Source organism: Rhodococcus sp. NS-SX18, from assembly GCF_057367935.1.
In genome coordinates, this window is sequence record NZ_CM170633.1 from 799,338 (window position 1) to 857,008 (window position 57,671).

50 protein-coding genes (2 of these 50 cut by a window edge) are annotated in these 57,671 nt (G+C 68.3%); 38 read left to right on the plus strand and 12 right to left on the minus strand.

Annotated features, from left to right (window positions below; genetic code table 11):
• Positions 1-938, minus strand: partial view of a Zn-ribbon domain-containing OB-fold protein gene (locus AC2IPW_RS03715; protein WP_486376323.1) — the 5' portion only. The gene continues 40 nt to the left of window position 1, outside the view; only the first 938 of its 978 coding nucleotides appear in the window; the start codon lies at positions 936-938; the stop codon falls past the left edge of the window.
• Between the two features lie 90 nt (positions 939-1,028).
• Between AC2IPW_RS03715 and AC2IPW_RS03720 the strand changes: the two genes are divergently transcribed.
• Positions 1,029-2,066 carry an LLM class F420-dependent oxidoreductase gene (locus AC2IPW_RS03720; RefSeq protein ID WP_289377270.1) on the plus strand — a complete coding sequence of 346 codons (1,038 nt, stop codon included), beginning with the start codon at positions 1,029-1,031 and terminating at the stop codon, positions 2,064-2,066.
• A gap of 105 nt (positions 2,067-2,171) precedes the next feature.
• Here the strand turns inward: AC2IPW_RS03720 and AC2IPW_RS03725 are convergent, their stop codons facing one another.
• On the minus strand, positions 2,172-3,011 hold the full coding sequence (locus tag AC2IPW_RS03725) for a crotonase/enoyl-CoA hydratase family protein (RefSeq protein ID WP_486376324.1): 840 nt from the start codon (positions 3,009-3,011) through the stop codon (positions 2,172-2,174).
• A 77-nt stretch (positions 3,012-3,088) separates the two neighbouring features.
• Between AC2IPW_RS03725 and AC2IPW_RS03730 the strand changes: the two genes are divergently transcribed.
• The 3 genes from AC2IPW_RS03730 to AC2IPW_RS03740 are packed head-to-tail and all read left to right on the plus strand — an operon-like array spanning position 3,089 to position 7,096.
• Positions 3,089-4,744 (plus strand): acyl-CoA synthetase, encoded by a 1,656-nt coding sequence (locus tag AC2IPW_RS03730; protein ID WP_486376325.1) that lies wholly within the window; start codon positions 3,089-3,091, stop codon positions 4,742-4,744.
• Positions 4,745-4,755: 11 nt separating this feature from the next.
• Complete coding sequence (locus AC2IPW_RS03735; protein ID WP_486376326.1) at positions 4,756-5,868, plus strand: NAD(P)H-dependent flavin oxidoreductase; 1,113 nt, start codon at positions 4,756-4,758, stop codon at positions 5,866-5,868.
• Between the two features lie 10 nt (positions 5,869-5,878).
• The gene (locus AC2IPW_RS03740; protein WP_486376327.1) at positions 5,879-7,096 is read left to right on the plus strand and encodes a cytochrome P450; all 1,218 of its coding nucleotides are present in this window, start codon (positions 5,879-5,881) and stop codon (positions 7,094-7,096) included.
• 27 nt (positions 7,097-7,123) lie between these two features.
• Here the strand turns inward: AC2IPW_RS03740 and AC2IPW_RS03745 are convergent, their stop codons facing one another.
• The 3 genes from AC2IPW_RS03745 to AC2IPW_RS03755 are packed head-to-tail and all read right to left on the minus strand — an operon-like array spanning position 7,124 to position 11,124.
• Complete coding sequence (locus tag AC2IPW_RS03745; RefSeq protein WP_486376328.1) at positions 7,124-8,746, minus strand: long-chain-fatty-acid--CoA ligase; 1,623 nt, start codon at positions 8,744-8,746, stop codon at positions 7,124-7,126.
• A 59-nt stretch (positions 8,747-8,805) separates the two neighbouring features.
• Entirely contained in the window at positions 8,806-9,921 is a 1,116-nt protein-coding gene (locus AC2IPW_RS03750) for an acyl-CoA dehydrogenase family protein (protein WP_486376329.1), read from the minus strand.
• A gap of 24 nt (positions 9,922-9,945) precedes the next feature.
• The gene (locus AC2IPW_RS03755; RefSeq protein WP_486376330.1) at positions 9,946-11,124 is read right to left on the minus strand and encodes an acyl-CoA dehydrogenase family protein; all 1,179 of its coding nucleotides are present in this window, start codon (positions 11,122-11,124) and stop codon (positions 9,946-9,948) included.
• A 179-nt stretch (positions 11,125-11,303) separates the two neighbouring features.
• On the opposite strand from AC2IPW_RS03755, the gene AC2IPW_RS03760 reads away from it, so the two are divergent.
• The 12 genes from AC2IPW_RS03760 to AC2IPW_RS03815 all read left to right on the plus strand — a co-directional run bounded on the left by AC2IPW_RS03760 (position 11,304) and on the right by AC2IPW_RS03815 (position 23,045).
• Positions 11,304-11,489: a ferredoxin gene (locus tag AC2IPW_RS03760; protein WP_054371605.1), complete on the plus strand. Its 186-nt coding sequence runs from the start codon at positions 11,304-11,306 to the stop codon at positions 11,487-11,489.
• Positions 11,490-11,607: 118 nt separating this feature from the next.
• Entirely contained in the window at positions 11,608-12,552 is a 945-nt protein-coding gene (locus AC2IPW_RS03765; RefSeq protein ID WP_416062672.1) for a 3-oxoacyl-ACP reductase, read from the plus strand.
• Between the two features lie 473 nt (positions 12,553-13,025).
• On the plus strand, positions 13,026-13,790 hold the full coding sequence (locus AC2IPW_RS03770) for an MlaE family ABC transporter permease (protein WP_003939591.1): 765 nt from the start codon (positions 13,026-13,028) through the stop codon (positions 13,788-13,790).
• 20 nt (positions 13,791-13,810) lie between these two features.
• Entirely contained in the window at positions 13,811-14,659 is an 849-nt protein-coding gene (locus tag AC2IPW_RS03775; protein ID WP_040784616.1) for an MlaE family ABC transporter permease, read from the plus strand.
• A gap of 4 nt (positions 14,660-14,663) precedes the next feature.
• Positions 14,664-15,842, plus strand: coding sequence for an MCE family protein (locus AC2IPW_RS03780; protein ID WP_486376331.1), 1,179 nt, complete (start codon positions 14,664-14,666; stop codon positions 15,840-15,842).
• Between the two features lie 57 nt (positions 15,843-15,899).
• On the plus strand, positions 15,900-16,919 hold the full coding sequence (locus AC2IPW_RS03785; RefSeq protein WP_416062673.1) for an MCE family protein: 1,020 nt from the start codon (positions 15,900-15,902) through the stop codon (positions 16,917-16,919).
• A complete protein-coding gene (locus AC2IPW_RS03790) occupies positions 16,916-17,974 on the plus strand; it encodes an MCE family protein (RefSeq protein ID WP_486376332.1) in 1,059 nt (352 codons plus the stop codon). The genes AC2IPW_RS03785 and AC2IPW_RS03790 overlap by 4 nt, the downstream gene beginning before the upstream one ends.
• Complete coding sequence (locus AC2IPW_RS03795) at positions 17,971-19,296, plus strand: MCE family protein (protein WP_416062675.1); 1,326 nt, start codon at positions 17,971-17,973, stop codon at positions 19,294-19,296. The genes AC2IPW_RS03790 and AC2IPW_RS03795 overlap by 4 nt, the downstream gene beginning before the upstream one ends.
• The gene (locus AC2IPW_RS03800) at positions 19,293-20,528 is read left to right on the plus strand and encodes an MCE family protein (RefSeq protein ID WP_486376333.1); all 1,236 of its coding nucleotides are present in this window, start codon (positions 19,293-19,295) and stop codon (positions 20,526-20,528) included. Before AC2IPW_RS03795 ends, AC2IPW_RS03800 begins: the two co-directional genes overlap by 4 nt.
• Positions 20,525-21,940, plus strand: coding sequence for an MCE family protein (locus AC2IPW_RS03805; protein WP_416062677.1), 1,416 nt, complete (start codon positions 20,525-20,527; stop codon positions 21,938-21,940). The genes AC2IPW_RS03800 and AC2IPW_RS03805 overlap by 4 nt, the downstream gene beginning before the upstream one ends.
• Positions 21,940-22,470 carry a hypothetical protein gene (locus AC2IPW_RS03810; RefSeq protein WP_054371599.1) on the plus strand — a complete coding sequence of 177 codons (531 nt, stop codon included), beginning with the start codon at positions 21,940-21,942 and terminating at the stop codon, positions 22,468-22,470. Before AC2IPW_RS03805 ends, AC2IPW_RS03810 begins: the two co-directional genes overlap by 1 nt.
• A complete protein-coding gene (locus AC2IPW_RS03815; protein WP_416062678.1) occupies positions 22,467-23,045 on the plus strand; it encodes a twin-arginine translocation pathway signal in 579 nt (192 codons plus the stop codon). Before AC2IPW_RS03810 ends, AC2IPW_RS03815 begins: the two co-directional genes overlap by 4 nt.
• 6 nt (positions 23,046-23,051) lie before the next feature.
• Here the strand turns inward: AC2IPW_RS03815 and AC2IPW_RS03820 are convergent, their stop codons facing one another.
• Genes AC2IPW_RS03820 through AC2IPW_RS03830 form a run of 3 tightly spaced genes read right to left on the minus strand, consistent with a single transcriptional unit; the run spans position 23,052 to position 25,285 of the window.
• Positions 23,052-23,576 (minus strand): response regulator, encoded by a 525-nt coding sequence (locus AC2IPW_RS03820; RefSeq protein ID WP_152975344.1) that lies wholly within the window; start codon positions 23,574-23,576, stop codon positions 23,052-23,054.
• On the minus strand, positions 23,573-25,063 hold the full coding sequence (locus AC2IPW_RS03825) for an alpha,alpha-trehalose-phosphate synthase (UDP-forming) (protein ID WP_140188288.1): 1,491 nt from the start codon (positions 25,061-25,063) through the stop codon (positions 23,573-23,575). The genes AC2IPW_RS03820 and AC2IPW_RS03825 overlap by 4 nt, the downstream gene beginning before the upstream one ends.
• A 48-nt stretch (positions 25,064-25,111) precedes the next feature.
• Positions 25,112-25,285, minus strand: coding sequence for a hypothetical protein (locus AC2IPW_RS03830; protein ID WP_003939603.1), 174 nt, complete (start codon positions 25,283-25,285; stop codon positions 25,112-25,114).
• A 157-nt stretch (positions 25,286-25,442) separates the two neighbouring features.
• Between AC2IPW_RS03830 and AC2IPW_RS03835 the strand changes: the two genes are divergently transcribed.
• From AC2IPW_RS03835 to AC2IPW_RS03845, 3 genes are all read left to right on the plus strand, one after another.
• Complete coding sequence (locus tag AC2IPW_RS03835) at positions 25,443-27,170, plus strand: ABC transporter transmembrane domain-containing protein (RefSeq protein ID WP_486376334.1); 1,728 nt, start codon at positions 25,443-25,445, stop codon at positions 27,168-27,170.
• Complete coding sequence (locus tag AC2IPW_RS03840; RefSeq protein WP_416062681.1) at positions 27,167-28,933, plus strand: ABC transporter ATP-binding protein; 1,767 nt, start codon at positions 27,167-27,169, stop codon at positions 28,931-28,933. Before AC2IPW_RS03835 ends, AC2IPW_RS03840 begins: the two co-directional genes overlap by 4 nt.
• Before the next feature lie 109 nt (positions 28,934-29,042).
• Positions 29,043-29,843 carry an alpha/beta fold hydrolase gene (locus AC2IPW_RS03845; RefSeq protein WP_416062682.1) on the plus strand — a complete coding sequence of 267 codons (801 nt, stop codon included), beginning with the start codon at positions 29,043-29,045 and terminating at the stop codon, positions 29,841-29,843.
• A 184-nt stretch (positions 29,844-30,027) separates the two neighbouring features.
• Here the strand turns inward: AC2IPW_RS03845 and AC2IPW_RS03850 are convergent, their stop codons facing one another.
• Positions 30,028-30,624, minus strand: coding sequence for a TetR/AcrR family transcriptional regulator (locus tag AC2IPW_RS03850; protein ID WP_003939607.1), 597 nt, complete (start codon positions 30,622-30,624; stop codon positions 30,028-30,030).
• Between the two features lie 72 nt (positions 30,625-30,696).
• Here AC2IPW_RS03850 and AC2IPW_RS03855 point away from each other — a divergent pair, with 72 nt between their 5' ends.
• The 12 genes from AC2IPW_RS03855 (at position 30,697) to AC2IPW_RS03910 (ending at position 47,503) form a co-directional block, all read left to right on the plus strand.
• The gene (locus AC2IPW_RS03855) at positions 30,697-31,884 is read left to right on the plus strand and encodes an aromatic ring-hydroxylating oxygenase subunit alpha (RefSeq protein WP_416062683.1); all 1,188 of its coding nucleotides are present in this window, start codon (positions 30,697-30,699) and stop codon (positions 31,882-31,884) included.
• The gene (locus AC2IPW_RS03860; protein ID WP_416062684.1) at positions 31,881-32,648 is read left to right on the plus strand and encodes an enoyl-CoA hydratase/isomerase family protein; all 768 of its coding nucleotides are present in this window, start codon (positions 31,881-31,883) and stop codon (positions 32,646-32,648) included. The genes AC2IPW_RS03855 and AC2IPW_RS03860 overlap by 4 nt, the downstream gene beginning before the upstream one ends.
• A 9-nt stretch (positions 32,649-32,657) precedes the next feature.
• A complete protein-coding gene (locus tag AC2IPW_RS03865; RefSeq protein ID WP_371384363.1) occupies positions 32,658-33,320 on the plus strand; it encodes a PaaI family thioesterase in 663 nt (220 codons plus the stop codon).
• On the plus strand, positions 33,317-34,546 hold the full coding sequence (locus AC2IPW_RS03870) for a CaiB/BaiF CoA transferase family protein (protein ID WP_371384364.1): 1,230 nt from the start codon (positions 33,317-33,319) through the stop codon (positions 34,544-34,546). The genes AC2IPW_RS03865 and AC2IPW_RS03870 overlap by 4 nt, the downstream gene beginning before the upstream one ends.
• 276 nt (positions 34,547-34,822) lie before the next feature.
• Positions 34,823-36,388, plus strand: coding sequence for a class I adenylate-forming enzyme family protein (locus tag AC2IPW_RS03875; protein ID WP_486376335.1), 1,566 nt, complete (start codon positions 34,823-34,825; stop codon positions 36,386-36,388).
• Between the two features lie 31 nt (positions 36,389-36,419).
• Positions 36,420-37,799, plus strand: a complete 1,380-nt coding sequence (locus tag AC2IPW_RS03880; RefSeq protein WP_486376336.1) for an MFS transporter — start codon at positions 36,420-36,422, stop codon at positions 37,797-37,799.
• Positions 37,800-37,940: 141 nt separating this feature from the next.
• The gene (locus AC2IPW_RS03885) at positions 37,941-40,058 is read left to right on the plus strand and encodes a molybdopterin-containing oxidoreductase family protein (protein WP_486376966.1); all 2,118 of its coding nucleotides are present in this window, start codon (positions 37,941-37,943) and stop codon (positions 40,056-40,058) included.
• Positions 40,048-42,285, plus strand: a complete 2,238-nt coding sequence (locus tag AC2IPW_RS03890; RefSeq protein WP_486376337.1) for a molybdopterin-dependent oxidoreductase — start codon at positions 40,048-40,050, stop codon at positions 42,283-42,285. Before AC2IPW_RS03885 ends, AC2IPW_RS03890 begins: the two co-directional genes overlap by 11 nt.
• Entirely contained in the window at positions 42,282-43,514 is a 1,233-nt protein-coding gene (locus tag AC2IPW_RS03895) for a 3-hydroxyacyl-CoA dehydrogenase family protein (protein ID WP_486376338.1), read from the plus strand. Before AC2IPW_RS03890 ends, AC2IPW_RS03895 begins: the two co-directional genes overlap by 4 nt.
• Complete coding sequence (locus AC2IPW_RS03900; RefSeq protein ID WP_486376339.1) at positions 43,511-45,145, plus strand: 4Fe-4S binding protein; 1,635 nt, start codon at positions 43,511-43,513, stop codon at positions 45,143-45,145. Before AC2IPW_RS03895 ends, AC2IPW_RS03900 begins: the two co-directional genes overlap by 4 nt.
• An 86-nt stretch (positions 45,146-45,231) precedes the next feature.
• Entirely contained in the window at positions 45,232-46,755 is a 1,524-nt protein-coding gene (locus tag AC2IPW_RS03905) for a class I adenylate-forming enzyme family protein (RefSeq protein ID WP_486376340.1), read from the plus strand.
• A 7-nt stretch (positions 46,756-46,762) separates the two neighbouring features.
• Positions 46,763-47,503 (plus strand): SDR family oxidoreductase, encoded by a 741-nt coding sequence (locus AC2IPW_RS03910; protein ID WP_486376341.1) that lies wholly within the window; start codon positions 46,763-46,765, stop codon positions 47,501-47,503.
• 118 nt (positions 47,504-47,621) lie between these two features.
• Here the strand turns inward: AC2IPW_RS03910 and AC2IPW_RS03915 are convergent, their stop codons facing one another.
• The 3 genes from AC2IPW_RS03915 to AC2IPW_RS03925 form a co-directional block, all read right to left on the minus strand.
• Entirely contained in the window at positions 47,622-48,983 is a 1,362-nt protein-coding gene (locus AC2IPW_RS03915) for an MFS transporter (RefSeq protein WP_486376342.1), read from the minus strand.
• 86 nt (positions 48,984-49,069) lie between these two features.
• A complete protein-coding gene (locus AC2IPW_RS03920; protein WP_486376343.1) occupies positions 49,070-51,211 on the minus strand; it encodes a molybdopterin-containing oxidoreductase family protein in 2,142 nt (713 codons plus the stop codon).
• Positions 51,212-51,215: 4 nt separating this feature from the next.
• Positions 51,216-52,058, minus strand: a complete 843-nt coding sequence (locus tag AC2IPW_RS03925; RefSeq protein WP_416062694.1) for a glucose 1-dehydrogenase — start codon at positions 52,056-52,058, stop codon at positions 51,216-51,218.
• Positions 52,059-52,154: 96 nt separating this feature from the next.
• On the opposite strand from AC2IPW_RS03925, the gene AC2IPW_RS03930 reads away from it, so the two are divergent.
• From AC2IPW_RS03930 to AC2IPW_RS03960, 7 genes are all read left to right on the plus strand, one after another.
• The gene (locus AC2IPW_RS03930; RefSeq protein WP_416062695.1) at positions 52,155-52,970 is read left to right on the plus strand and encodes an enoyl-CoA hydratase/isomerase family protein; all 816 of its coding nucleotides are present in this window, start codon (positions 52,155-52,157) and stop codon (positions 52,968-52,970) included.
• 45 nt (positions 52,971-53,015) lie between these two features.
• The gene (locus AC2IPW_RS03935) at positions 53,016-54,053 is read left to right on the plus strand and encodes an LLM class F420-dependent oxidoreductase (protein ID WP_486376344.1); all 1,038 of its coding nucleotides are present in this window, start codon (positions 53,016-53,018) and stop codon (positions 54,051-54,053) included.
• Positions 54,050-55,537, plus strand: a complete 1,488-nt coding sequence (locus AC2IPW_RS03940) for an acetyl-CoA acetyltransferase (protein WP_486376345.1) — start codon at positions 54,050-54,052, stop codon at positions 55,535-55,537. Before AC2IPW_RS03935 ends, AC2IPW_RS03940 begins: the two co-directional genes overlap by 4 nt.
• A gap of 77 nt (positions 55,538-55,614) precedes the next feature.
• Positions 55,615-55,932: a hypothetical protein gene (locus AC2IPW_RS03945; RefSeq protein WP_289378434.1), complete on the plus strand. Its 318-nt coding sequence runs from the start codon at positions 55,615-55,617 to the stop codon at positions 55,930-55,932.
• A complete protein-coding gene (locus AC2IPW_RS03950) occupies positions 55,929-56,384 on the plus strand; it encodes a Zn-ribbon domain-containing OB-fold protein (protein ID WP_416062698.1) in 456 nt (151 codons plus the stop codon). Before AC2IPW_RS03945 ends, AC2IPW_RS03950 begins: the two co-directional genes overlap by 4 nt.
• Positions 56,381-57,574 carry a thiolase C-terminal domain-containing protein gene (locus AC2IPW_RS03955; RefSeq protein ID WP_416062699.1) on the plus strand — a complete coding sequence of 398 codons (1,194 nt, stop codon included), beginning with the start codon at positions 56,381-56,383 and terminating at the stop codon, positions 57,572-57,574. The genes AC2IPW_RS03950 and AC2IPW_RS03955 overlap by 4 nt, the downstream gene beginning before the upstream one ends.
• A 23-nt stretch (positions 57,575-57,597) precedes the next feature.
• On the plus strand, positions 57,598-57,671 hold the 5' portion of the coding sequence (locus tag AC2IPW_RS03960; protein WP_416062700.1) for an aldehyde dehydrogenase. The gene runs 1,372 nt beyond the window's last position; 74 of the gene's 1,446 nt are visible here — the first part of the coding sequence; the start codon lies at positions 57,598-57,600; its stop codon lies off the right edge, out of view.

A 57,671-nucleotide genomic window follows, 5' to 3' on the forward strand; every position in this document is an offset into this window, starting at 1 on the left:
TCGCCGGTCGGCCGGAAGTACTCGATGTTGCGCAGCGTGTAGCCCCACTCCTCGCGCGGCCGCCACTTCGCCTCCACCCGCATCCCCATGCGCACCTCGGATGCGTCGCACTCGAGGATCAGGTGCAGGAACGGGATGTCGGCACCGTCGAGCAGCACGTACGCCGCGACGTAGGGCGGCGCGATCTGCTGCCCGAGGAACGGCACGTTGACGATGCAGAACGTGGTCACGATGCCCTTGTCGGACACCTCGACCTGCTCACGGGTGGGGATGCCGTCGGTGGGGTTCGCGCCGCGCGGCGGGATGTAGACCTTGCCGCCGGGGCCGGTGCGCCCGCCGATCAGTCTGCCCTCGGCCAGCCCTCGCAGGTAGTAGGACTCCTCGGACGAGGCGCTGTGCGTGTAGTGCAGGTCCAGCGGGGTGATCATCATCGTCACCGGTTCACCGGAGTCCTCCGTCCGCACCGTCACGGTACCGGCCTCGCCGGGCTCGAATCCGGCGATGTCGCGGATGTGGCCGACGCGGTCGTCGGCCCAGCGCACCCGCACTCGCATGCCCGTGTGCATGTCGGCCGAGTCGGGGACGTCGACGGCGTGCAGCAGTGTCGTGTCGGCCCCGTCCAGCTGGATCAGCGCCCATGCGAAGGGACGGTCGAACGGCTGGCCCGGCAACGGTTCCGGATTCCAGGTCCAGCTGCGTACCGTGCCGCTCTGCCCGACCTCGACGAAGTCGGTGAGCGGTTCGTGGGTGACCGCGTCGAACTCCGGGGGCGGCACGAGGACTCGTCCGTCCGAACCGCGGGCGCCGAGGATTCGTCCGTCACGCAGACCGGTGACGAACGCGCCGACGGTCGGACCCGTGGATCGGGTGTAGTCGAACTTCAGGTTCAGTGGTGCGCTCAGCGGTTTCTCCGCGGTCACGCTCTTTCCCAGGCTCACAACTTCGAGTAGAACAGGTTCTAGAGACGGTGGCAAGGGTACTGTCCGAGCAGCGGTGCCTTCGGTCCACCCCGAAAGGAATGGTGTGCAATGAAACTGGGTCTGCAGCTCGGCTACTGGGGGGCGCAGCCGCCCGCGAACGCCGGAGAACTCGTCGCGGCCGCCGAGGCGGAGGGCTTCGATGCGGTCTTCGCCGCCGAGTCGTGGGGCTCGGACGCGTTCACCCCACTCGCGTGGTGGGGCTCGGGCACGCAGCGGGTGCGGCTCGGCACGTCCGTCGTGCAGATCTCCGCCCGCACCCCTACCAGCTGCGCCATGCACGCCCTCACCCTCGACCATCTCAGCGGTGGCCGGCACATCCTGGGCCTCGGCGTGTCGGGCCCGCAGGTCGTCGAGGGATGGTACGGCGAGCCGTTCGCCAAGCCGCTGGCCCGCACCCGCGAGTACGTCTCGGTGGTGCGCAAGGTGCTGGCCCGCCGCGAGCCGGTGACCAACCCGGGCCCGCACTACCCGCTGCCGTACGACGGTCCCGGTACCACCGGACTCGGCAAGCCGCTCAAGCCGATCACGCACCCGCTGCGCGACGACATCCCCATCTGGATCGGCGCCGAGGGACCGAAGAACGTCGCGCTGAGCGCCGAGATCGCCGACGGATGGCTGGCCATCTACTACTCGCCGCGCCTGGCCCCGATGTACGACGAGTGGCTCGACGAGGGTTTCTCCCGTCCGGGCGCCCGGCGCACCCGCGCGGACTTCGAGATCGCCGCGACCTGTCAGGTCGTCGTCACCGACGACCGGGCGGGGACCGTCGCGGGCCTCAAACCCGTCACCGCCCTGTACGTCGGAGGCATGGGCACCCCCGAACTGAACTTTCACGCCCAGGTGTACCGGCGGATGGGCTACGGCGACGTCGTCGACGAGGTGACCAGGTTGTTCCGCGCCGGCCGCAAGGACGAGGCCGCCGCCGCGATCCCCGACGAGATGGTCACCGAGACGATGATCGTCGGCGACCGCGACGAGGTCCGCGCCGGGGTGAAACGCTGGTCCGACGCGGGCGTGACGATGCTGCTGGTGAGCTGCCACGATGCCGAGCACGTGCGTTCCCTGGCCGACGTCGTCCTGCGGTGATCTCCGGCGCCCCTCCCGCTGTTGCTGCGTGACCGAATGTCACACCGGTTCGATGTGATCGACCCGATGTGACATTCGGTCGGCGGGGTGCGTGGTGAGGGGGCGTCAGGCGCCGGTGAACTTCGGGGCCCGCTTCTCGGTGAAGGCGCGCGGGCCCTCCTTGGCGTCGGCGCTCTTGAAGACCTCGGCGCCGAGTTTCGCGTCGATCCTGAACGCCTCTTCCTCGTGCATGCCCTCGGTGTCGCGGATGGTCTTCAGGATGGCTTGGACGGCGAGGGGGCCGTTGGCGGCGATGGTGCCGGCGATCTCGAGGGCCTTGTCGAGTGCCCGACCGTCCGGGACGACGTGGCCGATCAGGCCGATCTCCTTCGCCTCGGGGGCCGTGACGTGCCGGCCGGTGAGCAGGATGTCGGCGGCGATCGTGTAGGGGATCTGACGGACGAGCCGCACCGCCGAGCCTCCGAGCGGGAACAAGCCCCATTTGGCTTCGGAGACACCGAATTTCGCGCTCTCTCCGGCGATCCTGATGTCGGTGCCCTGGAGGATCTCGGTGCCGCCGGCGATGGCCGGTCCCTCCACCGCGGCGATCAGCGGTTTGGTGAGGCGGCGGCCCTTGAGCAGGGCGGGCAGCCTGGACAGGTCCCATCCTCCGCCGCCCCGCTCGTCCTGCTCGAACTTGTCGCCCGGGGCGGACCGGTTCATCGCCTTGAGGTCGGCGCCCGCGCAGAACGCGCCGCCGGCGCCGGTCAGGACGGCCACCCGGATCTCCGGATCGTTGTCGACGCGGTCCCACGCCTCGGCCATGATGGCCATCATCTCGCCGGAGAGCGCGTTGCGCGCTTCGGGGCGGTTCATAGTGACGATCAGGACCGGTCCGCGCTGTTCGACGAGGCAGTGCGGAGCGTCTGCCGAAATGCCGGAAACTTCCGATGCGGTGGTGGACACTGAGGACTCCTGCGGGGTTGTGAACTGGATCTCATTCGGGTCTTGTCAGAAACGGTAACACGTTCTACTTTTGTGTCGTGGCCCTTAACATCGCAGACCTCGTAGAGCACGCAATCGACCTCGTTCCCGACCGCGTCGCGCTCGCGTCGGACGGACGTGAGGTCACCTACGCGCAGCTGGAGGAGCGCGCCAACCGGCTCGCCCACTATCTGCAGGAACAGGGCGTGCAGCCCGGTGACAAGGTGGGTATCTACTCCCGCAACACCATCGAAGCCATCGAGGCGATGGTCGCGGTGTTCAAGATCCGTGCCGTGATGGTGAACGTCAACTACCGGTACGTCGAGAACGAGTTGCAGTACATCTTCGACAACTCGGACATGGTCGCGCTCGTCCACGAGCGTCGCTACTCGGACAGGGTTGCCGCCGTCCTGCCGCACTGCCCGCAGATCCGTACCGTCGTCGTGGTCGACGACGGTACCGATCTCGACTACGCGGGCTACGGTGGCGTCGACTACGAGTCCGCCCTGGCGCAGGGCTCACCCGAGCGCGACTTCGGCGACCGCAGCGCCGACGACCTGTACATCCTCTACACCGGCGGCACCACCGGCAGCCCCAAGGGCGTGATGTGGCGCCAGGAGGACGTGTGGCGCGTACTCGGCGGCGGAATCAACTTCATGACGGGCGAATACGTCGCCGACGAATGGGAACTCGCCAAGACCGGTGCCGCGGGTGCGCCGCTGGTCCGCTTCCCGATTCCCCCGCTCATCCACGGCGGTGCCCAGTGGGCGGTGCTGCAGTCGCTGTTCAGCGGCGGCAAGGTGATCATGCATCCCGAATTCGACGGCCACGAGGTGTGGCGGGTCATCGAGGAGCACAAGGTCAACGTCATCTTCATCACCGGTGACGCGATGGGCCGCCCGATGCTCGACGCGCTCGAGAGCGGCCGTCCGGGAACCGGTGAGAAGTACGACCTCTCGTCGCTTTTCGCAATGGCATCCAGTGCCGCACTGTTCTCCCCGGCGCTGAAGGAGCGCTTCCTGGACCTGATGCCCAACACGGTCGTCACCGACTCGATCGGTTCGTCCGAGACCGGCTTCGGCGGTCTCGGCATCGTCGCCAAGGGGCAGGCCCACACGGGCGGCCCCACCGTCAAGATCGACGCCTCCACGGCCGTGATCGACGACGACGGGAATCCGGTCGAGCCGGGATCCGGTCAGGTGGGTGTGCTCGCCCGCAAGGGCCACATCCCGATCGGCTACTACAAGGACGAGGTCAAGACCAAGGCGACCTTCCGCGAGTACCACGGCATCCGCTACTCCATCCCGGGCGACCACGCGCGGGTCGAGGCCGACGGCACCGTCACCATGCTCGGCCGCGGCTCGGTCTGCATCAACACCGGCGGCGAGAAGGTGTTCCCCGAAGAGGTCGAGGGCGCTCTGAAGGCTCACCCCGATGTGTTCGACGTCCTCGTCGTCGGCGTGCCGGACGAGCGCTGGGGGCAGCGCGTGTCCGCCGTGATCGCTCCCCGGCCCGGCGCCCGGCCGGCGCTGGCCGACCTCGTCGAGGTGGCCCGGACCCAGATCGCCAGCTACAAGATCCCGCGCAGTGTCTGGTACGTCGACGCCATCAAGCGTTCCCCGGCCGGCAAGCCCGACTACCGGTGGGCCAAGGAACAGACCGAGCAGCGCCCAGCGGACGACCACTACACCAACGGCTCCGCTGCGGCGAGCTAGAAGGGACCGGGATGCACACCGATCTCAGCAGGAAATTCGGAATCCAGTACCCGATCTTCGGGTTCACCCCGTCCGAGCACGTCGCCGCCGCCATCAGCCGGGCCGGTGGTCTCGGCGTCCTCGGCTGCGTCCGGTTCAACAACCCGGCCGAACTCGAGGACGTCCTCACGTGGATGGACGAGAACACCGACGGCAAGCCCTACGGGGTCGACATCGTGATGCCCGCGAAGGTCCCCACCGAGGGTTCCGCCGTCGACCTCGACAAGCTCATCCCCGCCGAGCACCGTGCCTTCGTCGAGCGCACCCTCGCCGAACTCGGCGTGCCGCCGCTCGACGAGTCCGCCGAACACGCAGCCGGTGTCCTCGGATGGCTGCATTCGGTTGCCCGCTCGCACGTCGACGTCGCGCTCGGGCACCGGCCGGCCCTCATCGCCAACGCGCTCGGCTCCCCGCCGAAGGACGTGATCGACCTCGCCCACGAGAAGGGGGTGCCCGTCGCGGCGCTCGCCGGGGCGGTCGAACATGCCCGGCGGCACGTCGAGAACGGCGTGGACATCGTCATCGCCCAGGGCTACGAGGCGGGCGGTCACACCGGCGAGGTGGCGTCGATGGTGCTTTGGCCCGAAATCGTCGACGCCCTAGGTGATTCCGCGGCGGTCCTTGCCGCCGGCGGAGTCGGGTCCGGCCGGCAGATCGCCGCCGCGCTCGCGCTCGGGGCATCCGGGGTGTGGATGGGCTCGTACTGGCTGACCACCTCCGAATACAAGCTCGGCGCCGCCGCGGCCGGTCCGTCGTCGGTCCAGCGAGCGCTGCTCGGCGCGTCGTCGTCCGACACGGTGCGCTCGCGGATCTACTCGGGCAAGCCCGCCCGCCTGCTCAAGACCAAGTGGACCGAGGCGTGGTCGAAGCCCGACGCGCCGTCGCCACTGCCGATGCCGTTGCAGAACCTGCTCGTGAGCGAAGCCCACCAGCGGATCGCTGCCGCGGACGACCCCGAGGTCGTCGCGATGCCCGTGGGGCAGATCGTCGGCCGGATGAACGAGATCCGGCCGGTGGCAGAGATCATGGCCGAGCTCGTCGAGGGGTACGAGCAGGCCGTCGACCGGCTGAACGCGGCCCGGTGACGGACCGGTGGTGACCGCCTACGATCCCTTCGATCCGCAGTTCCTGGCCGACCCCTACCCGGCCTACCGGATGCTGCGGGACGAGGATCCGGTGCACCACCACGTCGGCGCCCGGAACGGCGTCCCGCCGTTCTGGGCGCTGTCCCGTTTCGAGGACGTCTGGAACGCGGTGCGCGACACCGACACCTACTCGTCCGCGCAGGGATTGACCTTCGTGCCCGACGAGATCGGGAAGATGGGTCTCGCCCCGACGATCGTCATGCTCGACCCGCCGCGGCACGGACAGCTGCGTGGACTCGTCGCGAAGGGCTTCACGCCCCGGCGTGTCGCGGCGCTCGAGGACTCGGTGCGCGGATTCGTCCGGGCGCTGCTGGATTCGTTCGCGGACCGGCGCGAGGTGGATCTGCATCGCGAGTTCTCCTCGCCCGTACCGACGTTCGTGCTGGCCGAGTTGCTCGGGGTGCCGGCAGCCGACCGGACGCGATTCGATCCGTGGGTAGCCGCCCTCACGGCGCTGCAGGACTCCGGGTTCGACCTGAACGCCATGAGCGCCCCCGATGCCGTCGCCGAGATGTTCGAGTACTTCGCCGGGTTGATCACCGAGCGCCGTCGCGCACCCGGCGACGACCTGATCAGCGCGTTGACCGAAGTCGAGTCCGACGGCGAACTGCTCACCGACTGGGAGATCCTCGGCTTCTGCTTCGTCCTGGTCGCCGGCGGCAACGACACCACCGGCAATCTGATCTCGCACGCGGTGACGCTGCTCGACACCGACCACCGTCAGCGCGCCCTCGTCGTCGACGAGCCCGCCCGGATCCCGGGGGCGATCGTCGAGACGCTTCGCCTCGAGGGATCGGTGCAGGGACTGGCGCGGACCACCACGCGCGACGTCGAACTGCACGGCGTCACGATTCCAGCGGGGGAGAAGGTGATGATGCTCTACGGCGCAGCGAATCGGGACGAACGCGAATTCGGGGACACCGCGGAGCAGTTCGACATCACCCGCTCGATTCCGCGGCACCTCGGTTTCTCCAGCGGCCCCCACTTCTGCATCGGCTCACACCTGGCGAAGTTGCAGTCCCGGGTCGCCCTCGAGGAGTTGCTGGCCCGGTATCCGCACGTGTCGGTCGACCCGGCATCGGGGGTGCGCCTGCAGTCGTCGTTCACCCGCGGCTGGGTGAGCCTGCCCGCCCTCCTGCGTCAGCCGACGGGGAAGGCGCGGCCCTGACCGCGGGCCGGTGTGTCCTTTGGGCGGTCAGGACCGCCCAAAGGACACACCGCTGACGAGGTCGGGTGTCAGCAGTGAGAAGTCGCGCTCACCGCGCGACCGAACCCACACCGGGTCGGCGCAGTTCCACCGTTCGGCGCTGAGCGTGCGGGTGAGCACCTTGAAGGTGGCCGTGCGCGGGAAGTCGGAGCACACCCGGATCAGCGTGGGCAGCTGTTTGGGGCCGAGATCGGGCTGCGCGTCGAGGAAGTCCGCGAACGCGACCGGATCGAACTCGTCGGTCGCGGTGGGGATGACGGCGGCCATCACCCGATCGCCCACGTCCGCATCCGGGACCGCGTAGACCGAGACCTGCGCGAAGCCCGGGTAGCGGAGCAGGGCCCGCTCGATCGGAGCGGCGGCGACGTTCTCACCGTCGACGCGCATCCATCCGGAACTGCGACCGGCGAAGTAGACGAAGCCCTCGGCGTCGACATAACCGAGATCGCCGCTGTGGTACCGGCCGTCGCGCATCCGCTCGGCATCGGCTTCAGAGTTCTTGTAATAGCCTGCGAACAGCCCGGACCCGGTGACGTTGACGAGTTCGCCGGTCGCGACGTCGGCGTTGAGGACGCGGCCGGCGGCGTCGAACTCGGCCACCGGGCAGGGGGATCCGGTGTCCGGGTCGAGAATCTGCACGCCCTCGGGCAGTCGGCCCAGCGCTCCGGGCGGGGCGTCGGGCGCCGCGGAGATCGAGATGCCGCCCTCGGTGGAGCCGAACCCGTCGACGACCGTCGCGCCGAACCGTCGCCGGAACGCGGCGATCGCGGGGGCCGTGCCCTCGTTGCCGTACATGATGCGCAGCGGGTTGTCCGCCTCGCCGGGTTCCTCCGGAGTGGCGACGATGTAGGACAACGGCTTTCCCACGTAGTTGGCGTAGGTGACCCCGAAGCGGCGTACGTCCGGCAGGAAACCGGAGGCGGAGAACCTGCGCCGCAGGGCGATCCCGGACCCGGCCGCCAGCGCCACCGCCCAGCCGGCCATCATCGCGTTGGAGTGGAACATCGGCATCGACACGTACACGACGTCGTCGGCGCCGAGACCGAACCGCTCGGCGAGCATCACGCCCGGCCCGGTGATCTTCTCGTGGGTGCAGCACACGGCCTTCGGGTCGCCGCTGGTGCCGGAGGTGAAGATCAGCATGAACAGGTCGGTCGGATCGACCGGCGGTGGTTCGACGGTGGCACCGGTGTGCGGGGCGAGCAGCGCGGACCACTCGGCGGAGTCGACGTCGATGACCCGCACCCCGCCGAGGTCGAGTCCGTCGAGCAGTCGCGCGTTCGCGGTCTCGGTGAACACCACCTGGCAGTCCGCGAGCGCGATGTCGCGGGCCAGGGCCTGCCCGCGGCGGGTGGTGTTCAGCCCGACCACCACCGACCCGGACAGTGCCGCGGCGCCGAGCAGCAGCGAGAACTCCGGCACGTTGTCCATGAGGATCCCGAAGTGCCGGGGTCGGCGCGGGTCGAGCAGTTGGTGCAGCAGCGCGGCCCGGTCCCGGCCGGCCTGCACGTGCCGGCGCCACGTCAGCGACGTGTTCTCGAACTGCAGGCCCCGGTCGTCGACGGTGGCGAGCCGCTCGAGGAGGGCGGTCACCGTGAGTGCGTCGGTCATGGGGGCATCCTGGCGTCTCGGCGTGCCGGCCGAGGTGCCGGTTCCGCTGGTCGGGACTGTCACGCGGGCGTTTCCGCGAGGGACGCGCCCAGGGCCCGCAACTGTGCGGTGGCCGAGCCGAGGTGGAATTCGTGGTGCTTGGCGGCCAGGAAGTAGCGGTGCACGGGATGGTCCTCGTCCAGGCCCACGCCGCCGTGGACGTGGACGAGCGTGTGCGCGACGCGGTGCCCGGCTTCGGCGGCCCAGAACGCGGCGGTGCGCAGTTCCCCGGTGTCGGGCAGCCCGGCGTCGGCGCGGAAGGCTGCCTGCCACAGGGTGAGCCGGGCCCCCTTGACGTCGATGTACGCGTCGGCGAGTCGCTGGGCCACCGCCTGGAAGCTGCCGATCGGCCGATCAAACTGCACCCGCTCGCGCGCGTACTGCGCGGTGAGCTCGAGCGCCCGGTCGAGCACCCCGTACTGGTATGCGGCCGAACCGAGAAGTCCGCGATCGCGCAGCCACGCCGTGATCGCGCGGCCGTCGGTGCCGAGCACGCGGTCGCCGGGGACGACGGCCGCGGCCAGGGTCAGCGTCCCGAGACAACCCCGGCCCGTGTCGTACTGACGGGTCACGTTCACCCCGGGATCGTCGGGGCGCACGAGGAGCACGGTGACGCCGTCCGAGGTCGCCACCGGCACGAGGAAGAGGTCCGCCGCAGGGGCCGCATCGACGAGGATCTTGGTGCCGTCGACGGTCCAGCCCCCGTCGGTGCGACGTGCCGTCGTGGTCGGCGACGTGGGGTCGTCGTTCAGTTCCTCCTCGAGGGCTGCGGTGAGGATCTGCTCGCCCGTGGCGGCGGGTTCGCCCCAGTCGTGACGCTGTGCGTCGCTGCCGAACTCGGCGACGGCGGCGGCGGACACGACGATCGAGGACAGGTAGGGGACGGCGGCGACACCGCGGCCGAGTTCGGTGAGGATGCTCGTCTGTTCGAGCGGCCCGAAGCCGTCCCCGCCGACGGATTCGGGCAGGGCCGCGCCGAGGATGCCCGACGAGGCGAGCGCGTCCCACAGGGTGTGGTCGATGCGGTCCTCGGCGGCGTCGAGTCGGCGCAGATGGTCGTTGGTGGCGATGTCGGTGACGATGCGGCGGGTGAGCCCGGCGAGGTCCTGCTGCGCCTCGGTGAGGGTGAAATCCACGGCCTTGGTCCTTCCGGGGGAGTGTCAGCGTTTGGCGGGCGGCAGGCCGAGGGCCGTCATCGCGATGATGTCGCGCTGGACCTCGTTGGTGCCGCCGCCGAAGGTGAGGATGAGGGAACTGCGATGCATCCGCTCGAGCCGGCCCCGCAACAGCACGCCCGGCGAGTTCTGCCGCAGCGTGGCCGACGGTCCGAGGATCTCCATCAGCAGCCGGTACGCCTCGGTTGCGAACTCGGTGCCGAACACCTTGTTCGCCGACGCCGGGGCGGGCCCGAGCGGCGCGGCGCCGGAGGCGATCTCCCAGTTCATCAGTTTCAGGTACTCGGCCTGGGCGTGGACGCGGGCCAGGTTGATCCGTACCCATTCCTGATCGAGGACGCGGCGGCCGTCGGGCAGACGGGTGTGCTGCGCCCACTCGCGCACTTCCTGCAGCGCGGTGAGGATCGGGCCCGCGGACGTGAGTGCGACGCGTTCGTGGTTGAGCTGGTTGGTGATCAGCGCCCAGCCGCCGTTCTCTTCGCCGACGAGCGCGGAGGCCGGGACGCGCACGTCCTGGTAGTAGGTGGCGCTGGTGTCGGGGCCGGCCATGGTGTGCACGGGGGTGTAGGAGAACCCCTCGGCAGTGGTGGGCACGATGAGGACGCTGATGCCCTTGTGCTTGCGCGCGGCCGGATCGGTGCGGCACGCGAGCCACACGTAGTCGGCGTAGGCGATCAGGCTCGTCCACATCTTCTGGCCGTTGATCACCCACTCGTCGCCGTCGCGGACGGCGGTGGTGCGCAGCGACGCGAGATCCGTGCCCGCCTCGGGTTCGGAGTAGCCGATGGAGAAGTGCAGCTCGCCGGCGGAGATCTTCGGCAGGAAGGACTCCTTCTGCTCGGGTGTGCCGAAGTGCATGATCGTCGGCGCGACCGAGTTGATGGTGAGGAACGGGACGGGAGCGCCGGCGATGGCGGCCTCGTCGGTGAAGATGAGCTGGTCCATCGCCGAACGGTTCTGGCCGCCGTACTCCTCCGGCCAGCCGAGGGTGAGCCAGCCGTCCTTGCCCATCTGCTGGACGACCTCCCGGTACACGTTGCCGGCACCGTACTCGCCCGTCGTCGCGGCGAGCGCCTCCCGCCGTTCGGGTGTCATCAGGTCGGCGAAGTAGGCGCGCAACTGCGCGCGGAGTTCCTCTTGCTGCGGGGTGTACGCGATGTCCACGAACCGCTCCGTTCGTCGGGTAGGCAGCTGGTCGACGGCCGAGGACCGCGACCGGCTCGGCGATGTTCCCGAATCATTGCACAGAACTGAAACGCGTTCTAGCCTGGATTTCGAGCCGTCGCGTCAGCCCGCGCGACCGGCGCCGGATCGAGTGGGCGAGCGAGAAGCGAGGTCTGTTCATGGAGGTCAAGGTCGACTTCGATCGTTGCGAGGCGAACGGCGTGTGCGTAGGGATTGCGCCCGAGGTCTTCGACTTGAACGACGACGACGAACTGATCGTCACGCGTCCCATTGCGCCGGAGCAGGAGGAGAACGTGCGCACGGCGATCGCGCAGTGCCCCCGCGCGGCACTGAGCGAGGCCTGACGAGGCCGCTTGTCAGAAACGAGAACACGTTCTACATTTCTGGTGGTCGCCGGAATCCGCGGCGGCCAGGAACGCGGCGGCCGGGCGGTCGCCCGATATCGCTAGGGAGAACGCGTCGATGAGTGCAACCGGCAACGGTCTCGGCCCCGCGGGAAACGGTGCGGCGGACAACGGCGGCGTGAGTCTCGAGGGCAGGGTTGCCGTCGTCACCGGAGCCGGTGCCGGACTCGGACGCGCGGAGGCCGTCGCGCTGGCCCGGGCCGGTGCCGCGGTGGTCGTCAACGATCTCGCGGCGACGGACGCCGTCGAGGACACCCTCGCCGAGATCCGAGACCTCGGCGCCGACGCGGCCTTCGTGGCCGGCAGCGTCGCCGAACGTGCCACGGCCGATGCTCTGCTCGCGACGGCCCGGGACCGCTTCGGTCGGCTCGACATCGTCGTCAACAATGCCGGCATCGTGCGGGACCGCATGCTGTTCAACATGTCCGACGAGGACTGGGACGCGGTGATCGCCGTCCATCTGCGCGGTCACTTCCTGCTGTGCCGCAACGCGGCGGCGTACTGGCGTGGCGAGTCCAAGAAGGCCGGCGGACCCGTCTACGGCCGGATCGTCAACACGTCCTCCGAGGCCGGCCTGCTCGGTCCCGAGGGGCAGGCCAACTACGGCGCCGCCAAGGCCGGGATCACCGCACTCACCCTCTCCGCAGCGCGGGGTCTGTCCCGATACGGGGTGCGGGCCAATGCCATCTGCCCGCGGGCCCGCACCGCGATGACGGAGGGCGTCTTCGGTGCTGCGCCCGAGGGCGAGGTGGATCCGCTGGCGCCCGAGCACGTCTCGGCGCTGGTCGCCTACCTGGCATCTCCCGCGGCGGACCGGATCAACGGCCAGGTCTTCGTCGTCTACGGCCCGATGGTCGCGCTGATGGCCGCGCCCGTCGTCGAGGAGCGGTTCGACGCGGACGTCCGCTGGACCCCGGAGGCCCTCGCCGACCGCGTCGGGGGGTACTTCGACAACCGGGATCCCGCCCGCACCTTCTCGGCCGCGCAAGCCCTCGCTCTCTGAGATCCCGCTAGGTGATACCCGAAGTGACACGCAACGGTGTCCTCGGTAATATCGCGCCGTCCCGGACCGATCCGGTTAGTGTCGGGCTCGACCCGGGGGGTGCCCCGCCCGGCGACGTCGCCGGGTGTGCCGACCGCGGTTCTGGGCGCGCAAACACTGGTAGTACCTGTTCTAGTTTCCGGTCTTCGAAATCCTGCGTGAGGCGCCGGTTCGGCGCGCGGCCGGTCGCGGTCGGGCGTTGTGGGCGGGTGCCGAGTGGGGATGTCCGTCTCGGTATCTTCCCAGTTGGCGGACCGATTTCGACTCGGGGTGAGCGTCGCGACGAGGCCGGCGCGCCACGGTTCCCGCCGCGTGGACGATGCCGTGTCGCGACGGTCTTTGACACATGAACACGTTCTAGTTAATATGACGCGGGTCACAAGCTGACCTCTCGTCGGCCGCGGCCGGCGAGCGAACCAACGGAGGAGGAGACGGTGGTAGACCTCCTCGAGGTCCCGCTCCGCGCGGTGGGCGGATTCTTCGCGATGACCGGTGAGACCGCCCGGGCGGTGTTCTCCCGGCCCTTCCAGCGACGCGAGTTCGTCGATCAGGCCTGGTTCGTCGCACGGGTGTCCCTCGTCCCGACGGTCCTCGTCGCGGTGCCGTTCACCGTCCTGGTCAGCTTCACCCTCAACATCCTGCTGCGCGAGATCGGTGCCGCGGATCTCAGCGGCGCCGGCGCCGCGCTCGGTGCCGTCACCCAGGTGGGTCCGATGGTCACCGTGCTCATCGTCGCCGGTGCCGGGGCCACGGCCATCTGCGCGGACCTCGCCGCCCGCACCATCCGAGAGGAGATCGACGCGATGCGCGTGCTCGGCATCAACCCGATCCACCGCCTCGTGGTACCCCGGGTCCTCGCCTCCACCGTCGTCGCGCTGCTGCTCAACGGGCTGGTGTGCTCCATCGGCATCCTCGGGGGCTTCGCGTTCTCCGTCTTCCTCCAGGACGTGAACCCCGGTGCCTTCGTCAACGGCATCACCCTGCTCACCGGCTTCGGCGAACTCATGATCTCCCAGGTCAAGGCCGGGCTGTTCGGCATGATCGCCGGTCTCGTCGCCGCCTATCTCGGCCTCAACGTCAAGGGCGGCGCCAAGAGTGTCGGCGACGCGGTCAACCAGACGGTCGTGTTCGCCTTCATGGCATTGTTCGTGGTCAACCTCCTCGTCACCGCCGTCGGCATCAAGCTGACGGGCGGGTGACCGGCACGGCGGTGATGTAGATGGCAGTGATCTCCTGGCGCTTCCCCCGCGCGCGGCGCCGCATCGCCCGGGCCTCCGACTCCGTGGACCGGCTCGGCGAACAGGCGCTCTTCTTCGGCAAGGCGCTCGGCTACACCCCGCGGGCGCTGCTGCACTACCCGAAGGAGACGGTCCGGCTGATCGCCGAGATCAGCATGGGCACCGGGGCGCTCGCCGTGATCGGCGGCACAGTCGTCATTGTCGGCTTCCTGACCCTGTTCACCGGCGGGATCATCGCCGTACAGGGCTTCAGCTCCCTCGGCAACATCGGTGTCGAAGCCCTCACGGGCTTCTTCGCCGCCTTCATCAACGTCCGCATCGCGGCACCCACCATCGCGGGCATCGGCCTGGCCGCCACCATCGGCGCCGGCTCGACCGCCCAGCTCGGCGCCATGCGGGTCTCGGAGGAGATCGACGCGCTCGAGGTCATGGCGATCCCGTCGATCCCGTATCTCGTGAGCACCCGCGTGCTGGCGGGCATGATCGCGATCGTCCCGCTGTACTCGCTGGCCGTGATCGCCTCGTTCGTCGCCAGCCGCTTCGCCACCGTGGTGCTCTACGGCCAGTCCGCGGGCGTGTACGACCACTACTTCGACACGTTCCTCATCCCCACCGACATCCTGTGGTCGTTCGTGCAGGCCATCGTCATGGCGATCGCGGTCATGCTGATCCACACCTACTACGGATTCAACGCCGGCGGCGGCCCGGTCGGCGTCGGCGTCGCCGTGGGCAACGCGGTGCGGGCCTCCCTGATCGCCGTGGTGACCGTGACCCTGCTCATTTCGCTCGCGGTGTACGGAGCGACCGGCAACTTCAACCTGTCGGGATAGGCGCATGGACACACCCTCCTGGAAGAAGAAACTCGCGGCCCTCGGTCTCGTCGGGGGCCTCACCGTCGCCGTCGTGCTGGCGCTGCTGATGTTCGCCGGTGCCTTCACCGCCACCACCCCGGTCACGGTCACCTCGGCACGGTCCGGCCTGGTGATGGAACCCGACGCGAAGGTCAAGCTGCGGGGAGTCGAGGTGGGCCGGGTCCGGTCCGTGGAGCACACCCCCGACGGTGCGCTGCTGCAGCTCGCGATGGATCCCGGCCAGCTGCACCTGGTGCCGTCCAATGTGCGCGTGGCCATCGAGTCCACCACCGTGTTCGGGGCGAAGTTCGTGAACCTGATCGTGCCGGACGACCCGTCGCCGGTGCCGCTCCAGGAGGGCGCGATCATCGCGGCCGAGAACGTCACCGTCGAGTTCAACACCGTCTTCCAGCACCTGTCCGACGTGCTCGCGCAGATCCAGCCGGAGAAGCTCAGCGCCACACTGGGGGCGATCTCCGAGGCCCTGGACGGTCGCGGCGACACCCTCGGCGCCACCCTCGTCGAGGCCGAGGACTATCTCGCGACGATGAATCCCTCGCTGCCGCAACTGCAGTACGACATCGCCGTGGCTGCCGACGTCACCAACCTGTACGCCGACGTCGCACCGGACGTGATGAACCTGCTCGACAACGCCACTTCGATCGGCAACACCGTGGTCGACGAGCAGGCCAACCTGGACCTGATGCTGATGAACGTCACCGGCCTGGCGAACACCGGGCGCGACGTCCTCGGCGAGAACGAGACGCAACTGACCTCCGCGCTGGATCTGCTGACGGAGACCACGACGCTGCTCGCCGAGTACTCGCCCGAGCTGCCGTGCTTCATCGTCGGGCTCAACGACGCGCGAATCGCGTTCGAGCCCATGGCCGGCACCGGAAAGTACCCGGCACTGATGCTGAGCACGAACTTCCTGGGCGGCGCCACCATGTACGACCATGAGAAGGACCTGCCGGTGGTGGGAGCGTCGGGCGGGCCGAACTGCCACGGGCTGCCGAACTTCGATCCCAAACGCGACGGCCACGCCCCCTTCGTCGTCGCCGACACCCATCCCGTGCCGTACCACCCGAACACCGAGACGTGGGTGCGGTACCCGACGATCTTCGGTTTCCTGTTCGGCGACATGATCCCGGGAGGAGAGTGAGATGCCGCAGGCGCAGATGCGGACGGACCGGGCGGCACACGAAGGCGAGGTGATCCGGTGAGGCCCACCACGGTCAAGTTCCTCGCCTTCACCGTCGTGATGGTGCTGATCTTCGCGGCGCTGGCGATCGTGTTCAGCCAGGTGCGATTCACCGGCACGCAGACCTATCACGCGACGTTCACCGACGTGTCCGGACTGCAGGCCGGTGACAAGGTCCGCATTGCGGGGGTGCCCGTCGGGTCGGTCGACAGCGTCGACGTCGGGCGAGACAATCAGGCCGAGGTGTCGTTCGACGTCGACGCCGAGCACACGCTGCTGGTGAGCACCAAGGCCACGGTGCGGTACGAAAACCTCGTGGGCGACCGCTATCTCGAACTGCTCGAGGGGCCGGGGACCAGTGAGACGCTGCCGGACGGCGGCACGATCCCGGTGTCGCAGACGGAACCGGCGCTCGACCTCGACCTGCTGCTCGGCGGATTCAAGCCGCTGTTGCAGGGCCTCGACGCGCAGCAGGTCAACGACCTGTCCGGCGCGCTGCTCCAGGTCTTCCAGGGTCAGGGCGGCACCCTGGTGTCGTTGCTGGGCAACACGAACTCCTTCACGAACTCCCTCGCCGACCGGGACCGGCTGATCGGCGACGTCATCGATAATCTCAACGCGGTCCTCGCCACCATCGACGAGAACGACCAGCAGTTCACCGAGACCGTCGACCGGTTGCAGACCCTGGTGAGCGGGCTCGCGCAGGACCGCGATCCGATCGGCACCGCCATCCCGCGGATCGCGGCCGGCACCGGTGATCTCGCGTCGCTGCTGCAGAGCAACCGGCCGGACCTGCAGTCGGTGATCGCCGAGACCAACCGCACCATGACGCAGCTCGACCTCGGGCGCGGCGACATCAACCGGACACTCGAACGGCTGCCGAACGACTACAAGAAGCTCATCCGGGTGGGGGCGTACGGCAACTTCTTCCAGTTCTTCCTGTGTGCCAACACGTTCAAGTTCTCGGGACCGGACGGGACCACCATCCGTTTCACGTCGGCCGAGCAGACGACCGGAAGGTGCGCGAAGATCGAATGAGTCCGATCCGTGAACGCAATCCCGTGCAGGTCGGCATCGTCGGCCTGTCCGTCGCCGCCGCGACGGTGCTCGCGGGCCTGCAGTACGACCAGTTGCAGTTCCTCTCCGGGGGCCTGACCTACTCGGCGTACTTCGCCGACGCCGGCGGTCTCGTGCCCGGCGACACCGTCACACTCGCCGGCGTCGACGTCGGCGAGGTCACCGACGTCCGTCTCGACGACCGGCAGGTGCTCGTCGCCTTCACCGTTCGCGACGGCATCGCCCTCGGCGAGGACACCGGCGCCGACATCAAGACGAACACGGTGCTCGGCCGCAAGTCCCTCGCCGTGCAACCCTACGGTTCGGGGACGCTGGACCCGCGCGAACCGATCCCGTCGACACGCACCGACTCCCCGTACTCGCTCACCGACGCCCTCGGCGACCTCACGACCACGGTGTCCGATCTCGACACCGAACAGATCGACGCCTCGCTCGATGCGCTGTCGGATTCGCTGCAGGACACCCCGCCCGAGCTGCGGGGGGCGCTCGAGGGCATGACCAGGCTGTCCCAGTCCGTCAACGCACGCGACGAGTCGCTCGAGGACCTGCTGGCCCGCGCCGAATCGGTGACCGGGATCCTCGCCGAACGCAGCGACCGGATCAACGCGCTCGTGGTGGACGCCAACGCCCTCTTCGGGGAGCTGAGCCTGCGGCGCGACGCGATCACCGAGCTGATCGCGAACATCTCCGCGGTCTCGCGGCAGCTGTCCGCCCTGGTGCAGGAGAACCAGGCGCAGATGGCTCCCACCCTGGACAAGCTCAACGCGGTGACCGCCAACCTGCAGGCGAACAAGGAGAACATCGCCGGCGCCCTGGACGGGCTCGGCCCGTACATCAGCGCGCTCGGCGAGTCCGTCGCGAGCGGTCCGTTCTTCAACGCGTACGTCTCGAACGTCCTGCCCGCGCCGTGGTGGAAGGCTCTGGTGGACAGCATGGTCGCCCCCGAACTGCTGCAGCAGGACCTGCAGGACATCATCCCGAAGAACCCGCCGTCGATCACGAAGGATGGCGAATGAGCACCGATACCCTCGAAGCCCCGGAGGACCGGTCCGGGAAGCGCCGCCGCGTGCTGCTGCCGGTGATCGCCGGTGTCGCAGTGGTGGCCCTGGCCCTCGTCGCGTTCGCCGTGGTGCCCGGCTGGGGCAAGCGCACCGTCAACGCCGAATTCGTCTCCACGAGCGGCCTGTACGAGGGCGACGACGTGCGGGTGCTGGGCGTGAGCGTCGGCAGGATCACCCGCATCGAGCCGGGCGACGACCTGGTGCGCGTGCAGATGCAGGTCGACGACTCCGTCGACATCCCGGCCGACGCCAAGGCGGTGATCATCGCGCAGAGCCTCGTGTCCGCGCGTTTCGTGCAGCTGACCCCGGTGTACTCGGGGGGACCGCAGCTCGCCGACGACGCGACGATCCCGGTCGAGCGCACCGCCTCGCCGGTCGAATGGGACCAGATCAAGACGGAACTGATGCGCCTGTCCGAGGCGCTCGGCCCCCAGGGGCTCGACCCCCAGGGCTCGCTCGGCCGTTTCATCGACACCGCCGCCGACAACCTCGACGGCAACGGCCTGACCGTCCGCGCCACGCTGCGCGAACTGTCCGACACGATGCACACCCTGTCGGAGGGGCGCACCGACCTGTTCGGCACCGTCCGGAACCTGCAGGCGTTCGTGTCGGTGCTCTCGACCAGCAACGACCAGATCGTGCAGCTCGGTGGCCGGCTCGCCTCGGTCTCGGACGTCCTCGCCGAGAGCTCGGGCCAGCTCGGCACTTCGCTTGCGGATCTCGATCTCGCGGTCGGTGACGTGCAACGGTTCGTGCAGGACCACCGGGTTGCGCTGACCGAGTCGGTGCAGCGCCTCGCCGACGCCACCGAGGTCCTCGCCCGCAAGCGACCCGAGATCGAACGGGTCCTGCACTCCGGACCGACGTCGCTGGCGAACTTCTACGACATCTACAAGCCCGCACAGGGCTCGCTCACCGGTGCGCTGGCGATCAGCAACCTCGCCAATCCCGTCGAGTTCATGTGCGGGTCCGTGGCCGCGGCGGCGAACGCCACCTCCGACCGCAGCGCGGAACTGTGCCGCCAGCAGCTCGGACCGGTGCTCCAGTCGCTGGCGATGAACTACCTGCCGGTCATGACCAACCCCATCGCCGCGGTGGAGGCGTTCCCCGACCAGATCCAGTACACCGAACCGGGTCTCGAGGCGGAAGCCGCGGCTGCGGGGCGGGGTACCGCGCCCGCGGACGCCGCGCCGCCGGCCGGGCCGCTGCCCGGCCTGCCCACCGTGACGGTTCCCCCCGACCTCGGTGCGCTTCTGCAGCCGGGAGGAGGACGATGAGCACCCGAATCCGGCACTCCCGCCCGGCGCGGCGCTGCGCCGCCGCCGCGACGGTGGTCGTGGCGGCCCTGACACTGACCGGATGCGAGTGGGAGGGCCTGAACTCCCTTCCCCTTCCCGGCACCGCCGGGCACGGCGAGGACGCCTACCAGGTGCGGATCCAGATGCCGAACGTGACCACCCTGACGCAGAATTCGCCGGTGCGGGTGGACGACGTCCAGGTCGGCAGCGTCACCAGGATCGAGGTCGAGGACTGGCACGCCCTCGTGACGGTGGCCCTCGACGGCGACGTCGCACTCCCGGCGAACGCGACGGCGAAAATCGGGCAGACCAGCCTGCTCGGCTCCCAGCACCTCGAACTGGGGGCGCCGGCGGACGAGCCTCCGCAGGGCCGCCTCGAGGACGGCGACCTGATTCCGCTCGAGCGGGCCGGGGTGTACCCGACCACCGAGCAGACGCTGTCGTCGCTGTCGGTGGTCCTCAACGGCGGTGGACTCGCACAGATCGACGACATCACCACCGAACTGAACGCGGCGCTGAACGGGCGGGAGGATTCGATCCGGAACCTGCTGCCGCGGCTCGACGAACTCGTCGGGACCCTCGACCGGCAGCGCGACGACATCATCGCCGCGATGGAGGGCATCGACCGCCTGGCATGGACGGTCGACGCGCAGAACGCCACCCTCGTCCGCGCCCTCGACGAGATGCCGGCCGCGCTGAACGTGCTCGTCGACCAGCGCCAGGACCTGACCACCGCGCTCACCTCGCTCGGTGAGATGAGCACCGTGGCCAGCCGGCTCGTCGAGAACAGCGGCGAGGACCTGCAGACCAACCTGCAGGCGCTGGCTCCGACACTGCGGGCGCTCGCCGACTCCGGCAACGCACTGACCGAGGTGCTCGGCGTGCTGTTGACCTATCCGTTCCCGCAGGCCGGCCTCGACCAGATCATCCGGGGCGACTACACGAACCTCGCCATGACCATCGACCTCACCCTCGAACGGCTGGACCTGAACTTCCTCACCGGCACGCCGCTCGCCGGGCGCCTCGCCGGACCGGAAGGCATCCTCGGCCAGGACGCCGGGCTGGCGGCCCAGTCCGCGGACCCGTTCCAGGCCCCGCTCGAGCAGCCGGCCGCTCAACCCGCACCCGGCCCGGCCGGGACCCTGTCGGTCCCCGGCCTGGGTGAGATCACCATTCCGGGGCTGCCCCCGCTGGAGGTGCCGGCGCCGTGATGCTCTCGAAGTTCGTCCGGATCCAGCTCGCGATCTTCGCGGTGCTCACGGTGGTCGGGCTGCTGGTGATGTCGCTGCAGTACGTCAAGCTCCCGCAGCTGTTCGGCGTCGGCCGGTACACGGTGATCGTGGAGCTGACGTCCACCGGCGGCCTCTACCCGCACGCGAACGTCACCTACCGCGGCAACACCGTCGGGGTGGTCGACAAGGTGCAGCTCTCGCCCACCGGGGTGGAGGCGATCCTGTCGATCGACAGTGACCGCGCGATCCCCGCCGATGTCGACGCGGCGGTGCGCAGCGTGTCCGCCGTCGGCGAGCAGTACGTGGACTTCGTTCCGCCGCAGAACGGTTCGAGTGGGGAGTACCTGTCGGACGGCGATGTGATCCCCGCCGACCGCACGTCGGTGCCGCAGGAGGTGGGTGAACTGCTCGACCAGGCCGACGTCCTGCTCGCCAGCATCAGCGACACTCGGCTGCGCACCGTCGTCGACGAGTCGTTCGACGCGTTCAACGGTTCGGGACCGGACCTGCAGCGCCTGATCGACTCGACCCGCCTGTTCGTGCAGGAGGCGAATGCGGGCAGCGAGGAGACAAAGGTACTGCTCGATCAACTCGGTCCACTCCTCGACACCCAGGTCGTCACCAGCGACGCGATCCGGTCCTGGACCCGGGACATGCTGACGTTCACCGACGGGCTACGGGCCGCCGATACCGACCTGCGGTCGGTACTCGCGAAGGGACCGGGCGCCGCGGCCGAAGCCGAACAGCTGCTGCAGGACCTGCGGCCGACGCTGCCGCTGCTGCTGGCCAACCTGGTCAGCATCGGGGAGGTCGGGGTGATCTACAACGCCGGTATCGAACAGGTCCTGGTGCTGTACCCGCCGATGACCACGGCCCTGATCACCGCGGCCGGCAGCGGACCGGCAGAGGACGGCGCGGTGGTCGACTTCCACCTGCAGCTGCACGATCCGCCGCCGTGCCTGTCCGGCTTCCTGCCGCCCGAGCAGTGGCGCAGCCCTGCGGACACCACGATGGTGGACACCCCCGGTGATGTGTACTGCAAGCTCCCGCAGTCGGATCCGAACGCCGTGCGGGGCGCGCGCAACCTGCCGTGCATGGAGTTCCCGGGCCGGCGCGGACCCACGCCGGAGGCGTGCCGCAACGGGTACCAGCCCGAGTACCTCGACAATCCGTGGCGGGGCGCGCCGACGCCCGTGCAGTCGGAGGGCGACGTGCCGGTCCCGGCCTCCCATGCAACCGGCACGAACCCGGCCGCATCCGCCGGGGTCACGGCGCGGGGCATCGACCCGGCGACAGGGACGTACATCGGTCCCGACGGTACGGTGTACCGCAGCGTCGACACCGGCCCCGAGACCAGTTTGGAGACGTACATGAAGGCGCAGCAAGGCTGATGGCAGACGAACAGACCACCCCGACGTCGACGGCGGAGACCGCACCCACCCGGCCGGGCCGGGTGCTGCCCGCGATCGCGGCCGTGATCGTCCTCGCCCTGGTGGGCGCCGGGGTATGGCTGTGGCTCGACGCGAGAGCCGACCACGACCACGACGCCCGGCGGGCGGCGTACCTGCAGGCCGCGCGGCAGACCGTGCTGAACCTGACCACCATCCACCCGCAGAGCGCGGCGGCGGACGTGCAGCGCCTGCTCGACGGGGCGACCGGTGACTTCAAAGCCGAATTCGAAGGCCGCGAGGGGCCTTTCGTCGACGTGGTGACCAAGGCGAACGTCGACACCACCGGGGAGGTCATCGAGGCCGGCATCCAGACCGAGGACGGCGCCTGCATGTCCTCGCTCGTCGCCGCGCGCTCGATGGTCAGCAACGCGGAACAGACCGAACCCGAACCGCGCGACTTCCGGCTGCGGGTGACGATCTGCGACGAGAACGGCCGGTTGCTCGCCTCGAAGGTGGACTTCGTACCGTGACCGAGAATTCGAAGGACGACGCCGTGACCCGGACCGACGACACCACGCGTGTGGACGCCGCGGAGAACGCGCCGGCACCGCCCCGCTCCGCAGGAGGTCGGCGACGGCTGCTGCTCGCGACCCTCACCGCCGCGGCGATCGTGCTCGCCGGCCTCGTCGGATTCGGCGTGTACGACAAGGTCGAGCGCGACGGTGCCGAGGCCGCCCGGACCGAGGCCCTGCAGGCCGCCGAGGAGCAGGCCGTCGCGATGCTCGCGTACGACCACGGCACGGTCGACGAGCAGGTCGCCGCGGCCGCCGACGGGCTCACCGGCGACTTCCGGGACGAGTACACCAACCTGATGAAGAACGTCATCGCGCCCGGCGCAAAGGAGAAGTCGATCACCGTTCAGGTGAGTGTGCAGGCGTCGTCGGTCGTGTCGGCCGAGGCCGACCGGGCGGTAACCTTGTTGTTCCTCAACCAGATCACCACCAGTTCCGTCAATCCCGAAGCGGTCAGCAGCGGCAGTCGTGTGCGTGTCGAACTCGAGAAACACGACGGCCGGTGGCTGGTGAGCCGCCTGACGCCGGTGTGAGCCGGATCAGCGACCGGGCAGGCGCACCATGTGCACGAAGAACCGGTCGATCTGCCGCACGGTGGCAACGAACCTGTCGAAGTCCACCGACTTGGAGACGTAGGCATTGGCCCGAAGCCGGTAACTGCGCACGACGTCCTCCTCGGCGGTGGACGTCGTCAGCACGACGACCGGGATGGATGCCAGGTCGGGATCGGCCTTGACCGCCTCGAGCACCTGCCACCCGTCGTACTTCGGCAGGTTCAGATCGAGCAGCACCAGCGCGGGCCGCACGGCGTCGGCGTGGTCCCCCCGCCGGTGCAGGAAGTCGAGGGCCTCCGCGCCGTCCCGCACCACGTGCAGGGTGCTGCCGATCTCGTTGGCCTCGAACGATTCCCGAATGATCAGCTCGTCCCCGGCGTCGTCCTCGACGAGCAGCACGTCGAGGGAACCGGTAGGCGTGCGTTGCGCCGGGACGTCGGCCGGCGCCGCCTCGATGCGCTCCGGCGACGGTGGGGAACCGTAGTCCTCGCGGTCCGGTGTGCTCGTCACTCGGGCTCGCCGACCTCCGCCGGCGCGATCAGCGCCGGACCGGCCGCGCCCTGATGGGCGAGCGCGTCGAGGAAGGACCGGGCCCACCGGTCCACGTCGTGGGCGAGGACCTGCCGGCGCAGTGCCCGCATGTGCCGCCGGCCGTCCTCGCGCGGCTGGTTCAGGGCCGCCTCCATCTTGTCCTTGACGTCCTCGAGGTCGTGCGGATTGCACAGGAAGGCCTGGCGCAGTTCGGCTGCGGCCCCGGTGAATTCACTCAGGACGAGGGCGCCGCCGAGGTCGCTGCGACACGCCACGTACTCCTTGGCGACGAGGTTCATGCCGTCGCGCAGCGGTGTCACCAGCATGACGTCGGCCGCGACGAAGAACGCGATCAGTTCGTCCCGCGGAATGGGCCGGTGGATGTAGTGCACCACGGGCCGGCCCACCTCGGCGTACTCGCCGTTGATCCGGCTGACCGTCTTCTCGATGGCGCCGCGCATCTGCACGTACGACTCGACGCGTTCCCGGCTGGGGGTGGCGAGCTGCACCATCACCGTCTCAGCCGGATCCACGCGCCCCTCGGCGATCAGCTCGAGCAGTGCGTCGAGGCGGACGTCGATGCCCTTGGTGTAGTCGAGCCGGTCGACGCCGAGCATGATGTGCTTCGGATTGCCGAGTTCCTTGCGGATCTGCTTGGCGCGGTCGCGGATCGGCTTGCGGCGGGCCTGCTCGTCGAGCTGCCCGGAGTCAATGGAGATGGGGAACGCCCCGACGCGCACCGCCCGGAACCCCACCTGCACCACCCCGAGTTTCGAGCGCACGCCCACGGTGCCGCGGGAGGTCTGGTGACCGGCCAGCCGGCGCGCCAGGTACAGGAAGTTCTGGGCGCCGCCGGGCAGGTGGAAGCCGATCAGGTCGGCGCCGAGCAGACCCTCGACGATCTCGGTCCGCCACGGCATCTGCATGAACAGTTCCACCGGCGGGAACGGAATGTGCAGGAAGAAGCCGATGGTCAGGTCCGGGCGCAGCATCCGCAGCATCTTCGGCACCAGCTGCAGCTGGTAGTCCTGCACCCACACCGTCGCGCCCTCGGCGGCAGCCTTCGCGGTCTCCTCCGCGAACCGGCGGTTGACCTCGACGTAGGTGTTCCACCACTCGCGCCGGTACTCCGGCCGGACGATCACGTCGTGGTACAGCGGCCACAGCGTCGCGTTGGAGAAGCCCTCGTAGTAGTCGGCGATCTCCTGCGCGCTCAGCGGGACCGGATACAGCTCGAGGCCGTCCTGGACGATGGGGTCGAGTTCGGCGTCGGCGACACCGGCCCAGCCGACCCACGCTCCGCGGTTGCTGCGCAGGATCGGCTCGAGCGCGGTGACGAGGCCACCCGGGCTGCGCTTCCACCGGGTCGAGCCGTCCGCAAGACGCTCGAGGTCGACGGGCAGGCGGTTCGCGACGACGACGAAGTCCGAACCACCTGCGCGCGTCGACTCCTCAGCTGCAACCACGTGGTGCCCCCTGTCCTTGTCCGACTGTCCCTGTCCGGCGGTGTCCGATCAGTCCATCTTCGGGTTCGGGCCGATGCCGAGCATGGACAGCAGCATGCGGCACTCGTCCGCATCCTCCGCGTAGGCAGCGACGACACGCTGCGCCTGGCGGGCTGTCTCGTCCGCGACGGGTTCGAGTTCCTCGTCCGGAATGTCGTTCTCGGTGGTGGCGTCCGCGGCCATGGTTGTTCCTCCCGGGCTTGCTGCTCCGTTCGAGCAGGTCATTCGTAGTGCGACTCTATGAGAACCGGCGCTTCCGACGCCACCCGCGCTGCAAGTTAGGGTTGACTCACTTCTCGGGGTGGTGACGTGGAACGGAGAGTTTCGTGTGGTGGAACGCATGAGCGGTGACGGCGACCGCCGGGTCGGCGACGGGAAGAAGCCAGGTCGGGGGCTGTTGCGGCGCACGATCGCGAACCAGCGGATCGCGCTGGCAGTCGGCACCCCGCTGGTCTCGCTGCACCAGGTGATGGAGACCCTCGTGCCCGTCGCCATCGGGGTGATCATCGACGGGCCGGTCACCGACGGCGACGTGTCGATGCTGGTCGTCGCCCTCGCGGGACTCGCCGCGTTGTTCGTCGTGCTCACCTACTCGTGGCGTTTCGGTGCGCGCCGGCTCGTCGCGGCGATCGAGGCGGAGTCGCACCGGCTACGGGTCGCGGTGGCCCGCCGGATCCTCGATCCGCGCGGGGTGCGCACCTCCCTGCGCACCGGGGAACTCCTGGCGGTGGCGACGACCGACGCCGGGCGGGCCGCGCAGATCCTGCACGTGGTGCCCGCCACCGCTGCGGCCGTCACCGCGGTGGTCGGGGCCGCCGTCGCGCTGCTGCTCGTCGACGTCCCGCTCGGTCTGCTGGTGCTGCTGGGCACACCCGCGATCCTCGTCGCGCTCGACCGCGCCACCCCGTTGCTGACCCGGCGCATCACCGCACAGCAGGAGGCGGTGGCGCGAGCGTCGGGTCTGGCGACGGACCTCGTCACGGGTCTGCGGCCGCTGCGCGGCATCGGTGCCGAACCGGCCGCCGCCCAGCGTTACCGGGACGCCAGCGCGGACGCGCTCGCCTCGACACTGCGCGCGACCCGCGCCCTCGGCGTCTATACCGGAACCTCGTCGGCGGTGAGCGCGCTGCTGTCCGTCGCGGTCGCGGGCGTCGCGGGCTGGGCCGCGCTGGCGGGCCGGATCTCGGTCGGCGAACTCATCACCGTCGTGGGCCTGGCCCAGTTCGTCGTCGAACCGCTCGGGACGCTCGCCGCCCTGCCGTCGACGTGGGCCGCGTCCCGCGCCTCCGCCGATCGGCTGGCGCTCGTGCTGCACGCGCCGTCGCTGCTGCCCGCCGGAACCGGGACACCGTCGGACGGCAGCCTCGAGCTGCGCGGGCTCGGCTACCGGTCGCTGCGCAGGATCGACCTGACCGTCGCGCCGGGGGAACTGCTCGGTGTCCTCGCCCACCGGTCGCAGGACGCGGAGGCCCTCGCCGACGTGCTGTCCGGCCAGGTGCCGCCGGAGGACGTCCGCGGCGAGCTGACCGTCGGGGGAGTGCCGCTCGGTGCGCTCGACCCCGTCGCCGGACGCCGGACCGTTCTCGCGGAACCCCACCACAGCGACCTGTTCGCCGGAACGCTCGCCGACAACATCACCGCCGGTATGAGCCGGCCGTCCGACGGCATCCCCCCGGAGGTGCTCGGTGCCTCCGCCGCCGGGCAGGTCGCCGACACCCATCCGGACGGCCTCGACCAGCGGATCGTCGACCGCGGCAGCAGCCTGTCCGGAGGGCAGCGGCAGCGCGTGGCGCTGGCCCGGGCGCTGGCGCGGCGCGCTCCGGTGCTGGTGCTGCACGAGCCGACCACCGCGGTCGATGCCGTCACCGAACAGGCCGTCGCGGAGGGGATCGCGCGCCTGCGGCACGACGGTGACGAGCACACGACCGTCGTCATCACCTCGAGCCCGGCGCTGCTCGCCGCCGCCGACCGCGTGGTCGTGATCGACGACGGTGCGATCGTCGCGTCCGGCACCCACGCCGAACTGTCCGCCACCCACCCCACCTACCGAGCGGCGGTGCTGCGATGACGAGCAACGAGTCCGAGCTGCTGCCGATCGCCTCCGCCGGACGGTCGTGGCGCTGGCTGGGAGCACAGCTGCGCGACGTGCCGGGGCGGGTCGCGCTGACCGTGGCGGTGTCCGTCGGGGCGGCGATCGCCGCGGTGGTGCCGGTGCGCGTCCTCGGTGTCCTCGTCGACCGGGTGCGCGAGCAGGCCCCGATGTCCACACTCGGATGGGTCGTCGCGCTGATCGCGGCGGCGGCGGTCGTCGGCGGCGTGCTCGAGGGGGCCGGCCTGCACCTCGTTGCGCGTCTCGGCGAGACGGTGCTGGCGCGGCTGCGCGAGACGGTGCTGGCGCGGGTGCTGACCCTGCCCCCCGAGACCGTCGAACGCGCCGGGCACGGCGACGTCCTCTCCCGCGTCGGCGACGACGTCGCGGTGCTGGCGAAGGCACTCGGCTCGGTGGTGCCGCAGCTGGTGGCGGCGCTGATGCTGGTGGTGGTCAGCGTCGCGGCGATGGTCGGAATCGACTGGCGGCTCGGTCTCGCCGGCCTCGTCGCGCTGCCGATGTACGCGCTCGCCCTGCGCTGGTACCTGCCCCGCTCGGCACCGCTGTACGCTGCGGAGCGGGTCGCGATGGGCGAACGGTCGCAGGCACTCGTCAGCAGCATGCACGGGGTGCGCACGGTCCGGGCCTACGGCCTCGACACGGCCCACCTGTCCGGCATCGATGCCGCCTCGGCCCGGGCGCGCGACCTCACCGTCGGCGTGTTCGGTCTGTTCACCCGGTTCGCGGGTCGTGCCAACCGCGCCGAATTCGTCGGTCTCGCAGCGCTTCTCGTCGCCGGATTCGTCCTGGTACGGGCCGATGCGGTGACCGTCGGCGAGGCCACGGCGGCGGCACTGCTGTTCCACCGCCTGTTCTCGCCCCTCGGGCTGCTGCTGTTCACCTTCGACGACGTCCAGTCCGCGGGCGCGAGCCTCGCCCGGCTCGTGGGCGTCGCCGACCTCCCGGCGGCGCAGACCCGGGAAAACGGTCCGTCCGACGAGCCGCGCGGCGGCCCGCCGGCGCTGGAACTGACCGGGGTGCGGCACCGGTACGCGCACGGTCCCGAGGTCCTGCACGGCGTGGACCTGAAGGTTGCGCCGGGGGAGACGGTGGCCCTGGTCGGCTCGACCGGCGCCGGGAAGTCGACGGTCGCCGCTGCCGCGGCCGGGGTCGTCACGCCCACCTCGGGTGAGGTCCGTATCGGTGGCCGGGCGCTCTGCGAACTCGGCCCGCGGCTGCGCCGCCACGTCGTCGTCGTCAGCCAGGAGGTGCACGTGTTCGGCGGCCCCCTGCTCGACGACGTGCGCCTGGCCCGGCCCGACGCCACCGTGGACGAGGTCGCGGCGGCACTCGACGCCGTCGGGGCGGGCGAGTGGGTCCGCGCCCTCGACGACGGCGTGCACACGGTCGTCGGTGAGGGCGGCCGTCCCGTGACCGCGGCCCAGGCCCAGCAGCTCGCGCTGGCTCGGGTGCTGATCGCCGATCCGCAGGTGGTGGTGCTCGACGAGGCGACGGCGGAGGCCGGCAGCGCGGGCGCCCGGGCCCTCGAAACCGCTGCGGCGGTCGTGACGCGAGGACGCACCGCGCTGGTCGTGGCGCATCGGCTGACGCAGGCCGCGGCGGCGGACCGGGTCGTCGTGCTCGAGGCGGGCCGGGTCGTCGAGGAGGGCCCGCATGCGGCGCTCGTCGCCGCCGGAGGCCGCTACGCGCGGCTGTGGCGCGCCTGGCAGGGCGGCGACTGAGGATGTGCTGGCAGGGGCGCGACCTGCGGTGCAGGGTAGTGTGGATCGGTCCGTTGTGCCCGTGCTGCCGTGCGGCCGCACCCGTGCCACCCATCTCAGGAAGGTTCTCATGCCCATCGCGACAATCAACGGGATCCCGCTGAACTACCAGGTCAAGGGGACCGGCGACCTCGTCGTGCTGATCATGGGGACAGGCAGCCCCGGCCGGGTGTGGGACCTGCACCAGGTTCCCGCGCTGGTCCAGGCCGGCTACCGCGTCGCCACCTTCGACAACCGCGGCATCGCACCGTCGGGGGAGAGCCTCGGCGGCATGACCATCGACGACCTGGTGGCCGACACCGCCGGCCTGATCGAGCTGCTCGGCGGTCCCGCATACGTCGTGGGCACCTCCATGGGTGCGCGCGTCGCGCAGGAGCTGTCGCTGACCCGCCCCGACCTGGTGCGCAAGGCGGTGTTCCTGGCCGGGCACGCCCGCATGGACCAGTTCCAGGTCACCCTCACCGAGGGTGAGCGTCAGCTGTACGACAGCGGCGTCGAACTGCCTGCGAAGTACCGGGCGGCGGTCACAGCCGTGATGAACCTGTCGCCGGCGTCGCTGGCGGACCCGCACACCGCGCGGGACTGGCTCGACGTGTTCGAGTTCACCGGCGGCAAGACGTCGCCCGGCGTGCGGGCCCAGCTGGGAATGGACCGTGAGTTCGACCGTCGCGCCGCCTACCGGGCGGTGCGGGTGCCGTGCCTGGCCGTCGGTTTCGCCGACGACCGGATGATCCCGGCGTACCTGTCGCGGGAGGTCGCCGACGCCATTCCCGGCGCGAGCTACCAGGAGATCCCCGACGCCGGGCACTACGGCTACCTCGAGCAGCCGGAGGCCGTGAACAAGGTGCTGCTGGAGTTCCTGGCCGCTTGACGGGTCCTGGCAGACACGATCGTTGCCGCCCCCCTGTCACAGCCGGGGGGTCGAGACTGCTGTGACGCCGCGATCGGCTCAGCGGCGTCGGCGCAGACGTGATGGCCTGCCCGTTCGTCGTCGAATCCTGTGAGGACCCGAGTCCGGACAGGATCCGGTCCCAGTGGCCTTTGCGCACTGTGTGTCACGGCTGGGCGAGGAGCGAGGGCACGAAGAAGGCGTACAGTTTCGCGCGCAGCCGGTCGAGCGAGCCTGCATTGGCGCCCAGGGCACTGATGTAGTTCATCTCGATCTCGGACAGCCATTCGTACAACAGGTCCATGTCGATGTCGGAGCGAAGCGCGCCGGATTCCTGAGCTTCGAGCAGGATCGGCTCCCACAATTCGCGAGTCAGTTCGACGGCGCGGCCTGAGGTTGCGAGCAGGGATGTAGCGAGTGTCGCCTCGGCAGGCGACACGAGCAGGTGGATCATCGGGTCGCGAAGGCCGCGGCGGATGTTGGTGCACAGACCTTCGACGATTCGTTCCCCGAGCGTCGGGTACTCCCGGACGCGTGCGCGCCACGACTCCATGTTCATGCGTGCGCGACGGACTATCGATGCCACAATGAGCGATTCCCGGTCCGAGAAATATCGGTACACGGTCGCGCGAGACATGTTCGCGGCCCGGGCGACGTCCGCCATCGTCGTCTTCGCGATGCCGAACTGTTCGAAGCAGGATTCGGCGGCGACGAGGATCGCAGCGCCGACGTCCGCGGTTTCGGTGTCTGTCTTGTGTGCCACCCAGGCACCATACCGCCGGGTAACTCGAATAAGACACTAGACATGCAATGTCTCATGTGCCACTCTCGATCCATGCAGCGTGACGACAAGATCGACCTCACCCGGCGCCTCATCGCACATGTGGACAACGACACCACCGACTACGCGGACGACATGCTCCGCGTGCCATTCTCGGTGTTCAACGATCCGGAACTGGCGGATCGCGAGCGGGAAGTCGTTCGCCGATTCCCGCACATCGTGGCGCACCTGGACGAGTTGAAGAACACCGGCGACTTCGTCACCACCGAACTCATCGGCACCCCGCTGCTGGTGGTCAGGCAATCCGACGGCAGCGTCAGAGCCTTCTCCAACGTGTGCCGGCACCGGGGCGCGAAGGTCGAATTCGCCGAGTCCGGATGCAAGCGCATCTTCAGCTGTCCCTACCACAACTGGGCCTACGGCCGGGACGGTGCGCTGCGGGGTATGCCGCACGCCGAAGGGTTCGACGGGCTGGATCGATCGCAGTACGGCCTGGTCGAGTTCCCGTGCGAGGTCCGTCACGGACTGGTGTGGGTGGTGCCGACGGTCGGCGCCGAGCTCGACATCGCAAGGACGCTCGGGGAGAAGCACGACGCCGAAGTGACCGATACCGGCATCGGCAACTCCTTCCAGGTGCGCAAGGAGACCTGGAAGCTCGACATGAACTGGAAGATCGCCGTCGACGGTGTGCAGGATTCGTACCATCTGTGCCAGCTGCACACCAAGACGGTGTGCAACTTCTTGGAGGGCAACATCACCGCCCTGGACGTCGTCGATCGATCGTGGCGAATCGTGGTGGCCCGCAAGTCGATCACCGAGGTCCGCGACGCCGACCCGGACTCGTTCGACGTGCGCGACTACTCGCTTGCGAACTACACGATCTATCCCGGCACGATGCTGGTCACCGAACCGAACCACTTCGAGATCTGGACGATCGTTCCGGACGTCGAGGATCCCAACGTGTCGTACTGCACGATCCGGCTGCTGGCTCCGAGCGAACCCACGACCGCGCGCGAGCAGCGGGTGCTCGACAAGAACTGGGAACTGCTCATGGAGACGCTCCACGCCGAGGACTGGTTCGTCACGAAGACGATCACCGACAACGTTGCACACGGACAGGTCGACGAACTCGTGTACGGACGAAACGAGCTGCCCGGACAGGTGTTCCACAAGATGATCACGCGCGACGCTGCCGCGATCGCCGCCGAGCGGCGCACGGCCGCAGCCGGATCGGCGCCGTGACCGCACAGCAGCTGCGCGAATCATTCCCCGCGCCGGGCGTTCTGCAGCTGACACTCGATCGTCCCGAGGTCCACAATGCGATCTCGATGTCGCTGCAACGGGCACTCGACGAGCGGCTCACCCGCGCTGCCACCGAGGACGACGTACGGGTCGTGCTGGTCGCCGGCGCCGGTGACGCAGCGTTCTCCGCCGGATACGACCTTCACGAACTCGCGGAGCTGTCACCGGACGAAAATGCGACGCTGGTGCGCGAGCGGGAAGCCCTGCTGTGGCGGTACCTCGAGTTTCCCAAGCCGACGATCGCGGCCGTGCACGGCCTGTCCTACGGTGCCGGAACCCTCTACGCGGCATGCTCCGATCTCCGGGTGGGTGGCCCGGCGTCCCGTATTTCCGTGACCGCCGCGACATACGGCGGGGCGAATCTGACCTGGATCCTCGACACCTTGATCGGTGCGGGGCAGACGCGCGATCTGCTCATGACCTCGCGCGTCGTCGGCGGAGCGGAGGCGTTCCGCATGGGCTTGCTCACCCGATACGCCGAAGACGGGGACGTGTCGGGGGCGGCGACGGCGGCGGCAATGCAGATCGCGACGCAACCACCCGAGGCCGTCCGCGAGATCAAGTCCCTCCTGCTGACCGGCCCGGGCAGTGATCTGCGCAGTCGCTACGACCGCGAGAACGCTGCCGCGCGCAGCACCTTACGGCCACGCCCGATCGCCGAGATGTTCACGGAGTTCTTCCGTGCCCGCGCAGGAACCGAGTGAGAGGCCCCCATGGACGTCACCCAACAGTCGACAATGCCGGGGGATATCTGGAATCCGGATTGGAACGATCCGTTCGTACCCACCGTCGAACCGAACGACGCCTTCGCCGAACTGGTATCGGCAGTGCACGAGGTGCAGGAGGCGTTCACTCGTGCCCGCCCGACCCCCACCGCCTGCGCGGCACTGGCGTCGGACCTGCGCGCCGTCGCAGCGAAGCTGAAGATGTTCGAGGTGGGAGAGGACGATCAGCTGGCTGGACACCGGTGGGATCTGGCCGGTCGAGGTCAGGCCATGGCTCCCCCGCTGCACATCGAGGAGGTCACCGCGACGACGGCGAAGGGCCGGATCACGGTGGGCCGCTTTCATTCCGGACGCTACGCCATGAACGGCGGAGTCACGCCGCTGATCTTCGACGAGATCATGGCGCGGCTCGCCAACAGTGCCGGCCGGCCGTGGGCCCGTACCGCCTCCCTCGACGTGGACTTCCGAGCGCCCGCACCCCTCGACGTCGAACTCAGAGTGCAGGCGCAGTTTCTCCGACAGGACGGACGCAAGCGATACATGCGCGGCACGATGCACCACGGAGACGTACTCGTCGCCGAAGCCGACGGCCTGTGGGTGGAACTGAAACCCGAACAGACACGCAACATCTCCGAAAGAGACACACCATGAGCGGATACTCCTTGCTCGAGGGCCTACGGATCCTCGAGGTCGCGCAACTGGCGCCTTCCTCGGTCGGTGGGCACCTCGCCGACCTGGGCGCAGAAGTCATCAAGATCGAATCAGGTCCGCTGGGGGATCCGGTGCGGGTCGGCGGCAGCCGCGCGATCGGCGACGAGGACGGGCCGTCCTTCATGCATCTGCGGTGGAACCGAGGGAAGAAGAGCGTCGCGCTCGATCTGCGAACACCGGAGGGAAGGCAGGCGTTCCTGGACCTCGCCCGCACCTGCGACGCGGTGGTCGAGGGCATGCGCGGCGGCTACCTCGACTGGCTCGGCGTCGGCTACGAGCAACTGCGCAAGGTCAATCCGAGACTCGTGTTCTGCTCGGTGTCGGGCATGGGCTCGGACGGTCCGTACCGGAATCTCGGGACCGGAGGTCCCGTCTTCGATGCGTTCGCAGGGCTGCGGGAGGTCCACACCCCCGAGGAACCTCCGACCGAGGGAATCGCCGGGTCCACGACTCCACCGATCGCCATGTATGCGCTGGGTGCGTACGGCGCGATGGGCCTGCTCGCAGCGGTGCACCGTGCCGGTCGCACAGGTTCGGGCTGCAAGCTCGAGGTGGCCGGAATCGACGTGGCCGCGGCGTGGATGCCCGACCTGGTCGATGCCGAACTCAACAAGGATCGATCGATTCATCGCCCGTCGTGGCTCCCCGACGGCCGGTTGCCCGACTGGCCGCGACTCGAGGCGTACCGCACCAAGGACGGCGAAGCCGTCCTGTTCGGCTCGCACGTCGATAAGTTCTGGCGAAACTTCTGCACGGCCGTCGACCGGCCCGACCTGCTCGAGATCGATCTGGCCGGCACCGACCCGGAGGCGCCGGCGCGCGCCGACCATGTGTACCGCGAGCTTCGGAACATCTTCGGGCAGCGCACCCGCGAGGAGTGGGTCGCGCTGTTCCTCGCGCACGACATCGCGGGTGGACCGGTGAACAGCGTCCGTGACCTGGTCACCGATCCGCACTTCACCGGTCGCGCGAACACCTACCGGGTCGAGTATGAGGGCGTCGGTGAACTCGAGTTCGTGGCGAGCCCGATCCGGGTGCAGGGCGAGAAGTTCACGCCGTCGCTACCACCGGAACTCGGAGCCGACACGGAAGACGTCCTTCGAAAAGTGTTTGCACGCAGTGTGTCCGATGTTTCCAGCGCCGGGGTACCGATCTCGCCCGAGTAGGGGCGACGAGTCGGCATCGCCGCGACCGTAGGTGCGAATTCGATGCCGCATTCTGTTGTGACAGACATCTACAAATGTTAGATTACCGGCGACTTCGGTGACGGCGATCACACACCTTTCCGGTGTGTGATCCGGCCCGACGGTCACACAGCTACTCCAGACGCGCCGCCCGACACAGGCGCGTCCGAATCGGGTGGACGGGCCCGGCGCGGGCCGCACCCCCACCGCCGTGAGCGAGAGCGGGCACGCCGCCGCGGCGAGCACGAGGAGACGACAATGAATCTGACCGATCTGGTTCGGTACTGGGGCAAGACTCGTCCCACCCAGCAGGCAATCGTGTTCGGCAACACCTCCCAGACCTGGTCCGAACTGGATGCGGTCACCGACGCGCTGGCTCGTGGCCTGGCCGCCCGGGGAGTTCGTAAGGGTGACCGTGTCGGGGTGATGATGCTCAATCGCCCGGAACTGGCGCACGTCATCCTTGCGACCCTCAAGCTCGGCGCGATCAGCGTCCCGCTCAACTTTCGGTTGATCGGCAAGGAACTGGCGCCGATGCTGGTGGATTCGGCGCCGCGGGTGGTGATCGTGGAGAACGAGCTGGCTTCGTTGTTGGAGGAGGCGGCGGCGCAAACCGAGTTCGAGATCTTCGCGATCGGTGGAAGCGACCACCGCGCATACGAGACGCTGCTCGACCCCGGCCCGGGACCGGACGTTCACATCGAGGCGTCCGATCCGGCATTCATCTGCTACACCTCGGGCACCACCGGTGTTCAGAAGGGTGCGCTCGTCACCCATCGCAGCGCCCTCGCCCCCGGCATCGCGCAGGTGCTCAGCCACGGCATCTCCCGCCGCGACCGCGTGATGTGCTCGGCGCCGCTCGTCTACACGGGCTCGGTGCTGTCGATCTTCATGCAGCTCGTGGTGCTTCCGGGCTCGACGATGGTGCTGCTGCGCGAGTTCGATCCGGCGATCGCCCTGGACACCTTCGAGCGGGAACAGGTCACCGCGACCACCACGGTCCCGGTGATCTGGGAGCGCATGTCCCAACTCCCGGACTTCGGAACGCGCAAGCTCGCGAAGTTCACGTTCGCCGGCGCCGGTGGCGCACCCGTGAGCCTGGACCTGCTCGACTTCTACAACAGCCGCGGTGTGCCGCTCACCCAGGCGTACGGACTCACCGAGGCATCGGGAATGGTGTCGACGCTGTACTACGAGGACGCCCGTACCCGGCCGGGATTCGCCGGCCTGGCCTTGACCGGCACGCAGATACGCATCGGCAGCATCGACGGCGGCTTCGCCGCACCGAACGAGGTCGGCGAGATCCTGGTGCGCGGCGAGCACGTCATGCGTGAGTACTGGAACAAGCCCGAGGCGACCGCGGAGACGCTCGTCGACGGCTGGCTGCGCACCGGCGATCTGGGCCTGCAGGACGAAAGCGGCTTTCTCAAGGTCGTCGACCGCCGGAAGGACATGCTCATCTCCGGGGGCCTCAACGTCTACCCGGCGGAGATCGAAAAGGCACTGCACGGCATCGACGGCTTGGTCGACCTCGCGGTGATCGGCGTCGAGGACGACCGATGGGGTGAGGTCCCGATGGTGGTGTTCCACAGCGAACGACCGGCGGACGAGGTCGTCACCGACATCGCGTCCGTCGCGAGCGGGAATCTGGCCAAGTTCAAGCGCCCCGCGATGGCGGTCGCGCTCGACGAACCGTTGCCGCGCACCTTCTCGGGAAAGCTCGCGAAAGCGGTTCTACGAGAACGGTTTCAGAAGCCACCTGCCGATGCGATCCCGGTTGCCCGCGAGGTTCCGGCGGCCGATGCCGCGACGTCCCGGTCCTGAGTTCGCTCCCTACTCCGAGAGGATACGCACCGTGAGCAGTACTCGCGATGTGGACATCACCAAGATCATCGACGACGCGCCGCTGTCATCCCTGCAGAAGCGCGTTCTCGTCCTGTGCCTGGGTCTCGCGATCCTGGATGGCATCGACGCCCAGCTGATCGGGTTCGTCATTCCCGCCATGTCCGCGGACTGGGGGCTGTCGCCCGCGTCCTTCGGGTTCACGCTTGCGTTGAGCACGGGCGCAATGGTCGTGGGCAGCTTGCTGTTCGGGCCACTGGCCGACCGATACGGTCGCCGCAGGATCATTATCGTGTGCACCGTGGTATTCGCGGTGTTCACGCTCGCCACCGCGCTGGTGACCTCCATGACGGCTCTGATCGTGCTGCGCGTGATCGCCGGTCTCGGCCTCGGCGGTGTGACGCCGAACCTCATCGCAATGGTGAGTGAGTACAGCCCCGCCCGCATCAGGGCGACGATGGTGACCGTCACGGTTGCGGGTATGTCGCTGGGCGGCTTTCTCGGTGGCTTCGCGGCCGCGTTCCTCATTCCCGAGTTCGGGTGGCAGGCGCTGTTCGTCGTCGGTGGCGTGCTGCCGTTGATCTTGACGGCTGTCGTGATCCGGTGGCTGCCGGAATCCGTGAAGTTCCTCGTTGCCGGAGGCCGTACCGAGGAAGCCGCGCGCATCGTCGACAAGATCGCGGCCCGCGAACGCGTGACGGCCACGTCCAGGTTCGTGCAGGACACATCGGCTGCGACGAAGTCGCCGGTGGGCGCGCTGATCCAGGGCGGCCGCGCGGTCGACACCGTCCTGCTGTGGGGCGTGTTCGTCATCAACTTCCTGGTCATCTATTTCCTGCTCAGCTGGATGCCGACCCTGTTCGGCGAGGGCGGTCGGAGCGCATCGACCGCGTTGCTCGCCGCGTCGCTGTTCAACCTCGGCGGGATGACGGGTGCACTCACATTCGGCCGGATCACCGACCGGATCGGCAACGGCTTCGTCGTGGTGATGGCGGGCTACACACTCGGTGCCGTGTGCACGGCGCTGGTCGCGATGCTTCTCGGCAGCGGATGGGTGCTGCTGGTGGCGGTCTTCTTCGTCGGTTTCGGTATGTCCGGTAGTTCGGCCGGCATCATAGCGATCGCGGCCGCGGTGTATCCGGTGGCTGTCCGTGCCACGGGCGTGGGCTGGGCGATGGGCATCGGTCGAATCGGCTCGATCGCGGGTCCGGCGGTCGGTGCACTCCTCATCGCGGCGGGGTTGGGGGCACAGAGCATCTTCCTGCTCACGATCGTGCCGACGCTGCTCGCTGTCGTGACTCTCGGAATCATGTCGCTCCGGGCCCGCCGGGTACAGGGCACCCGCAGTTTCCGGACCACTGGGACACCGCACACCATGGCTGCGGCCGAATAGCACTTCGCGTGGCGGACGTAGCGGAACCGGGTTGTGCCGTTTATCTACAGATGTTAGATTCTCGACACGTCGGTGACGGCAATCACATCCCGCAGAGCCCATTGCCTCTGCCGATCAGTGGACGGAGAGCAGACAGTGCCGGTGAAGTTGTCCTATTGCCGCCTGTGCCCCGCCTCGTGTGGGGTGCGAGTAGAAATCGACGGCGATCGGATCCTCAGCATCGTCGGCGACGGCCTGCACCCGTTGTCAGGCGGCTACTCATGCCCGAAGGGGCGTCGCGGTGGCGACCTCCACCAAGGGCCGGATCGGCTCACCACCTCGATGCGCCGCACCCCCGGCGGCACCTTCGAGCCCGTCCCGGTGGAGGTCGCGATCGCGGAGATCGCCGAGCGTCTCGAAGCGATCAAGGGGGAGCACGGTCCGGACGCACTGGCGCTGTTCATGGGAACCCAGCAGAACTTCGCAGCGCTGACCGGTCCGATGGCGCGGGCATGGTTCCGCACCACCGGCTCGCGGAAACTGTTCTCGACCATGACGATCGATCAGTCCGCCAAGTGGATCGTGCAGGCGCGGATGGGGGAGTATCTCGGCGGGCGCCAGCGCTTCGACACCGCGGACGTGTGGCTGCTGGCCGGCACGAATCCGATGGTGTCGCTCAACGGCGGGGACGGGGACGGCGCGATCACCCAGAACCCGTCCGTCACGATCCGCAGGGCGCGCGAGCGCGGGCTGAAGCTCATCGTCGTCGATCCTCGGCGCACCGAAACTGCGGTTCGTGCGGACCTGCACCTGCAGCTCCGCCCCGGCACCGATGCCGTACTGTTCGCAGGGCTGCTGCACGTGATCCTGTCCGAGGCTCGTCACGACCGCATATTCTGCGACCGTTTCGTCGAGGGCCTCGACGAACTCCGCGCGGCGGTCGCGCAGGCGACACCCGCGCACACCGAAGCGGTGACGGGCGTGCCGGCGACCGACGTGATCCGCGCGGCCCGGATGTTCGCCGAGGGGCGGCGGGGCATGGCGACCACGGGCACCGGGGTGTGCATGGGCCCGCATTCCAACGTCGCCGAGCATCTCGTCGCATGCCTGAACGTCGTCTGCGGCCGGTACCTGCGCGAAGGGGAGATGACACCCGACCGCAACGTTCTCGCGCGGACGATCCCGTTGAAGGCGGAGGTTCGTCCGCCGCACCGGACCTGGGAATCCGGCTTCCGCAGCCGCATCGGCGGGATCGGCACGATGAACGGCGAGCTGCCGTCGGGCATTCTTGCCGACGAGATCCTCGAGCCCGGCGCCGACCGGGTGCGGGCCCTGGTGGTCTCGGGCGGAAACCCGGCGCGGGCCCTCCCGGATCGGGAGAAGGCCGAACGTGCATTGAGCGAGCTGGAGCTGTTGGTGTGCGTCGACACACGCATGTCCGAGACCGCCCGGCTGGCCGACTACGTGATCGCGCCGACGATGGTGTACGAGCGACCCGACCACACCTTGCTGATGGAGTTCTTCTTCGCCCAGCCCTTCGCGCAGTACACCCCACGACTCGTGGCGCCACCCGCAGGAGTGATCGAAGACTGGGAGTTCTTCTTCCGCCTTGCGTCCGCGTCCGGGCACAAGGTGAAGTTCGCCGGACGGGTGCTCGACCCGGACGCGCCGCCCACCTCGGAGGAACTGCTCGCGATGTTCGCCGAACGCGGGCGCGTCCCGATAGGCGCAGTGATGTCGGCGCGACGCGGTGTGCTCGCACCTCCGGAGGAAAAGGTGGTCGGTCCGCCCGCACAAGGCGCATCCGAACATCGCCTCGCGCTGTGCCCGGACGACGTGAACGCGGAAATCGCTGCTGCACTGAACGAGTCGCCGCGGCAACCCGGACATACGATGCAACTGACGGTGCGGCGCATGCGGGAGTTGATGAATTCGTTGGGCCGCGATGTCAGTGGACTCGCGCGCTTCGGCTACAACCCCGCACACGTGCATCCGCACGACCTACAGCAGCTCGGCATCGACCACGGCGATATCGTGCGCATCCGTTCGGCTCACGGCCGTATCCGAGCTGTCGCACACACCGACCCCACCGTCCGGCAGGGCACGATCTCGATGACCCACTGCTGGGGCGCGTCCGACACCGACGCGGACCCCCGCCGGGTCGGTAGCAACGTCAACGACCTGACCGGCTACGACCGGGTCCAGGACATCAACGCGATGCCGGTGATGACTGCGGTGCCGGTCAGCATCGAAGTGGAGGTCCCCGCCGGTGCTCACTGACACTTCCACCAGAACGGTAGGCGCACGCATCTGCCCGCTGTGCGAAGCGACGTGCGGCCTGCTCTTCGAACTCGACGGACGCACCGTGACGTCGGTGCGGCCGAACCCCGACGATGTGTTCACCGCGGGGCATAGTTGCGCGAAGGGACTGGGCCTCGGGCAACTGGAGAACGACCCCGACGTCCTCCGCACCCCGTTGATCCGCGACGGGGACGATTTCCGTGAGGCAACGTGGGACGAGGCATTTGCCGAGATCGATCGGCGACTGCCGCCGATCATCGCGGCGGACCCCGACAGCTGCGCTGTCTACTCGGGTAATCCCGCCGCGCACCACCTGGACCCGTCGTTCTACACGCTGCCACTGATCTCGGCGATCGGGACCCGCAACGTCTACTCGCCCGCGAGCATCGACACACTTCCGAAGAACTACGCGAACGCCCTGCTCTACGGAACCGGGCTCGGAATGGCGGTCCCCGATATCGACCGCACGTCGTACCTGCTGATCCTGGGGTCGAATCCGCTCGTGTCGAACGGCAGCACCGTCACCGCACCGGGAATCGGCAAGCGTCTGGAAGCGCTGCGAGAGCGCGGTGGCACCCTGGTGGTAGTCGACCCGGCGCGCACCCGCACGGCGGAGGTCGCCGACCTCCACCTCGCCATCCGGCCCGGCACCGACGCATTTCTCCTGCTCGCACTCGTCTCGGTGATCGCGACCGAGAAGCTCGCTGCGCCCGGTCGCCTGACCGAGCACGCCGACGGTCTGGACGAGGTCCTTCGACTCACGGAACAGTTCACCCCGGATGCGGTCGCGCCGATCTGCGGTATCGATGCCGACGTGATCCGCCGGGTGGCACGGGAATTCGCCGGTTCCGACGCGGCCGTTGCACATTCCCGGATGGGTTCGTGTACCCAGGAATTCGGTTCGGTCGCCAACTGGATGGTCGAAGTACTCAACATCGTGACCGGAAACCTCGATCGGCCGGGAGGCGCGATGTTCCCGGTGCCACCCGCCGGCGGACCGACCACCTGGCCTGCCAACCCCAAGGCCCCGCTCGTGTTCGATCGGTGGCGGTCACGGGTCCGGAACATGCCCGAGGCGATGGGAGAACTCCCCGCGGTCTGTTTCGCCGAGGAAGTCCTCACCCCGGGTCCCGGACAGGTGCGCGCTCTGGTCACCATCTCCGGGAACCTGGCCCGGTCGTTTCCGAACAGCCACGCTGTCGAGACAGCTCTGGCCGACCTCGAATTCATGGTCTGCATCGACGGGTATCTGAACGAAACGACCCGCTACGCCGATGTCATCCTGCCCCCTCCACCGCTCACGACACGGGGACACCACGACCTCGCGCTCACACACTTCCAGGTGCGCAATGTGGCCCGGTACACCGCCCCGCTGCTCGAGCCGGGCCCCGGGGAGATGCCCGAGTGGCAGATCCTGCTGCGCCTGACGGGGATCGTCCGCGGCGAACCGGAGCGGCCGATCACCGAACTGGACGACGAGGTGGCGACCACCGCGATCCGTCGCGCAGCCAAACTCGCCGGCCGCGAAGTCGACGACGTCGTCCGGGCAACCGAGGGCCGCACCGGTCCGCAGCGGCTGCTGGACCTGCGGTTGCGCAGCGGCCCGTACGGCGATCGGTTCGGCGCTGTGCCCGGGGGACTGACCCTCGAACTACTCGAGCGCACTCCAGACGGCATCGATTACGGGCCGTTGCAGCCGCGGGTCCCCGAAGTGCTGCGCACCCCGAACGGCAGAATCAACCTCCTGCCCGATGCGTTGGCTGCCGACCTGCCGCGCCTGCGTGATGCGCTGGAACAGCCCGTGCCGGAGTTGGTCCTCGTCAACCGGCGCCAGCGTCGCGGCATGAACTCCTGGCTGCACAACGCGCTGCCCCAGCCCGACGCAGGCCAGTGCGCGCTGTACATGAATCCGTTCGACGCTGCCGAACGCAACCTCGTCGACGGCGACACGGTGCGTATCGCCTCGAAGACCGGTGCTGTCGTCGCCGAACTACACATCACCGACGCGATGCGCCAGGGGGTGGTGAGCCTGCCGCACGGGTGGGGTCACCACGGCCCTGGTCTGCGCACCGGACGCTCGGCCGCCGCCCCCGGTGCAAACGTCAACGCCCTCGTCGACGACACCGTGGTCGAGCCGCTGACCGGCGCCCCGATCTTCAACGGGTTCTCCGTCGAAGTCACCCGCGTAGAGAGCCCACGGTCATGAGCGCGGAGTCGGGCGATTCGGCCGGGATCACGATCGGTGTCGTCGGCGCCGGGATGATGGGCTCGGCCCTCGCGTACACGTGCGCGCGGACCGGAGCCGACGTCGTGCTCGTTGCCCGGAGCCTCGAGGGTGCGCACCGAGGAAAGGCCTACGCCGCCCGGCGCGAAATGCGCGCGCTGCAGGCCGGAAGGACCGATGCGGCCGCCTCGTCGGCGTTGCTCGATCGCATCGCGCCTACCGAACGGGTGTCGGACCTGGCGCCGGCGTCGTTGGTGGTCGAGGCCGTGGCGGAGAACGTCGCCGTCAAGCAACAGGTCCTGCAGTCGATCGAGGCCGTCACCGAGCCGAGCACCCTCCTCGCTTCGACGACCTCGACCCTGCCGGTCACAACCCTCGCCGCCACGCTGGCCCGCCCGGAGAACTTCGTCGGGATGCACTTCTTCTCACCCGTGGACCGGATGTCGTTGGTGGAGACGGTCGTCGGTGCGCGCACCTCGGAGGCGACGCTCGCAGCATCGTTGACGTACTCACGGATGCTGGGGAAGACGCCCATCGTGGTGCGAGACAGCCGGGGGTTCTTCACCAGCCGGGTGATGCAGCCGTATCTCGACGAGGCGATGGTCGCGGTCGGGGAAGGAATCGATCCGGTGCTCGTCGAGCGTGCGGCGCTCGAAGCCGGATACCCGGTGCCGCCGCTGCAGTTGCTCGACGAGATCACGCTGACCCTCAACCGCACGGTGCAGCGAGAGAACCGTGTCGCTGTCGAAGCCGTCGGGGATGTGTGGCGGGCGAATGGCGCGGACCGTGTCCGCGACCGGATGATCGACGAGCACGGTCGGGGTGGTCGATCGGTGGGTCGTGGGTTCTACGAGTACGACGCGGCCGGCACGCGACTCGGGCTGTGGCCCGGTCTTCGCGACGTGTTCGGGAGTCCCCGGACCATCCCGCTCGAGGACATGCGCGATCGGTTGCTCTTCGTCGAGGTGCTCGAATCGATGCGTTGTCTCGACGAGGGCGTGATCGGCTCCGAGGCCGACGCCGATACCGGATCCGTCCTCGGGATCGGATTCCCCGCGCACACGGGGGGAGTCGTCTCGTTCAGACGGTCCTATTCCGCTGGTGTGGAGGGGTTCACGGCCCGCGCCCGTGAACTTGCAGACCGCTACGGCCACCGCTTCCTCCCACCGGAACCGAGTTCGGAAGCACACGATCAACCGGAGTACCAATGACGTACGTAGTCACGCAAGCATGCTGTAACGACGCGACGTGTGTCGCGGTGTGTCCGGTGAACTGCATTCACCCGACGCCCGACGAAGCGCAGTACGCGCGCACCGAGATGCTCTACATCGATCCGGACACCTGCATCGATTGCGGGGCGTGCGCCGACGTGTGTCCGGTGGAGGCGATCGTGCCCGACAGCGATCTCACACCCGAGACCGAGATCTACAAGGATCTCAATGCCGCATACTTCCTGGGTAACCCGACCGTGTCCGGCCCGACGGAGGTGCCGAGGGAGCCCGTCGTCGTCGCCGAGCGGCCCGGTCCGCTGCGAGTGGCGATCGTGGGTTCCGGTCCGTCCGCCTTCTACGCTGCCGAGGAACTGCTGAAACGGCGCGACGTCGACGTCGAGGTCTCCATGTTCGAGCGGCTCCCCGTCGTCGGCGGCCTCGTCCGCTTCGGTGTGGCCCCGGATCATCAGACGACGAAGGCCGTCGAACGGGGATTTTCCCGTACCGCCGGCCGCAGCGGCTTCCGCGCATTCCTCGGTGTGGAGATCGGACGTGACCTCGGCGTCGGCGAGCTGCTCGACCACCACCATGCGGTGATCCATGCGGGTGGAGCTTCCGACGACCGGAAGCTCGGTATCCCGGGCGAAGACCTGCCGGGTAGCAGTGCCGCAAGGGAATTCGTCGGCTGGTACAACGGGCATCCGGACTACGCGGACCGAACCTTCGATCTGTCGGGGCGTCGCGCCGTGGTGATCGGCAACGGCAATGTCGCGTTGGACGTGGCGCGGATCCTGGCATGCGATCCCGAACGGCTCGTGCCCGGCGACATCGCGGAGCATGCCCTGGATGTACTGCGCCGCAGCGCGATCGAGGAAGTGGTGGTGCTCGGGCGCCGCGGTCCCGAGCACGGCGCCTTCACGACGCCGGAGTTGCTCGCGCTGGGATTGTTACCGGAAGTCGACGTGACGGTCCAGGACGGATACGACCCGCCGGAGGGTGCCTCGATCAAGCTGCGGACGATCGCGGAGTATGCGCAGCGGCGTCCGCAACCGGGCAGGCGGACGATCACCCTACGTTTCCACGCCGCGCCGATCGAGGTCCTCGGCGGCACTCGCGTCGAGGGATTGCGGATCGCACCGTTCGGCGTGGCGGGGCCCGGCGAGGATCTCGAAGCCTCGCTGGTGCTGCGGTCGGTGGGATACCGCGGCCGTCCGGTGCCGGGTCTGCCGTTCGACGCGGCGCGCGGCACGATACCCAACATCGCAGGTCGTGTCGTCGATCCGGCCGACAACCGTCCGATACCCGGTCTCTACGTCGCAGGCTGGATCAAGCGGGGGCCGACCGGGGTGATCGGGACCAACAGATACTGCGCCGCCGAGACCGTCGAGGCGATCGTCGCCGACCACGAACGTGCGCTGCTGCCGCGACCGAGCCGTACCGGCGACGATCTGGCGTCGATCGTCGAGGCGCGCTGCCCGGGTGCGTTCGGCTTCGACGGCTGGCGGCGCATCGACCGGTACGAACGTACCGAAGGGCGTCGTCGAGGCCGGGCTCGGCAGAAGCTGGTCGAGGTCGAGGCGATGCTCGCGGTCGCCCACGGTGCAGACGCCCGTTCGTACTTGCCCGGATAAACAACAACCTTTAGATTTGACGAGCGGGTGTGATCTGCCTCACTGAGGTGGGCCCGCGTCGACGACACACATTCATGGAGGGCTACATGAGCGGCACCGTTGTAGACGCTTTGACCTACTGGTCCCGGTCGAAGCCGGATCTGCCCGCGATCGACTTCGACGGCGATGTCGTCACCTACGCAGAGCTGTCGAGCTGGGCGGACGGCGTCGCGAACGACCTCGCCTCCCGCGGCGTCACGCCGGGTGATCGCGTGGGCTTTCTGGGCGCCAACAGCCTCGAATGGGCCGTGGCCTCGCTCGGCGCCATGAAGGTCGGCGCCATCGCCGTGGGATTCAACCAGCGGATGCTCACCGGCGAGCTCACCACCCTCGTCGACGACTGTGAACCCACAGTGGTCTACTGCGAAGAGGCGCTGCTGCCGCGACTGGAAGAGGTCCAGCAAGCGCGCAACACCTTCTCGATCGCCGTGTTCGAGAAGGATGTGCGCCCGCTACGCGGCCGCGAACACGCGAAATACCGCTCACCGGTCGTCGATCTCGGCACTCCCACTGCCATCGTCTTCACCAGCGGCACCACCGGGAAGCCGAAGGGCGTGATCTTCACGCACGCCACGATTGCCGGTGAGATGCACGAGTGGTCGCTGATGGAACCGATTCAGCCGAACGGTCTGCGCCCGGTACTGGTCCTGCCGCTGTTCACCGCCGCCGGCATCGTCTGGGGCATCTCGCGTGTCGTGATTCACGGCGGAACCCTGTTCCTGCAGCCGGGATTCGATCCGTCGGCGGCGCTGCGCATCCTCTCCGAGGACAAGGCCAACACCCTGACCGGACCCCCGATTCTCTTCGAGCAGATCGCGAAGGTGCCCGGGTTTGCCGATACGGATCTGAGCCACATGATCACCGCACACGTCGGCGGAGCGCGCGTGCCCGTCGACCTGCTGCGCAAGTGGCAGGCCCAAGGGGTGTCCCTGCGGCAGATCTATGGTCAGACGGAGATCGGCGGATCGGCCACCGCAATGCCGCGGGACGAAGCCGCGGAGCACCCCGACAAGTGCGGGTGGGGCGGCATCTTCACGAAGATCCGGGTGGTCGACCCCGAGGGCAACGACCTACCTCCCGACGAGGTGGGCCAGATCCTGTTGCGGGGACCGGGGATGATGCCCGGGTACTGGCGCAACGAGGAGGCCACGCGTGCGGCCCTGATCGACGGCTGGTTGCAGACCGGAGACCTCGGCAAGCTCGACGAGAACGGCTACCTGACGTACGTCGACCGTCTCAAGGACATGATCATCTCCGGTGGTCTGAACATTTCCCCCGCCGAGATCGAGACCGTCATCAACCAGATCCCGGAGGTCGAAGAGGTCGCTGTGATCAGCGTCCCCGACGCCAAGTTCGGGGAGACCCCGGCAGCGCTGGTCAGAACGACCACGGAGATGAAGGAATCCGAGATCGTCGGCTTCTGCAACGAGCGCCTCGCCGACTACAAGGTACCGCGCTATGTCGTCTTCCTGGACGAACCGCTGCCCCGAATGCCCAGCGGGAAGATCGCCAAGCGCCAACTGCGCGACACCTTCGCGCATGTGCCCGACAACTACGAAAGGGTTCGGTGAGTCAGACGTGAGCTCGCAGAAGGTTGCCGTCGTCACCGGAGGGGGACGCGGCATCGGCGCGGCCGTCTCCCAGCGGCTCGCCGCCGACGGCTTCGCCGTCGCGGTCAACTATTCCCGTAGTGCGCGCGACGCCGAGGACGTCGTGGCGAAGATCGTCGCGGACGGTGGGCAGGCCGTGGCAATCCAGGCCGATGTCTCGAAAGCTGGCGACGCGGAGCGTCTCGTTGCCGACACGACCGCCCGACTGGGTGCCCCCACCGTGCTGGTCAACAATGCGGGCATGAACAAGGCCGGTGCGGCTCGCAAGCAGGGCCCCGAAGAGTTCGACGAAGTCCTCGCGGTCAATCTCAACGGGGCGTTCTACTGCACGCACTTTGCCTTGCCTGCCATGTACGAACAAGGTTGGGGCCGTGTGGTATTCGTCAACAGCCCGTCGGGGGGACGCCGCCCGTCGCCCGGCATGAGCGCCTATTCCGCGGCGAAGGCCGGCCTGGTTGCGATGACCAAGACGATGGCCGTGGAAGTCGCCCGTCGCGGCATCACGGTCAACTCGGTGATGCCTGGGTTCGTCGCCACCGACATCGTGGCGTCGGGAGGCGAAGCCGGCGTCGAGGCACTGACCAGACACTGGCCGTCGATTCCACCCGAATCGATCGCCTCGACGGTGTCGTTTCTGGTGAGCGACGCCGCCGCCGACGTCTCGGGTGAGGAGATCGGTGTCTGGCGAGGCGGTCCGGTAGGCGTCTGAGATCCACAACGATGCGACCCATGCCGATTCGATCGGCATGGGTCGCATCGTCGTTGCGTGCCCCGCACCCGTGCGCGTTTCTGGTAGCGCTCGCTACCAGAAACGCGCACGGGGGGTGTTACACGGGCACCGGTGCCGTGTTGTCGTTCTGCTCCCTCGGGGACGTCGATCGGGTACGGGACAGGACGGTCGCCGCAAATCCGAGTAGCGAGACGACACAGATCAGGAGGCTGAGCCACACGGTGGTGTCGTCGAAGGCCAAGGCAACCGCGATGACCGGGACGAATGCCGCGCCGAGTGCATTGCCGGCCTCACGGCCGAGGCCGAGGCCACTGTAGGCGTGCTGCGTATGGAACAGCTCGATGACGTATGCGCCCATCGGGCCGAAGATGGCCGCGACGCCGATACCGTTTCCGGCCGCCATGACCACCCAGTACAGCAAGGGGGGTGTTCCGACGCCGGACAGGAGCGAGATGCCGACCCATGCGAATACGGCGCTGTAGAGGAAGCCGAACATGATCACAGGTGCGCGCCCGACCCGGTCCGACAGGGACCCGAACATCGGAATCAGAAGGGCATTCGTGAGCTGTGCGGCGATCAGACCGACGAGCACTTCCGTTCCGCCGAAGCCGAGCTGGTTGGTGCCGAAGGTGCCCATGAACACGATGTAGAAGTAACCGATACCGGTCTGGCCGATGGTCATTACGAGCACGGTCAGCAGGGCGCGCGGTTGCTGGCGGATCACGTCGAAGAGCGGACGCTTCGAGACGGCATTGTTCTCCTCGATCTCCCGGAATGCAGGTGTTTCGGGCAGGCTGCGGCGTAGCCACAGGCCGTAGGCGAGGATTACCACGCTGCACAGGAACGGGATGCGCCAGCCCCACGCGAGGAAGCTGTCCTGGGACATCAGGGATGACACCGTCAGCAGGGACAGCGTCCCGAGCACGCCGCCGAGTGCCGCGCCCATACCGGGCAGCGATCCCATCAAGCCCTTCTTCTTCGCGGGTGAGAATTCGACGGCTACCAGAGCCGCGCCTCCGTACTCACCGCTGGCGCCGATGCCCTGCAGGATTCGGAGGAAGACCAGAAGAGCCGGTGCGACCCAGCCGATCTGGTCGTACCCCGGCAGCAAGCCGACGAGCAGGGTGGCGATACCCATCAGGACGAGGGTGAAGACGAGGATGCGCTTTCGGCCGATGCGGTCGCCGAGGCTGCCCAGGATCACCCCGCCCACCGGACGGATCAGGAAGCCGACTGCGAACGTGCCGACGGCCTGTAGCGTTCCCAGAAGTGGGCTCGAGCCGGAGAAGAACACGCTCGCGAATACCACCGACGCCGCCGAGGCGTAGAGGCTGAAGTCGTAGTACTCGAGAAGGGTTCCGACAAAGGCGGCGCGGCTTGCGCGTCGTGAGTCCGCGCGAGAGCGCCCGGAGTTCGCATCTGCAGGAGAGCCTGCAACGGCGGTTGTACGTTTGGTCATGCGAAACCTCGCGTTGTGAGGGGTGGGCGATCGGCCCGAATGGTGTAGTGACGGAGGACACAGTAGCCTATAGTCATTAGATTGGTCTAACGCGAACTCCCTGGCTCACGTCGTGTGATCTCGACATTGATGCCGGTGAGGTGCGACTGATTGCTGAGGATGTCGTATCCTTCTTTCCCGTTGGGGGACAGACTGTTCACGTTCACGCCGGGGTAGCGACGCGCCACGTCGAGGCCGCGAGCCGAGCGCTGGCCCCATCCGTGTGTCATCGCGACCACTCCCGGCCTGAGGGTTGCGTCGTATGCCAATATCGCGTCGATCGACCCGTGACGGTTGTGGACGATGACATCGTCACCGGCGACCAGTCCGCGGCGATCCGCGTCGTCAGGGTTCATCCACAGTGGATTGTCCTGGTGATCGCCTTGTTTCAGTATCGGTAGGTTGTGCAGCCAACTGTTCACCATGTACAGGGTGCGACGGGTGATGAGTTTGAGCTGTTCCGGGCTCTCGTTGGACAACTCCTCCAGAATGTCCTCGACGGTGCGGTATGCGCGCCGGAAAATTGCCGGACAGCAGTCGATCAGACCGTCGTCGTGCTGCACCGCGATGGTGAACACGTGCGACGGGTCCGCCTCGGGCAATACCGCGGTCTGGCAGGGCATTTCCTTGAGCCGCTCGAGGCTCAGTCCGGCGTCGCGCATGGCGGCATCTGCGTTGGCGAGAGGGTTCGGATCGGGGCTGTCGAGCAGCGTCTTCACGCCCATCTCCTGCAGGATTCGTGACAGGATCCACCAGTCGTCGCGCCGGTCGTTCCTCGGCGGTACCACCGCGGGGGTGTACTGCACGTAGGGTTCCATGGCGACGCCCATCGTGTTCAGGAAGTTGACGTCCTCGTGTTCGAGCCAGTCCGTGGCGGGAAGCACGTAATCTGCCATCTCTCCGGTGACCGTGCGGTACAGGTCGATCGTGACGATCAGTTCGAGGTCTTCCAGCGCGCGACGCATGCCCTCTGCTCCACCTACCGACAACAGCGGATTACCGGAGATGACGATCAACGCCCTGATCGGATCGTCCCTGTTCGCGATGTATTCCGGCAGACGTGCCGCGGGTAGGTCCCCACCGACCGTGCGGACCTCACCCAAGCTGTCCCGGAAGAACGGATCCTCGCGTTTGCGCTTCGAATTGTGCACGACGTCGGTCATGCCGCGGGAGTAGATGTTGCCGCCTCGGCGGCCGAGATTGCCGGAGAAGAGGCTGATCATGTTGAGCATCCAGTACGCCAGCGCGCCCTGGCGTCCCTGGTTCACCCCGGTCGCCATGTAGATGCTGGCGGTGGGGGCGGCGCAGAAGTCGTCGGCGACCCGCCGGATGACGTCGGCTTCGATGCCGGTCGCTGCGGTCACTCGCTCGACGGGATACCCTCGCACGAAATCGAGCAGCCCGTCGATGTTGCGGGCATGCTTCTCCACCGCGGGGCGGTCGTATCCGATCCGGAAGACGATCTCGTGCAGGATTGCCGCGAGGAAGTAGAAGTCGGAGTCGGGTTTGATCAGCAGCACATCGCCGGTGTCCGGTCCCGACGACTCGATCCGTCGCGGATTGACGAACAGAACGGTGCCTCCGCGCTTCTTGACGGCCTTGATCTTGGCCATCGGGTCGGAGATGTGCAGCAACGTCATATGTGAGACGAGAGGGTTGCTGCCGAGGCACAGGAAGTAGTCGGTGTGCAGCAGATCCGGGATCGGATGCGCCATCGATGCCCCGTAGATCGCCTCGCTGGCAGCATATTTTGCCGACGTGTCCTGGGTGCCGGCGCTGAAACGCATTCTGGTGTCGAATCCACGTGCGAGTGATTCCGCGTTGGCGTAGTAGGTGCCGTTGAACGCGGACGGGTTGCCTTGATAGACGGCGAGCGCGTTGCGTCCGTACCGTCGGCGAATGTCCATGAGTTTTTCGGCGATCTTGCGGACCGCATCGTCCCAGTCGATCGGTACGAAGTTGCCGACCTCCTCGTGCCGGGGATTCGTGCGTTCGAGTGGACGGTCGAGGCGGTTCGGGTCGTTGTGGACGTGGAGGAAGTGCACACCCTTGTGGCAGGCGAACCCCTTGTGGATCGGATGATCCTTGTCCGGTTGCAGTGTGATCACCTGCTCGTTCCGGACGTCCGCGACGAGGCCGCAGCCCGGCTCGCAGATGCGGCAGAACGTGTGGACCCGGCGCGTCGTCACGGGGTCAACCGGCTACGGTGACTGCGCGACTCGATGCCGCCTGTGCCTCGTCCCGATAGTTGGACGGCCACTTCTTACCCAGAGTCAGGCCTCCGTCCACTCCCAGGGCCTGTCCCGTGACGAACTCGGCGTCGTCGGAGGCGAGGAACGCCGCGGCGTGCGCGAGGTCCTCGGGTTCGCCGGCTCGAGGGATGGGCTGGAACGTCGTCAGGCTGCGCCGTACGGCGTCGACGCTGCGGTCGAGTGCTTCGTCCTCGAGTCCCGCACCGTGACCGACGATGCGGGTGGCGACTCCGCCGGGGACGAGTGCATTGACACGGATCCGGAACTCGGCCAGTTCCACGGCCGCGGTCCGAGTCAGTTGCAGCACTGCGGCTTTCGCGGCGCTGTAGGGGTGGGGTCCGAATCCGGTGCGTATGCCCGCGACGCTCGAGACGTTGACGATGCTGCCCGAGCCCTGGTCGCGCATCACGCGCGCGGCGTGCTTGGTCCCGAGGAACACGCTGCGTGCGAGCACGGCGAACCCGTGGTCCCATTCCTCGACAGGGGTGTCCTCGAGGAATGTCCAGGCACCAACGCGGCCGGCGTTGTTGACCATGCAGTCGAGTCGTCCGAACCGGTCGATCGCCAGTGCGACGGTGGCCTCGACGTCGGATTCGACGCGCACATCGGTGTGCAGGTACACGCCGCGTGGTCCGAGGGCGGCGGCGACGGCCTGCCCGCGAACGTCGTCGATATCCGCCACGATCACGCGGGCCCCACGCTCGGCGAACACCTGTGCGGTGGCCGCGCCGATTCCGCTGGCGGCTCCCGTCACCACCGCCACCTTGCGGTCGAGGTTCGTCATCGTGGGCTCCTTCGGTTGTGTACGCCGGTTCCTCGAGCTTTAATCTAAAGGCATTAGTCTGTCTCTGTCGAGTCCTTCGTCCCCGGGGAGAGCCCTATGTCCGATGCAAAACCGATCCTGACCGAGCGGCCGCGGCCGGGCGTTCTCCTGATTCGGCTCAATCGTCCGGACGAGCTCAACGCCATGAACGTGGACCTCATCGACTCGCTGCACCAGGTGCTCGCCGAGGTGCGAGACGATTCGACCACCCGTGCGATCGTGCTCACCGGTGCGGGACGTGCCTTCTGCGCAGGTCTGGATCTGCGCGGATACGGAACCCCGCAGGGCGCGACCGAAGGGGAAGGTCGCGCGCAACTCGGAATGCGGGTGCAGAAGCACATCGCGGGTCTCGTCGATGCATTCCGCAGTGCGCGGCCACCGATCATCGCGGCGGTCAACGGCGCCGCAGCGGGCGGTGGAATGTCCCTCGCGCTCATGGCCGACATACGTATCGTGTCCGAATCCGCCGTGTTCCACGCCGCCTTCATCCGCCGTGGCCTGTCCAACTGCGACATCGGCATGAGCTGGCTGCTGCCGCGCATGATCGGGTTCTCCCGCGCTGCACAGATCATGCTCACCGGCAGGTCCGTCGACGCCGCCGAAGCCGAGCGGATCGGACTGGCCTCGTCCGTCGAGCTCGCCGACGAGCTGCTCGACGTCGCGCTGGACACTGCCGAGGCCATCGCACGCAACAGCCCGTTCGGTGTCTGGATGACGAAGGAAGTGATGTGGTCGAACCTGGAAGTGCCGAGTATGCGCGCCGCGATCGACCTCGAGAACCGGACGCAAATCCTCAGCTCCCTGACCCGCGATCACAAGGAAGCCGTGGTCTCGTTCCTCGAGAAGCGTCCGCCGCAGTTCCGGAATCACTGACGGTACCCGATCGATTCGACGACACCGAAGAGGCAGTGGAGCAGCATGAGAGTTGGTATCGCCGCAGGGTATTGGGGCTCGGGTCCGCCGCGCAATGTCGAACGGATGCTCGCCGAGGCCGAAGCGCTCGGAGTCGACAGTTTCTGGACCGCCGAGACCTACGGGTCCGATGCGCTGACGCCTCTGGCGTGGTGGGGAGCCCAGACTTCGAGGATCAAGCTGGGGACATCGGTGTGCCAGATGTCGGCACGCACACCGACGGCGCTGGCGATGGCCGCGCAGACCCTCGATCACCTCAGCGGTGGTCGCGTGATCATCGGCATCGGCGCGTCCGGACCGCAGGTCGTCGAGGGCTGGTACGGGCAGCCCTACCCGCGCCCGCTCGAACGCACCCGTGAGTACATCGAGATCATGCGGCAGGTGTGGGCGCGGGAGAAGCCGGTGACCTACTCGGGACGGCACTACCAGCTGCCGCTCGAGGGTGGCTCCGGACTGGGGAAGCCGCTCAAGTCGATCGTCCATCCCCTCCGCAACGACATCCCCGTCTACATGGGCGCCGAGGGCCCGAAGAACGTGGCGCTCGCCGCCGAGATCGCCGACGGCTGGACGCCGCTGTGGTTCTCGCCCAAGAGCGACGAGTTCTACCGCAAGGCACTCGCCGAGGGCTTCGCGCGCGAAGGAGCGCGCCGCACCGCCGACGACTTCGAGGTCGCGAACGTGTGCTGGCTCATCGAGAACGACGACGTGGAGAAGGCCGCCTCCCGGCTCAAGCCCACCGTCGCGCTCTACGCCGGCGGTATGGGGGCCAAGGGTGTCAACTTCCACAACGACGTGTTCGCCCGCATGGGGTGGGGTCAGGTGTGCGCCGAGATCCAGGACCTGTACCTGAGCGGACGCCCCGAGCTCGCTGCGCAGGCCGTACCCACCGAGATGGTCGAGGACGTCGCCCTCGTCGGTCCCGCGGACAAGATCATCGAAGAGATCGAAACCAAGTGGAAGTCCACGTGCCTGACCACCCTCATCCTCGGTGGCTGGCCGAAGCCGGAGAACCGCGAGCGCATTCTGGAGGCAGTGCAGTCGTGACCCTCGATCCGAGAACCCCGATCCTGGTCGGCACCGGCCAGGCCGACGAACGCGGCGGCGGCGTCGAACCCGTCGATCTGATGGTGCGCGCGGCGCGCGAGGCCGCTGCCGACGCCGGGTCCGCGCGCCTGCTCGAACTGGTCGATTCCGTCCGCGTCGTCGGGCTCTTGTCGTGGCGTTATCGCGACCCCGGCGCACTCGTCGGGGAGCGTATCGGCGCGACCGTACGGCACACCGGTTACTCCGGAAACGGTGGCAGCACCCCGCAGGTCCTGGTCAACGGTGCCGCCGAGGACATCGCCGCCGGCCGCGCCGACGTCGTGCTCATCGGTGGCGCCGAATCGTGGCGCACCCGCACGAAGCTGCGGGCGCAGAAGCAGCGCCCGGAGTGGACCGTGCAGGACGAGTCGGTGCCCGCTGCCGAGATCATGGTCACCGATGTGCCGATGGCGGACGAGAGCGAACGCCGGATCGGGCTGGACCGGCCCTCGTACGTCTATCCGCTGTTCGAGCAGGCGCTGCGGATCTCGGCAGGACGCTCTCCCGAGGAGCACCGCGAATTCATCGGGGGCCTGTGGTCGCGGTTCAGCAAGATCGCGGCGACGAACCCGAACGCGTGGGTGCAGCGGGAGTACACCGCGGCGGAGGTCGCGACACCGTCGCCCGAGAATCGGATGATCTCCACGCCCTACACCAAGCTGCTGAACTCGAACAACATGGTCGATCAGGGTGCGGTGCTGCTGATGTGCTCGGTCGAGACCGCGACTCGACTCGGTATTGCGCGGGAGAACTGGGTGTTTCCGCAGTCCGGTACCGAATCGCACGATACGTACGCGATCGCCGAGCGAGGTGCCCTCGACGGGTCGCCGGCGATTCGCATCGCGGGCGCGCGGGCTCTCGGGCTCGCAGGTATCGGGCTGGACGACGTCGCCCACGTCGATATCTACTCGTGTTTTCCGTCGGCGGTACAGGTTGCGGCGAACGAGCTGGGGCTTGCGCTCGACGATCCGGGTCGGCCTCTCACCGTGACCGGTGGTCTGACCTTCGGGGGTGGCCCGTGGAACAACTACGTGAGCCATTCGATCGCGACCATGGCGCGACGGGTGCGGGAGTCCCCAGGTTCGTACGGTCTGGTGACCGCCAACAGCGGTTATCTCACCAAGCATGCCGTGGGCGTGTACCGGACGGAACCTCCTGCCGGAGGGTTCCGGCGGCTGGACGTGCAGGCCGAGGTGGTGGGGCAGCCCACGACCGCCGCGCTCGTGTCCTACGCGGGCACGGCGTCGGTGGAGTCGTGGACCGTGGTGTACGGCCGCGACGGTTCACCGGAGCGCGGTTTCCTCGCGGCACGCACGGCGGCAGGGGAGCGGACCCTCGCGGCGACCACGGATGCCGAGGACCTCGCGCGCCTCACGGAGGTCGATGTTGCAGGTCAGCACGTCTCGATCGCGGAGAACGGGCAGTTCCACTTCGCGCGACGTTGACGGCGTTTATCTAACGACATAAGGTTATTGCACTGACGGACACGACCGGCTCGTGTCACGAATCGAGGAGTTCACAGATGTCTGTCGAAGACTTTCGTGCACTGTACGAACAGCATGTCGGCTACGTTGTCGCCGGAAACATGAAGGCCGCTCTCGCCGACATGGTGCGAGAGAACATTCCGCAGGTTTTCGACGGAATCGACGCCCCCCGCGAGGCCACGAAAGGTTTCGAGATCAAGGACGTGCGCGCCGAGGGTGACCGGATGGTGGGCGAGACCGTCTACGACATGGGCGACCGTTCGATCGGGCTGCGCTCGATCTGGGAGCTGCGCGACGGACGCTGGCTCGCGGCGAAGCTCGAGAACTTCCCCGCCGGAACCGAGGCGAACGCATGACCGCAACAGAACTCGCGACCGAACCGTGGGGACCCGCGCCGGACGGACTCGATCAGCCGTACTGGGACGGTCTCCTCGCCGGTGAGCTGCGCCTTCAGCGCTGCAGCGATTGCCGCACGTGGATCTGGGGGCCGCAGGCCATCTGCGGCAACTGCCACAGCTTCGATCTCGACTGGGAGGCCGTCGAACCGGTCGGCACCGTCTACAGCTGGAATCGCAGCTGGTACCCGTACATGGACGAATATGCCGATCGGTTGCCGTACGTGACGGTGCTCGTCGAACTGCCGCACGCCGACGGCCGCCGGGTCCTCGGCATCCTCACCGACGACATCGAGGCGAACCCCGAGATCGGCGACCGAGTCGTGGGAGTGTTCGAGCGGACCGAAGGTGCCGCCTGGCCGTTGTTGCGCTGGCGCCGGGCCGGCTCGATCGTCGAGGGAGAAAAGCGATGAGCGACAACGTCCTACGCGGTGCCGCCGCAGTCGTCGGCATCGCCGAACGGCACTACCGCCGCGGCGAGGCGCCGCACAGCGAAAAGCGCATGACGCTCGAGGTCATCCTCGAAGCATGCGCCGACGCAGGCATCAACCCCCGCGAGATCGACGGCTTCGTCTCCTACGCGGGTGGCGCCAACGACGGGGCCATCATCGGCGGCGCACTGCTGATCGACGAGCTGCGTTGGTCGAACATGATGTGGGGCGGTGGCGGCGGCAGCGTCGCAGCTGCCATCACGAACGCGGCGACTGCCATCGCCACCGGTCAGGCCGAGTGCGTAGTGGTCTACCGCGCCATGACGCAGGCGGATACGGGTCGGCTCGGATACGCGAAGTACCACTACGGCAGTCACTTCCTCGCGCACGGCATCGGTTCCCCCGCGCAGATCTGTGCAATGCGCACTCAGCGGATGCTCGAGCACGGCGGGGTGCCGCGCTCGGCGATGCGCTCGCTCGTCCTCGCCTCGTACCAGCACGCGCAGAACAACCCGACCGCGCAGGGCTACGGCCGGCCCCTCGACGAGGACTCCTACGAGAACTCGCGGTTGATCGCCGAGCCGTTCCACCTGTTCGATTGCTCCCGGGAAAGCGACGGCGCGGTCGCGTTGGTGCTCGTCTCGGCCGAGCGGGCCAAGGCTCTGCGCCCCGACCCGGCGTACCTGCTGTCCGGCGCACAGGGCGCACCGGGCGGATACTCGGAACTGATCGACAACGACCTGGGTGAGCAGTACATGAGCGCCGGATTCGGCCCGGCGAACAACGGAAAACCCGGTGTCGCCGAGCGACTCTGGGCCGGGGCAGGCCTCGGTCCGGACGACGTCGACGTCGTGCAGGTCTACGAGAATTTCAGCGGTCCTGCCGTTGCGGCACTGATCGATCACGGCTTGTGCCCGCCTGGAGAGGCGGCCGGCACCTTCATGACCGTCGACAATCTCACTGCCCCGAACGGCAAACTGCCCGTCAACACCAGCGGCGGCAACCTCGCCGATTCGTTCATCAACGGTCTCAACCTCGCGGTCGAAGCAGTCCGGCAGATCCGCGGCACCTCGACCAACCCGGTGGCGGGCGCGAAGACCTCCCTGTTCATCGGCGGCCCGATGGCGCCGTTGGTGAGCTCGGTGCTGCTCGGCCACGAAGACACCCTCTGACCGCCACCTCCGAAAGGCACGACATGAACGATCAGGACAGGAACGAACTGTTCATCGGCGGCCGATGGGTGGCGCCGAAGGCCGGTGGCACCGTCGA

Excerpts from the sequence above, each read along its gene's own strand:
- AC2IPW_RS03720 (WP_289377270.1), top strand. The coding sequence starts at position 1,029 with ATGAAACTGGGTCTGCAGCTCGGCTACTGGGGGGCGCAGCCGCCCGCG.
- AC2IPW_RS03735 (WP_486376326.1), top strand. The coding sequence starts at position 4,756 with ATGCACACCGATCTCAGCAGGAAATTCGGAATCCAGTACCCGATCTTC.
- AC2IPW_RS03745 (WP_486376328.1), bottom strand. The coding sequence starts at position 8,746 with ATGACCGACGCACTCACGGTGACCGCCCTCCTCGAGCGGCTCGCCACC.
- AC2IPW_RS03760 (WP_054371605.1), top strand. The coding sequence starts at position 11,304 with ATGGAGGTCAAGGTCGACTTCGATCGTTGCGAGGCGAACGGCGTGTGC.
- AC2IPW_RS03765 (WP_416062672.1), top strand. The coding sequence starts at position 11,608 with ATGAGTGCAACCGGCAACGGTCTCGGCCCCGCGGGAAACGGTGCGGCG.
- AC2IPW_RS03775 (WP_040784616.1), top strand. The coding sequence starts at position 13,811 with ATGGCAGTGATCTCCTGGCGCTTCCCCCGCGCGCGGCGCCGCATCGCC.
- AC2IPW_RS03780 (WP_486376331.1), top strand. The coding sequence starts at position 14,664 with ATGGACACACCCTCCTGGAAGAAGAAACTCGCGGCCCTCGGTCTCGTC.
- AC2IPW_RS03790 (WP_486376332.1), top strand. The coding sequence starts at position 16,916 with ATGAGTCCGATCCGTGAACGCAATCCCGTGCAGGTCGGCATCGTCGGC.
- AC2IPW_RS03795 (WP_416062675.1), top strand. The coding sequence starts at position 17,971 with ATGAGCACCGATACCCTCGAAGCCCCGGAGGACCGGTCCGGGAAGCGC.
- AC2IPW_RS03800 (WP_486376333.1), top strand. The coding sequence starts at position 19,293 with ATGAGCACCCGAATCCGGCACTCCCGCCCGGCGCGGCGCTGCGCCGCC.
- AC2IPW_RS03810 (WP_054371599.1), top strand. The coding sequence starts at position 21,940 with ATGGCAGACGAACAGACCACCCCGACGTCGACGGCGGAGACCGCACCC.
- AC2IPW_RS03830 (WP_003939603.1), bottom strand. The coding sequence starts at position 25,285 with ATGGCCGCGGACGCCACCACCGAGAACGACATTCCGGACGAGGAACTC.
- AC2IPW_RS03835 (WP_486376334.1), top strand. The coding sequence starts at position 25,443 with ATGAGCGGTGACGGCGACCGCCGGGTCGGCGACGGGAAGAAGCCAGGT.
- AC2IPW_RS03840 (WP_416062681.1), top strand. The coding sequence starts at position 27,167 with ATGACGAGCAACGAGTCCGAGCTGCTGCCGATCGCCTCCGCCGGACGG.
- AC2IPW_RS03845 (WP_416062682.1), top strand. The coding sequence starts at position 29,043 with ATGCCCATCGCGACAATCAACGGGATCCCGCTGAACTACCAGGTCAAG.
- AC2IPW_RS03855 (WP_416062683.1), top strand. The coding sequence starts at position 30,697 with ATGCAGCGTGACGACAAGATCGACCTCACCCGGCGCCTCATCGCACAT.
- AC2IPW_RS03865 (WP_371384363.1), top strand. The coding sequence starts at position 32,658 with ATGGACGTCACCCAACAGTCGACAATGCCGGGGGATATCTGGAATCCG.
- AC2IPW_RS03870 (WP_371384364.1), top strand. The coding sequence starts at position 33,317 with ATGAGCGGATACTCCTTGCTCGAGGGCCTACGGATCCTCGAGGTCGCG.
- AC2IPW_RS03875 (WP_486376335.1), top strand. The coding sequence starts at position 34,823 with ATGAATCTGACCGATCTGGTTCGGTACTGGGGCAAGACTCGTCCCACC.
- AC2IPW_RS03895 (WP_486376338.1), top strand. The coding sequence starts at position 42,282 with ATGAGCGCGGAGTCGGGCGATTCGGCCGGGATCACGATCGGTGTCGTC.
- AC2IPW_RS03900 (WP_486376339.1), top strand. The coding sequence starts at position 43,511 with ATGACGTACGTAGTCACGCAAGCATGCTGTAACGACGCGACGTGTGTC.
- AC2IPW_RS03905 (WP_486376340.1), top strand. The coding sequence starts at position 45,232 with ATGAGCGGCACCGTTGTAGACGCTTTGACCTACTGGTCCCGGTCGAAG.
- AC2IPW_RS03915 (WP_486376342.1), bottom strand. The coding sequence starts at position 48,983 with ATGACCAAACGTACAACCGCCGTTGCAGGCTCTCCTGCAGATGCGAAC.
- AC2IPW_RS03925 (WP_416062694.1), bottom strand. The coding sequence starts at position 52,058 with ATGACGAACCTCGACCGCAAGGTGGCGGTGGTGACGGGAGCCGCCAGC.
- AC2IPW_RS03930 (WP_416062695.1), top strand. The coding sequence starts at position 52,155 with ATGTCCGATGCAAAACCGATCCTGACCGAGCGGCCGCGGCCGGGCGTT.
- AC2IPW_RS03935 (WP_486376344.1), top strand. The coding sequence starts at position 53,016 with ATGAGAGTTGGTATCGCCGCAGGGTATTGGGGCTCGGGTCCGCCGCGC.
- AC2IPW_RS03945 (WP_289378434.1), top strand. The coding sequence starts at position 55,615 with ATGTCTGTCGAAGACTTTCGTGCACTGTACGAACAGCATGTCGGCTAC.
- AC2IPW_RS03950 (WP_416062698.1), top strand. The coding sequence starts at position 55,929 with ATGACCGCAACAGAACTCGCGACCGAACCGTGGGGACCCGCGCCGGAC.
- AC2IPW_RS03955 (WP_416062699.1), top strand. The coding sequence starts at position 56,381 with ATGAGCGACAACGTCCTACGCGGTGCCGCCGCAGTCGTCGGCATCGCC.